Source organism: Rathayibacter sp. AY1F2 (genome assembly GCF_002930885.1).
Lineage (GTDB): Bacteria > Actinomycetota > Actinomycetes > Actinomycetales > Microbacteriaceae > Rathayibacter.
The window spans coordinates 114,182-171,852 of record NZ_PSVG01000001.1; the positions used below are offsets into that span (position 1 = coordinate 114,182).

Here is a 57,671-nt window from a genome sequence, read left to right on the forward strand (position 1 = left end):
CGACCTCGATCTTGACGAGCGACTCCTCCAGCGCCTCGACGGCACCGGACACGTCGCCCTTGATGATGAGGTTGAGCGACTCGACCTTGCCCTCCTCGAGAGCACGGGTGAAGTCCTCGAGCGAGATGCGCTTGCGGGCCTTGGCCAGCAGGGCGTTGCGCTGAGCGGCTTCGCGCTTCTCGGCGATCTGACGGGCCGTGCGGTCCTCCTCGGTGACGAGGAAGGTGTCGCCGGCGCGGGGCACGGACGAGAGTCCCTGCACCTGCACCGGACGCGACGGCACGGCTTCGAGGACGGCGTTGCCGTTCTCGTCCGCCATCGCACGGACGCGGCCGTAGGCCGTTCCGGCGACGATCGCGTCTCCGACGCGCAGCGTTCCCGACTGGATGAGCACGGTCGCGACCGCACCGCGTCCCTTGTCGAGCTTCGCCTCGATCGCGACTCCGCGCGCCTCCTTGTTGGGGTTGGCGCGCAGGTCGAGACCGGCGTCCGCGGTGAGCAGCACGGCGTCCAGGAGGTCCTGGATGCCGGTGCCCGCGCGAGCCGACACGTCGACGAACATGACGTCTCCGCCGTACTCCTCGGCGACGAGCCCGAACTCGGTGAGCTGCTGGCGCACCTTGGCCGGGTTGGCGTCGGGCTTGTCCACCTTGTTCACCGCGACCACGATCGGCACGTTGGCCGCCTGGGCGTGGTTCAGCGCCTCGATGGTCTGCGGCATGATGCCGTCGTCCGCCGCGACCACGAGGATCGCGATGTCCGTGACCTGGGCACCGCGGGCTCGCATGGCGGTGAACGCCTCGTGACCCGGGGTGTCGATGAAGGTGATCGGGCGCTCGATGCCCTCGTGCTCCGCGACGACCTGGTACGCACCGATGTGCTGCGTGATGCCGCCCGCCTCGCCGGCGACGACGTTGGCGTTGCGGATCGCGTCGAGCAGGCGCGTCTTTCCGTGGTCGACGTGACCCATGACGGTGACGACCGGCGGACGGATCTCGAGGTCCTCGTCCGTCTCGTCGTCGAGCTCCTGCTCGAGGTCGAGACCGAAGCCCTCGAGGAGCTCCTTGTCCTCGTCCTCGGGCGAGACGACCTGGATCTTGAAGCCGAGCTCGGAGCCGAGCACCTCGAAGGTGGCCTCGTCGAGCGACTCGGTCGCCGTCGCCATCTCGCCGAGGGCGAAGAGGACGGTGACCAGGTTGCCGGGGGGCACCGGCACGCCGGTCATGGCCTCGATCTTGTCGGCGAAGTCCGAGATCGACGCGCCGCGGCGCAGACGGATGACCGTCCTGCCGTCGCCGCGGGGGACGCTGACGCCGCCGAGCGACGGGGCCTCCCTGAGCTCGAACTCCTGACGCTTCGTGCGCTTGGACTTCCGGGCCTTGCTCTTGCCGCCGCCGCGACCGAAGGCTCCTGCGGTTCCACCGCCGGGGCCGCGACCGCGACCGCCGCCGCCACCGGGACGCGGGGCGAAGCCGCCACCGGCACCGGGAGCGCCGCCGGGGCGCTGGAAGCCGCCGCCGGCCGGACGACCGGCACCGCCGGGACGTCCTGCTCCGCCGCCGGGTCCGCCGGGACGCTGGCCGAAGCCGGCGGGGCGCTGGCCCATGCCGGGTCCGCCGGGTCGGGGCGCGCCGGGGCGCGGAGCAGCCGGGCGGGGGATGTTGCCCGGGGTCGGACGCGATCCCATGCCCTGCGAGCTGGCGAAGGGGTTGTTGCCGGGGCGCGGGGCGGCGGGACGCTGTCCCATGCCCTGGTTGCTGGCGAACGGGTTGTTGCCCGGGCGCGGGGTGCCGCCGGGGCGGTTGGAGCCGCCCGAGGCGCCGCCGGGGCGCGGGGTGTTCGCGGCGGGAGCCGGACGCGGGGTCACGGGCTTGGGTCCGCCGGGGGTCGCGCCGGACGCCGGCTTCTCGGCGGCGGCCGGAGCCGCGGGGGCCTCGGTCGGAGCCGGAGCGGCGGCCTCGGCGGGCGCGTCCTTGGCTGCCTGAGCGCGCTGAGCGGCCGCGGCCTCCTGGGCGGCCTGAGCCTGGGCCTGGCGCTCGGCGACCGACATCGGCGGTGCCGGCGCCGGAGCGGGCGGCTTGGCCGGTCCGGGCGTGGGCGCGGACGGACGCGCGCCGGAGGGGCGCGGGGCCCCGGGACGGGCGCCGGCGGCGGGGGCGGCCGGGGTCGCCGACGCTCCCGCGGAGGAACCGCCCTGGCCCTGGAGGGCCTGGCGGAGCTTGCGCGCCACCGGGGGTTCGATGCTCGAGGACGGGCCCTTGACGAACTCGCCGAGCTCCTTCAACTTCGCAAGTGCGACCTTGCTATCGACACCCAGTTCGGATGCGATCTCGTGTACGCGTGGTTTTGCCACTTCTCTCCTGTCTTGGGCCTGCACCCAAGACGGGGGCAGGCGTCACGAACGGACGGGTCTCATTTCGAGCCGCTCATCAGTCTTCGCTCATGATCAGTTCACGGGCCGTTCTGCCTGTTCTCTATGGTGTGATCGTGCGCTGCTCCGGCCCCTCCGGTCGAGGGGCCGAGCCGGTCGGATCGTGCGATGTACTGCTCCAGCTCGCTCGCGTCCACGCTCTCGCGTGTCCGGAACGCTCTTCCGAACGCGCGGCGCTTGACCGCGAGCTCGTAGCAGTCGGCTGTGTCGTGGAGCCACGCTCCCCGACCAGGACGGACGGCACGCGGGTCTACCGCGAGGACGTTCGAGTGGAGGACCAGCCTCAGAAGAGAGGCCCGGGGGGCGCGCAGACGGCAGCCGACGCACGTTCTGACGGCTTCCACTCTACTCCCTCCCCTCCGGGACCGCTCCCCCGCACGGCCGATGCTCGGGGATCACTCCCCGTCCATCACCGAATCGGGCTGGATGTCGATCTTCGCGCCGGTCAGCTTGGCGGCGAGGCGGGCGTTCTGGCCCTCCTTGCCGATGGCGAGCGAGAGCTGGTAGTCGGGGACGAGCGCGCGGACGGCCTTGAGGCTCTGGTCGATCACGAACGCGCTGGTCACCTTGGCGGGCGAGAGCGCGCTGGCGACGAAGGTCGGCAGGTCGGAGGAGTAGTCGACGATGTCGATCTTCTCGTTGTTGAGCTCGGCGGTCACCGCGCGCACGCGCTGGCCGAGCTCGCCGATGCAGGCGCCCTTGGCGTTCACGCCGGGCTCGGTCGCGCGCACCGCGATCTTGGTGCGGTGGCCGGCCTCGCGGGCGAGGGAGACGATCTCCACCACGCCGGACGCGATCTCGGGGACCTCGAGGGCGAACAGCTTGCGCACCAGCGACGGGTGGGTGCGGGACACCTGGACCGACGGGCCCTTGGGTCCGCGGCCGACGCTCGTGACGTAGACGCGGATGCGGCGTCCGTGGCTGTAGTCCTCGCCGGGCACCTGCTCCTCGGGCGAGAGGATCGCCTCGATGGAGCCGAGGTCGACGTGGATCATCCGCGGGTTGGGGCCCTGCTGGATGACGCCGGCGACGATGTCGCCCTCGCGGCCCTTGAACTCGCCGAGCACGTGCTCGTCGGCGATGTCGCGCAGGCGCTGGTTGATGACCTGCTTCGCGGCGAAGGCGGCGATGCGGCCGAAGTCGCGCGGGGAGTCCTCGGCCTCGCCCACGACGGCGCCCTCCTCGTCGAGCTCGGGCACGAAGACCGAGACGTGACCGGTCTTGCGGTCGAGGTGCACGCGCGCGTCGACGGCGGTGGCCTTGTCGGCGTCGTCGGCCTGGCCGATGTGCTTGAGGTAGGCGGTCAGGATCGCCTGCTCGATGATCTGCACGAGTTCCTCGAAGGGGATCTCGCGCTCGCGCTCCATGAGTCGCAGAACGCTCAGGTCGATGTCCACGGGCGGGCCTTTCTCTCTATTCACTTGGATGCCGCGGTGGTGACCGCGGTCGTTCGCCTGCCGGGCTCTCACCCGGATCAGCCCTCAAGGGTACCCGACGCGGCCCGGGGTTCCACCCGCGGTTCCTGCCGAGGCACGGAGGGCCCCGCCTGCCGCGGGAAGCGGTGGCGGGGCCCTCGGCGTGTCGGGTCTAGGCGCCCAGCCGGGCGAGCGCCTCGGCGACCGGGAGCTGCTCGCGCTCGCCGGACCGGCGGTCCCACAGCTCGACGATCCCGTCTGCCGCTCCTCGCCCCGCGATGACGATCACGGGCACCCCGATCAGCTCGGCGTCGCCGAACTTGACGCCGGGCGAGACCTTCGGGCGGTCGTCGATCAGCACGTCGCGGGCGGCGGCCTCGAGGGAGGCGCCGACCGACTCGGCGAGCTCGAGAGCCGCCGCGTCCTTGCCGGTCGCGATGACGTGCACGTCGAACGGCGCGACGTTCGCGGGCCACAGCAGTCCGCGGTCGTCGTGGGTGGCCTCGGCGATGATGGCGAGGATGCGGGTCACGCCGATGCCGTAGGAGCCCATCGTGACGGTGACGAGCTTTCCGTTCTCGTCGAGCACCTTCAGCCCGAGGACGTCGGCGTACTTGCGGCCGAGCTGGAAGACGTGGCCGATCTCCATGCCGCGGGCGGTCTCGATCGGGCCCGAGCCGTCGGGCGCCTCGTCGCCGGTGCGGACGTCCGCGACCTCGACGGTGGCGTCGCCGTGGAAGTCGCGGCCGGCGACCAGGTCGAGGACGTGCTGCCCGGAGACGTTGGCCCCGGTGATCCAGGCGGTGCCGTCGACCACGCGCGGGTCGAGCAGGTAGCGGACGCCGGTCGCCGACTCCTCGCCCAGGACGGCTCCCTCGGCCGACCAGGGTCCGATGTAGCCCTTGACCAGTCCGGGGTGCTTCGCGAAGTCCTCCGCCGTGGCGGCCTCGACCTCGGCCGGGGTGAACGCCACTTCGGCGCGCTTGAGGTCGACGTCGCGGTCGCCGGGCAGGCCGACGATCACGAGCTCGCGGGTGCCGTCGAGCGCGGTGAGCGCGAGGACGACGTTCTTCAGGGTGTCGGCGGCGGTCCAGGCGCGGCCGTCGGGGCGGGGCTGCGTCGCGTTCGCCAGGTCGACCAGGGTCTGGATGGTCGGGGTGTCGGGCGAGTCGAAGACGCGCGCCTCGGGCAGGCCCTCGACGGGCAGCGCCGCGGGGACGGGCGTGCGGTACGCCTCGACGTTCGCCGCGTACCCTCCCGCCGACCGGACGAAGGTGTCCTCGCCGACGGGGGTGGGGTGCAGGAACTCCTCGCTCCGGGAGCCGCCCATCGCTCCGGCGTCGGCCTGCACGATCACGTACTCCAGGCCCAGACGGGCGAAGATCCGCTCGTAGGCGTCGCGCTGGCGCTGGTAGCTCGCGTCGAGGCCGGCGTCGGTGTAGTCGAAGGAGTACGCGTCCTTCATCGTGAACTCGCGGCCGCGCAGGAGGCCCGCGCGGGGCCGCGCCTCGTCCCGGTACTTGTCCTGGATCTGGTAGATCGACAGGGGCAGGTCCTTGTAGGAGGAGTAGAGGTCCTTCACGAGCAGCGTGAAGAACTCCTCGTGCGTGGGAGCCAGCATGTAGTCGGCGTCCTTGCGGTCCTTCAGGCGGAACACGCCGTCGCCGTACTCGGTCCAGCGGCCCGAGAGCTCGTAGGGCTCGCGGGGCAGGAGCGCGGGGAAGTGCACCTCCTGGGCGCCGGCGGCCTCCATCTCCTCGTGGATGATCCGCTCGATGCGGCGCTTGACGCGCAGTCCCAGCGGCAGCCAGGCGAAGACGCCGGGCGCCTGACGGCGGATGTAGCCCGCGCGGACGAGGAGGCGGTGGCCCGCGACCTCGGCGTCGGCGGGATCCTCCCGGAGCGTGCGGACGAACAGATGCGAGAGACGGGTGACCACGAGGGACGATCCTATCCGCTGCGCTCCCCCGGCTCGCGAGGGCGCCGGGAGCCTCAGTCGGGGATCCGCGAGAAGACGACCGCTCCGCCCGTGCCGTCCAGCAGCACGTCGTCGGGGGTGCCGCCGATCGTCATCGGGCCGGAGAGGAGCGCCCGGAGCCGGATGGCCTCGGGGCTCGGCGTGTCGGAGCAGGTGTCGGAGCCGGTCACCTCGTCGCCGGGGATCAGCACGCCGTCGTCGATCCGGTAGGCGGCGCTGACCACGAGGCAGCCGGTGCCGACGACCAGGGTCGGCGCACCCCCGACGCTCTCGGAGCGGAGGCGGACGCGGGCGTCCTCGACCCAGGCCGTGTACGGGGTCTCCCCTTCGGCCGCGGTCAGCACCCAGCGGTCGCAGCCGAAGGGGTCCTGCGGGCTGCGGCTGTCGATGCACTCGCCGGCCTCGGAGGACGGGCCGCTGCGGAGCGCGGCGACACCGGAGGCGAGGAGCGCGGCGGCGACGACCACGAGCGCGAGGCGCAGTGCGGGGCGGACCACGTCGATCCGCCCCGCGCCGTCAGTTCGCGCCGACGGTGACGACCGGGGCTCCGGTCGAGGTGTCGTCGGCCGGCATCTCGGCGGCCAGGCGGTTGGCCTCCTCGATGAGGGTCTGGACGATCTCGGCCTCGGGGACGGTCTTGATGACCTCGCCCTTGACGAAGATCTGGCCCTTGCCGTTGCCGGAGGCGACGCCCAGGTCGGCCTCGCGGGCCTCGCCGGGTCCGTTGACGACGCAGCCCATGACGGCGACGCGCAGCGGGACGCTCATGCCCTCGAGGCCGGCGGTGACGTCGTTGGCGAGCGTGTAGACGTCGACCTGCGCGCGGCCGCAGCTGGGGCAGGAGACGATCTCGAGCTTGCGCTCGCGGAGGTTCAGCGACTGGAGGATCTGCAGGCCGACCTTGACCTCCTGCGCGGGCGGGGCCGAGAGGGACACGCGGATGGTGTCGCCGATGCCCTCGCCGAGGAGGATGCCGAAGGCGGTGGCGGACTTGATGGTCCCCTGGAACTCGGGGCCGGCCTCGGTGACGCCGAGGTGGAGGGGCCAGTCGCCGCGCTCGGCGAGCTGGCGGTAGGCCTTCACCATGACGACGGGGTCGTTGTGCTTGACCGAGATCTTGAAGTCGTGGAAGTCGTGCTCCTCGAAGAGGCTGGCCTCCCAGACGGCGCTCTCGACGAGGGCCTCGGGGGTGGGCTTGCCGTACTTCTGCAGGATGCTCGGCTCGAGCGAGCCGGCGTTGACGCCGATGCGGATCGAGACGCCGGCGGCCTTCGCGGCGGCGGCGATCTTGCCGACCTGGTCGTCGAACTTGCGGATGTTGCCGGGGTTCACGCGGACCGCGGCGCAGCCGGCGTCGATCGCGGCGTAGACGTAGTTGGGCTGGAAGTGGATGTCGGCGATGACCGGGATCTGGCTCTTCTTGGCGATGATCGGCAGCGCCTCCGCGTCGTCGCGGCTCGGCACCGCGACGCGGACGATGTCGCAGCCGGACGCGGTGAGCTCGGCGATCTGCTGGAGGGTCGCGTTGATGTTCGTCGTCGGTGTGGTGCACATCGACTGGACGCTGACCTGCGCGTCACCGCCCACGAGCACCTTGCCCACCTTGATCTGGCGGGACTTGCGGCGGGGGGCGAGGGTCATGGGGACCTTGGGAAGACCCAGATTCACTGCTGGCACGCGCCCCATCGTACGCGCGCCGCGGTACCCCTCGTCCGCTCGCCGCACCTTCCCAGCCGCCGCCCCTCCTGCGGGCCTCGGAACCCGCCCACCGCACCTGCTCTCAGCCCGAGACCGCACGACGATCCGCGGTCGCCTCGCTCCCGAGCCGAACCGCCGATCCCGTCCGAGCGATTCACCGCAGACGCTGCCAGCCCGCTCCCTTCACAGAGCGGACCGCGCCACGCCGGTCAGCGACCGCCCTGCCACCCCCGAGGCGAACGGGTGAATCGCGTCCCAGCGATTCGCCCCAGCCGTCCGCACCCCGCTCCACCCACGCCCCCACCCCGAGAAACCGACCGCGCCACGCCGGGCGAGGCCCGGCGTGGAATCCAACTCAGAACAGCGTGATCGGCTTGACGATGTCGGCGTAGATGAGGAGGGCGCTCATGCCGCCAAGGACGAGGACGACGACGTAGGTGAGCGGGAGCAGGCGGGCGATGTCGACGGGGCCGGGGTCGCGGCGTCCGAAGAGCTTGGCGATCCGGCGGCGCAGGCCCTCCCAGAGGGCGCCGGCGATGTGGCCGCCGTCCATGGGGAGCAGCGGCACCAGGTTGAAGACGAGGAGGGCGATGTTGAGCGAGGCGAGGACGCCGACCATCGTCTGCACCTTCGACACGACGGGGAGCTGGTCGGAGGCGGCGATCTCGCCCGCGATCCGGCCGACTCCGACGACGCTGATCGGGCCGTTGGCGTCGCGCGCCTCCGAGCCGAACGCCGCCTGGGCGACGTCGATGAGGCGCTGCGGCAGGTTGAGGATCACATGGGCGACGCTGGTGATGTTCGACCAGACCGTCTCGGGCACCGCGGTGACCGGCTGCTGCGCGAGGGCCGACGTGGGCGAGATGCCGATGAAGCCGACCGTCTGCGTCTCGATCGCACCGGAGGCGTCGGTGACGGGGGCGCCGTTCGCGTCGGTCACCGCGACCTCGTTCTCGGCGGGGGTGATCGTGAGGGTCAGCGGGGCGCCGTCGCGCTGGACGGACACGCTGAGCGGGACGCCCGCGGAGCGCTGGATGATCGGGGTCAGGTCGTTCCAGGTGCTCACCGGAGTGCCGTCGATCGCCGTGATCGTGTCGCCCGGCAGCAGGCCCGCCGCGGCTCCGGGTGCCAGCGGGTCGTCGGCGGTGCAGGTCGCGGTCGCGCGCTGCGACTCCGGGACCACGCACTGCGAGACCGCGGCGAGGGTGCTGGTGCTCTGCGGGATCCCGATGCCGCAGAGGAGGACGGTGAAGAGGACCGTGGCGATCACGAGGTTCATGAAGGGGCCGCCGGCCATGACGATCACGCGCTTCCACACGGGGAGCCGGTAGAACGCGCGGTGGTCCTCGCCGTCGCCGATCGTCTCGGCGCTGGCGGCGCGGGCCTCGTCGATCATCGTGGCGTAGGCGCCGCGCCGGGGCTCCTCGAGCTGGGCCTCGGAGGACGCCAGGCCGTTGAAGAAGCCGGTGCTCGACTCCGTGGGCCGGTCCCCCGGGTGCTTCGGCGGGTACATGCCGATCATGGCGATGTAGCCGCCGAGCGGGATCGCCTTGACGCCGTACTCCGTCTCGCCTCGGCGCCGGGAGAAGAGGGTCGGCCCGAACCCGATCATGTACTGCGTGACCTTGACCCCGAACAGCTTGGCGGGGAGCAGGTGCCCGACCTCGTGCAGGGCGATGGAGAGGGCGACGCCGACGGCGATGATGACGACGCCGAGGACGAAGAGCAGCACGGATTCCACCGACACACTGTAGGCCGGGCCCGCCCGTCCACGCTGGGGTGCGCCTGCACGGATCCGATGAACTCCGCGGCCGAGAGGATCAGCGGCGCGACGTCCGCCGACAAGGATCCGCGGAAACGGAGCCCGTCCGGATGACCCCTGGTCAGACTCCGGCGATCCGCTCGTCCGCCGTGCGGCGCGCCCACTCCTCCGCCGCGGCCAGCGACTCGCGGGTCAGCGTGCCGTCGACGCTGTGCGCGTCGACCACCGCCTCCACCGTCTCGAGGATGTCGAGGTAGCCGATCCGCCCCGCGTGGAACGCCTGCACGGCCTGCTCGTTCGCCGCGTTGAACACGGCCGGGTAGGAGGCGCCCGCCTCCCCGACGCGCTTCGCGAGCCGGACCGAGGGGAACGCCTCCTCGTCCAGCGGCTCGAACGTCCAGGAGTGGGAGCGGGTCCAGTCGAGCGGGACGCCGACCCCGGCGACGCGGTGCGGCCAGTCGAGGCCGAGCGAGATCGGGAGCCGCATGTCCGGCGGCGAGGCCTGGGCGATCGTCGAGCCGTCGACGTACTCGACCATCGAGTGGATCACCGACTGCGGGTGCACGGTGACGTCGATCCGGTCGTAGGGGACGTCGAAGAGCAGGTGCGCCTCGATCACCTCGAGCCCCTTGTTGACCAGGGTGGAGGAGTTGGTCGTGACGACCAGGCCCATGTCCCAGGTCGGGTGCGCGAGCGCCTGCGCCGGGGTGACGTCGCGGAGGGAGGCGCGGTCGCGTCCCCGGAACGGCCCGCCGGACGCGGTCAGCACGAGGCGGCGGACCTCGCGGTGCTCGCCCGCGAGGAGGGCCTGGGCGATCGCGGAGTGCTCGGAGTCGACCGGCACGATCTGGCCGGGACCGGCGAGCGAGGTGACGAGCTCGCCGCCGACGATCAGCGACTCCTTGTTGGCGAGGGCGAGCGTCCTGCCCTCCTCGAGCGCCGCGAGCGTCGGGCCGAGCCCCACCGAGCCGGTGATCCCGTTCAGCACGACGTCCGCGTCGACCGAGCGGATCAGCTGCTCGGCCTCCTCCGCGCCGAACGCCGTGTGCTCGACGCCGAACGCGGACGCCTGCTCGGCGACCGCCGCCCGGTTCGAGCCGGCGGCGAGGCCGACGACCTCGAACCGCTCGCGGTTCGCGCCGATGACGTCGAGAGCCTGCGTGCCGATGGACCCGGTCGAGCCGAGGATGATGACCCTGCGCATCCGCCCATCCTGGCACGGAGCGCCCAGCGCCTCCCGGTCAGCTGATGGCGAGGATGTCGACCACGAAGACGAGGGTGTCGGTCCCGCTGATCCCCGCGTTCTGGTTGCCCTGGTCGCCGTAGCCCTTCGACGGCGGGATGGTGACCAGCACCTGCGAGCCGACGGTCTGGCCGACCACGGCCTCCTTGAAGCCCTCGATCACGTCGCCGGTGCCGAAGGCGGCGGGAGCGGGCTTCCCCCAGCTCTGGTCGAACACCTCGCCGGTGCCCCAGACCACGCCCTGGTACTGCACGATCAGCTGGTCGCCGTCGGCCACGGTCGCGCCGCTCCCCTTCTTGAGGACGGCGAGCTGCAGGTCGGCGGGCGGGTCGGTCGAGGGGATGGTGACGGTGGGCGCCCCGTCCTCGGCGAGCGCCACCGTCGGCAGGCCGTCGACCGGGGGCTGCGGCTCGCCGTCGGCGGCGGTCGGCACGATCTGCTCGACGTCGATCACCATGACGATCGAGTCGGTCGCGGCGATGCCGAACTGGCTCTGCCCGGCGTCGCCGAACGCGTCGGCCGGGGGAACGACGGCGACGACGCGCGAGCCGACGGTCGCGCAGTTGACGGCCTTCACGAGACCGGCGAGGTACTGGTCGGTGTCGACCTCGAAGGCCGCGCGGCCACCGGACGCGTAGCTGCTCGCCGAGAACTCGGCACCGCTCGTCCCGTTGTAGAGCGTGTAGTCGACCAGCACGGTGTCACCCTCGGCGACCTCCTCGCCGGTGCCCTCGATCGCGACGGAGCGCTCGGTGGCGTCCACGCTGACCGGGCTGGGGAACACGGTGACCGGCTTGGTGGCGAAGTCGCCGCTGGTCTGCACTGCGGCGGTCGCCTCGCCCTCGGTCGCGCAGCCGAGCGGGGTGGCGGAGGCGGACGGCGCTGCATCCGGCTCCCCGGGGGTGCAGGCCGCCAGGCTCAGGGAGGCGCCGAGGACGGCGAGGATCGCGAGGGTTCTGCGCACAGGGGCACCTTTCGTGACCGGCGGCGGCCGGTGGACGTTCGGGGATCGCCTCCATCCTGCACGGCGCGCCTCGCAACGCGCTGGGTGCGGGTCCTCGAACGGTCCCAGGCCTACCATCGGGGCATGCGTGAATTCTCGGTCCCCCAGTCCCGAGAGCTCGTCACCGAGCTCCCCGGCCCGCGCTCCGTCGCCCTCCAGGAGCGCCGCGTCGCCAGCGTCTCCCGCGGCGCCGGGACGCTCGCGAACATCTACATGGACCACGCGTCGGGCGCGGTCCTGGTCGACGTCGACGGCAACCGCCTGATCGACCTCGGCTGCGGCATCGGAGTGACCACCATCGGCCACGCGCACCCCGCGGTCGCCGCGGCGGCCGCCGCGCAGGCCGAGAAGCTGACGCACACCCTCTTCACCGTCACTCCGTACGAGAACTACGTCCGGGTCGCCGAGAAGCTCGCCGAGATCACCCCCGGGGACTTCGAGAAGCACTCGATCCTGGTCAACTCCGGCGCGGAGGCGGTCGAGAACGCCGTCAAGATCGCGCGGAAGTTCACCGGCCGCCGCGCCATCGCGACGCTCGACCACGCCTTCCACGGCCGCACCAACCTCACGATGGCGATGACCTACCGCCCCTGGCCGGAGCGCGCGGGCATGGGCCCCTTCCCGGGCGAGATCTACAGCCTCCCGATCAGCTACCCGTTCCGCGACCCCGAGGGCATGACGGGCGAGGAGGCGGCCGAGCGCACCATCGACTACATCACCACCCACATCGGCGCGCAGGAGCTGGCCGCGCTCTTCGTCGAGCCGATCCAGGGCGACGGCGGCATCATCATCCCGGCGCCGGGCTACTTCCGCCGCCTGTCCGAGTTCTGCACCGAGAACGGCATCGTCTTCGTCGCGGACGAGATCCAGGCCGGCATCGCCCGCACCGGCACCTGGTACTCCATCGAGCACCACGGCGTGGTCCCGGACCTCATCACGACGGCCAAGGGCATCGCCGGCGGCTTCCCGCTCGCCGCCGTCACCGGCCGCGCCGAGATCATGGACGCCGTGCAGCCCGGCGGCATCGGCGGCACGTTCGGCGGCAACCCCGTCTCCACCGCCGCGGCGCTCGCGACGTTCGAGGCGATCGAGTCCGAGGGCCTGCTGGAGGAGGCGCAGCGGGTCGAGCGCCTGCTGCAGGCGCGGATCGGCGACTGGGCCGAGCGCTTCGCGGTCGTGGGCGAGGTCCGCGGCAAGGGCGCGATGTGGGGCGTCGAGCTCGTCCACCCGGGCACGAAGAAGCAGTACCCGGAGGCGCTCACCGCGATCCTGAAGCATGCCACCACGAACGGCGTGATCGTCCTCGACGCGGGCAGCTGGGACAGCGTGCTGCGGATCATGCCGAGCGTGGTCATCAGCGAGGAGCTCATCGACGACGCCGCGACGGTCATCGAGGAGGCGCTCGCCCAGTTCGGCTGATCCGCCGCATGACCGGAGCGGCATGGACGCCCCGGTAGCTTCGTCGGAATGCGGATCGACGACGACCACGAGAGGCCGACTCCCCCGGGGATCGGCCTCTCCGCGCGTCTGGCGCGCCTGTCCATCGGCGGCGTCGGCCGGCTGGTCTACCGGCCGATCGTGGAGGGGCGCGACAACGTCCCGGCCGAGGGACGCGTGATCCTGGCGGCCAACCACCTCTCGTTCATCGACTCCCCGGTGCTGACGCTGCTCGCCCCGCGGCCGGTGCAGTTCCTGGCCAAGTCGGACTACTTCACGGGGACCGGCGTGCGGGGCGCCCTCTCGCGCGCGTTCTTCACGAGCGTCGGAGCCGTCGCGGTCGAGCGCGGCGCCGGCCAGGCCGCTCAGGAGGCGCTGGACCTCGGCCGGGCGATCCTCGAGCGGGACGAGGCGTTCGCCGTCTACCCCGAGGGCACCCGCTCCCGCGACGGGCGCCTCTACAAGGGCCGCACCGGAGTGGCATGGCTCGCCCTCACCACGGGCGCGCCGGTGGTCCCCGTCGGCATGATCGGCACGCAGGAGCTCCAGCCGGTGGGCACGAGGGTGCCGCGCCTGCACCGGATCACGGTCCGCTTCGGGGCTCCGCTGGACCTCTCGCGGCACGGCTCCGCCGACTCCGGCCGCGCCCGACGCCACGCCACCGACGAGGTGATGGCGGCCGTCCACGCGCTCTCCGGGCAGGAGCTCGCCGGTGCGTACAACGAGTCGCCGCCGACGACCACGGTCGAGCGCATCCGCCGGGCGCTCCCGCACGAGCGCCGCTGAGCCTCAGCGCGCGGACGCCTCCGGCTCGTGGGCGACGGGGAAGTTCACCGAGTTCGCGATGAAGCAGAGCCGGGAGGCCTCGGCGTGCAGCGTCTGGGCGATCGCCACCATCGACTCCTCGGCGACAGTGACGCGGGGCCGGAGGGTCACCGAGGTGAAGCGGCCGCTCTCCCCCTCCTGCAGCATCGAGCCCACCGCGTCGTCCGTGTAGCCGGTGACGACGACTCCGTTCTTGACCGCCACGTGCAGGTAGGAGAGGAGGTGGCACTGCGCGAGCGCCGCGAGGAGCAGCTGCTCCGGGTTCCAGCGGTCGGCGTCGCCCCGGAAGGGCGTGTCGGCCGAGGCGAGGATGGGCGCCGGGCCCTCCGCCGTGACGGTCAGCTGGCGCCCGTACTCGCGGTAGCCGCTCGTGCCGGTGCCCCGGTCGCCCTCCCAGACGACGGACACCGCGTACTCGTGCTCGGACTTCATCGGGCTCCTCCTCGACGGCGGTGGATCAGGCCGGTCGCGCCGGTCTGGACCTCTGGACGCGGAACCCCCGCGGGTAGACTCCGAGGACCATGACAGACACGCTCGCCCCCCAGGTTCCCACGTCCGCAGTCCCCCAGGAGCGGCGCGTCGCGACCGAGATCCCCGGGCCGCGATCCCGGGCCCTGCACGAGCGCCGCCTCGCCGTCGTGCCCACCGGCGTCGGCACCGCGCTCCCCGTCTACATCGACCGCGCGCACGGCGCGATCCTGGTCGACGTCGACGGCAACAGCTTCATCGACCTCGGCGCCGGCATCGGCGTCACGACGATCGGGCACACCGACGACTCCGTCGTCGCGGCCGCCGCGGAGCAGCTCGCGCGCCTCACGCACACCCTCTTCACCGTCACTCCGTACGAGCCCTACATCCGCGTCGCGGAGCTGCTGGCCCAGCACACCCCCGGCGACTTCGCCAAGAAGACCGTCCTGGTCAACTCCGGTGCCGAGGCGGTCGAGAACGCCGTCAAGATCGCGCGCAAGCACACCGGCCGCCCCGGCGTCGCGGTGCTCGACCACGCGTACCACGGACGCACGAACCTCACGATGGCCATGAACTTCAAGGCGCTTCCCTACGGCCTGGGCTTCGGACCCTTCGCCAGCGACGTCCACCGTGCGCCGAGCTCGTACCCGTACCACGACGGCTTGTCGGGAGCCGAGGCCGCCCAGCGCGCGATCTCGTACCTCGAGAAGACCGTCGGCGCGTCCGCCCTGGCCTGCCTCGTCGCCGAGCCCATCCAGGGCGAGGGCGGCTTCATGGTCCCCGCCGACGGCTTCCTCCCGGCACTGCAGGAGTGGTGCACGGCCAACGGCATCGTCTTCGTCGCCGACGAGATCCAGTCGGGCATGGCCCGCACCGGCGCCTGGTTCGCCAGCGAGCACCTCGGCCTCGTCCCCGACCTCGTCCTCTCGGCCAAGGGCATCGCCGGCGGCCTGCCGCTCGCGGGCGTGACTGGCCGCGCCGAGATCATGGACTCGGCGCAGGCCGGCGGACTGGGCGGCACCTTCGGCGGGAACCCCGTCGCCGCCGCCGCCGCCGTCGCGGTCTTCGAGCGCATCGAGCGCGAGGGCCTCCTCGCCGAGGCCGACCGGATCGGCGCACGCCTGGGCGCGGCGCTGCGAGGCCTGCAGGAGCGCTACGACATCATCGGCGACGTCCGCGGCATCGGCGCGATGATGGCGATGGAGCTCGTGCAGCCCGGCACCGCCGGCACCACGAAGGAGCCGAACGCCGTCGCGGTCCAGGCGATCATCGACTACGCCGCCCAGCACGGGGTCCTCGTGCTGAGCGCCGGCACCTACGGCAACGTGGTCCGCTTCCTGCCGAGCCTCGCCCTCACCGACGAGCTGCTCGACGACGCCGTGTCGGTCATCGCCGACGCGTTCGCCACCCTCTAGGCGCGATCCTCCGAAGGCCACCGCGGGCGCCGAGGCGCTCCCCGGTGGCCTTCGGCGTCTCCGGGAGCGCGGGACCGGTCCACGCATCGGGCAGGATGGGGGGATGCCAGCAGGAACCTTCACCGTCGCCGAGTCCGTCGAGCTGGCCGTCGTCGAGCGATCCGGGTTCGTCGAGTCGCGCCACGCCGGCTCCGCCGTCCTCCTCGACTCCGAGGGCCGCGTCGCCCGCAGCCTCGGCACCCCGACGGCTCCCGTCTTCCCCCGCTCCTGCCTCAAGCCGTTCCAGGCCCTCGCGGTGATGACCGCCGGAGTCGAGCTGAACGGCGCGGAGGCGGTCATCGCCACCGCGAGCCACGCCGGCATCCCCCAGCACGTGGCGCTGGTGCAGAACCTGCTCTTCCGCGCCGGCCTGGACCACACCGCCCTGCAGTGCCCGGCCGACTGGCCCGGCGACTCCGGGACCCGCGCTCAGCTGCTGCGGGCGGGCGCGACTCCGGACCCGCTCTACATGAACTGCTCGGGCAAGCACGCGGCGATGCTGCTGGCCTGCGTGCAGAACGGCTGGAGCACCGAGGACTACCTCGAGCGGACGCACCCGCTGCAGCAGCACATCGTCGACACGATCGAGCGCCTCACCGGCGAGCGCGTCGTGGCCTCGGGGATCGACGGCTGCGGAGCTCCCGTGCACGCCCTTCCTCTGACCGCGCTGGCGAAGGGCGTCTCGCGGATCGTGTCCTCCTCCCCCGCCTCACCGTTCGGCCTCTACCGCCAGGCCGGCGTCCTCACGGCCGCGATCCTCGAGAACGCGTGGGCGATCGACGGCCCGGGCCGGGACAACACCGTCGTGATCGAGCGCTTGGGCCTGGTCGCCAAGCTCGGCGCCGAGGGCGTGCTCGTGATGGCCTCGCCCGACGGCACCACCGTCGCCCTGAAGATCCTCGACGGGAGCCTGCGCGCCGCGACAGTGGTCGCGCTGAAGCTCCTGGTCGAGGCGGACGCGGTGGACCGGACTGCGGCGAACGACGTGCTGGTGCGGCTGAACCCGGTCGTGTCGGGCGGCGGGCGCCCGGTCGGCGCGATCCGCGCCTCCTACGTCTGACCGCACGTCCCGGCACGCCCTGAGCTACTGCTCGCGCGCGAGGCGCTTCGCCCGGGCAGCCGCGGAGAACTGCGTGATCACCACCACGAGGATCGCCAGGACGAACACCGCCGATGCGATGACGTTCGCCTCCGCCGGGATGCCGCGCGCCGCCGCGATGTAGATGTACTTCGGGAACGTGGTGACCGATCCGGAGTTGAAGTTCGTGATGATGAAGTCGTCGAAGCTCAGCGCGAACGAGAGCAGCGCCGCGGCGAGGATGCCGGGCAGCAGCAGCGGGAAGGTGATCCGCCAGAAGACCTGGTTCGGCGACGCGTAGAGGTCGCGTCCCGCCTCCTCCAGCTTCGGGTCCAGGCTCGCCACCCGCGCCTTCACGGTGACCACGACGAAGCTGATGCAGAACATCGTGTGCGCCAGCACGATCGTGACCAGCCCCTTCTCGGCGCCCACGCTGAGGAACTGCGCGGCGAGGCCGGCTCCGAGCACCACCTCCGGAGTCGCCATGGGGAGGAACAGCAGCAGGCTGATCGCCGACCGGAACCGGAAGCGGAACCGCACGAGCGCGATGGCGATCATGGTGCCGAGCGCAGTGGCCAGCACGGTGGCGATCACACCGACCAGCAGGCTGTTCCCGAAGGCGGTCATCACCTCTTCACTGGTCCAGGCCGACACCCACTTGTCGAGGGTGAACCCGCGCCAGGCGAGGTTGCTCTTCCCCGAGTCGTTGAAGGAGAAGACGAAGGTGTACCCGATAGGGATGAGCAGGAAGAGCAGCGCCAGCGCCGTGTAGACGCCGAGCCCGAGGCCCCGGAAGCGGCGGCGGCCCCGGATCGGGGCGGGGGGCGGCGCGCCGAGCGCCTCCTGGGCGCTCGCGAGCGGACGGTCGGCCGTCGCGGTCACAGGAGGTCCTCCGTTCCACTGCGCTTCACGTAGAAGCCGACGATGACCAGGATCACGGCCATCAGCACGATCGAGAGCGCGGCGGCCGCCGGGTAGTTCTCGAGCGTGAGGAAGTTCGCCTCGATCGCGTTGCCCACCATCGAGGTCTGCGACGAGCCGAGGAAGTCCCGGCTCGCGTTGATGTAGTCGCCCGCCGCGGGGATGAACGTCAGCAGCGTGCCGGAGACGATGCCCGGCATCGACAGGGGGACGGTCACGCTCCAGAACACGGAGGCGGGGTGCGCGTAGAGATCCGACCCTGCCTCCAGGAAGCGTACGTCGAGGCGCTCGAGCGTCGTGTACAGCGGCAGCGTCATGAACGGGATGAAGTTGTAGGTGATGCCGAAGATCACGGCGATCGGCGTCCCCGTGAGGTGGCCGTCGCTCGGCAGGACCGCCACGGCCTTGAGCGCCTGCACGAGCGGGCTCTCGTCCGCGAGGATCTGCTTCCACGCCAGCGTCCGGAGCAGGAAGCTGATGAAGAAGGGCGCGATCACCAGCGTGAGGAGCAGGTTCTGCAGCAGCGGCCAGGGCCGCGCCTTCACTCCGATGAAGTAGGCCAGCGGGTAGCTGATCACCAGCGCGAGCACCGTCGCGATCAGCGCGTAGCCGAAGGAGCGGAGCACGTGCGGCCAGTAGTCGCCCATCACCACGAGGTAGTTCTGCCAGGCGAACCCGGGGGCGTACTCGCCGATGTCCCCGTCCGGCACCTCGGCCTGGAAGGACGTGAGCACGAGCGAGATCAGCGGCGCCAGGAAGAACAGCAGCATGTAGGCGATGCCCGGCAGCAGCAGGACGAGCGCGACCGTCGACCGCCGGCGGACCGGAGCGTCCTGAGGATCCGCCTGCCCCGTGGCGAAGGCGGCGAAGGCCATGCCTACGCTCCCCCGCTGCGACCGGCCAGGAGCCCCCGGCGCTGCACGGCGATGGCGCTGGTGGAGTCGTCCGCCTCGAAGCGCGGGACCGAGCCCGGTTCGTCCGCGAGTCCGAAGCCGTGCTCGGTGCTGAAGCCGACCCACACCTCCGCTCCCTCGCCGACGACCGGCCCGAAGACCATGTTCTGCGCGAAGACGACCACCGGGCCCAGGCCCGGCATCCGGATCGTGTACTGGGTGCTGACCCCGCTGAAGGAGACGTCGACCACTCGGCCGGGCCCGAGCACGTTCCGGCCGGAGTCCGCCGGCGGCTCCTGCGTCAGCAGCAGGAGCTTCTCGGGGCGGACGCCGACCGTGATCTCCCCGCTCGTGCGGGCGCAGCGGGCGACGGGCACGACGATCCGGTGCCCGCCCGCGTCGACGGTGAGTGCGCGGTCGGTGCTGCCGACCACCTCGCCCGTGAAGAGGTTGGACTGGCCGAGGAAGTTCGCGACGAACGCGGTGCGCGGGAGCTCGTAGAGCTCCTCCGGCGCGCCCATCTGCTCGATCCTGCCCTTGTTCATCACCGCGACGGTGTCGGCCATCGTCATGGCCTCCTCCTGGTCGTGCGTGACGTGGAGGAAGGTGAGGCCCACCTCCTCCTGGATCGACTTGAGCTCCAGCTGCATCTGCCGGCGGAGCTTGAGGTCGAGGGCGCCGAGCGGCTCGTCGAGCAGGAGCAGGGCGGGCCGGTTGACGAGGGCGCGCGCGAGGGCGACCCGCTGCTGCTGACCACCGGAGAGCTGCGCGGGGCGGCGCTGGGCGAGGTGGTCGAGCTCGACCAGGCGGAGCGCCTCGTGCGCCTTGCCGACGGGGTCGGCGATCCTCCGCCGCTTCAGGCCGAAGGCGACGTTCTCGAGGATCGACATGTGCGGGAACAGCGCGTACGACTGGAACACGGTGTTGACGGGCCGCTGGTACGTCTTCGTCTCGGTGACGTCCCGCCCGCCGATGAGGATCCGGCCGGCGGAGGGCTCCTCGAGCCCGGCGACCAGGCGCAGCGTCGTCGTCTTGCCGCAGCCCGAGGGGCCCAGCAGGGCGAAGAAGGAGCCCGCCGGGATGGTGAGGTCCAGGGAGTCGATGGCCGTGAAGCCCGGGTACTGCTTGCTGATCCCGACCAGCTGGAGGTCGGCGCCGCTCTCGGCGAAGGTCCCGATCGCCATCAGATGCCCAGGAGCACCTTCTGGAACTCGGCCTGGTACTCCTTCTCCTCCGCGGCGGTCAGGGTCCGGAACACGTGCGCCTGCGCGAGCGTGTCCTCGTCGGGGAAGATCAGCTGGTTCTCGGCCAGCTCCGGATCGATGCTCTCCATGACGTCCTTCGCTCCATCCACGGGGGTGATGTAGTTGACCCAGGCGGCCACCTCGGCGGCGACCTCGGGCTCGTAGTAGTAGTTCATCAGGGCTTCGGCGTTGGCCTTGCGCTCGGAGCCCATCGGGACCACGAAGGTGTCGTTCCAGAGTGCGCCGCCCGAGTCGGGGAAGGCGAACTCCCACTTGTCGCCGGCCTCGGCGTTGATCAGGGTGATGTCGCCGGACCAGCAGATCGCCGCGAGGGTGTCCTCGTTCTGCAGGTCGTTGAGGTACGCGTTCCCCTTGATGTTGCGGATCTGTCCGGCGTCGACCTGCTCGCGGAAGACGTCGATCGCGTTCATGTACTCGTCGTCGCCCCAGGAGCCGGCGATGTCCGTCCCCTGAGCGAGCATGATGAGCCCGATCGTGTCGCGCATCTCGCTCAGCACGCCGACGCGGCCGCGGAGCGACGGATCCCACAGATCCTCGATGCTCGAGAGGCCCTTCGGCAGCTTCTCCCTGTTCCAGCAGATGCCCGAGAACCCCGCCTGGTACGGGAGGGAGAGCCGGCGGCCCGGATCGAAGTCGGGGTTCGCCAGCGAGGGGGTGAGGTTGGCGATGTTCGGGATGTTCGCGTGGTCGAGCTCCTGCACGTAGCCGCGGCGGACCAGGCGCGAGACCATCCACTCCGTCAGGCAGACCGTGTCGGCGCCGATGTACTGCCCGAGCGCGAGCTGGTCCTTCACCTTGCCGTAGTACGAGTTGTTGTCGTCGACGGCGACGTTGTAGGTCACCGCGATGCCCGTCTGCTCCTCGAAGCCCTGGAGCGTGGGGTGGTTCCCGTCGTCGTCCTCGTCCATGTAGGCGGGCCAGTTGTCCCACACCAGGCGCGGGTCGCCGGCCGATCCGTCGGCGGCGGCGGTCGGAGCGGCACGGGTCTGCGGGGCGCAGGCGGCCAGGGCGAGGGCACCCGCTCCGAGGCCGATCCCGCCGAGGACCGCCCGACGCGAGAGGACCGCCCGGCGCTCGCGCTCGTGCGAGCGTGCCGCGGCGACGGCCCGGCGGAGGACGGGATCCCTCGGGAGGGGACGGGTCATGGCGGGGGCTCCTGACTGCGTCGGGGCTCGTGCCTCGGGGGCCGAACGTGGGGAAATACTGGCACAGCGCTCATCCGCCTGTCACGGCGAACGGAGGAGAACGCTCATCCGGAAACATGATCGTCACGAATTCCGCACCCGGAGTCCGTGTCGACCGCCGATTCGGTCCCCGGAGGCCGTGCCGTCAGCGGGTGAGGGGCGGGCGTCCCGAGCCGCCGGCGGACCCGTCGACGCGCTCGACCGCCATCTCGACGGAGGAGAGCAGGATCCGGCTGCCGAGCTTCGCGCGGTAGCGGCGGCCGGCCTCGAGCGGGAGCGGCGCCTGGGTCGGTGCGACCAGCACGGACCCGTTGGCCGACCAGCGGTCCCTGACCCAGAGCCCGCCCTCGTCGAAGCCGAACTCGAGGTGGGTCTTGGAGAGGGATCGCGACGGATCCGGGATCGCGAGGATGTGCCGGAACGTCTCGTTGGGGTCCGGGAGCGGCTGGCGTCCGATCAGGCCGTTGCCGGTCACGATCGCGTGCTGCCCGGTCGCGAAGCTGAGGCGCACGAGCCCCTGCGAGGGCGGCGCCATCGGTGCGCCGGGGGCGGGACGCCGGTGCCGGCCGGGGGCCAGGCCCGGCAGCCAGGCACGGCGGGACGGGTCGAGGACCGTCGTGTCGCCGGAGGACGAGGGGCGGGACGCACCCGTCGTGGCATGCGCCGCCACCGACGAACCGCACTCGCCGCAGAGGATCGCCCGGGGAGCGAGGTTGGAGCCACACGTGCTGCAGATCACCGAGAACGCCCTTCCGCTCACCATCGTACCCAGCGCCGGCGCGGGGAGCCCCGAGCCGGCCGAACCCGACGCGAACCGGCAGGCGCCGGACCGTCGTACGGCCGTTCGGCGCGTGCGGGCGGTCCGGCGGCACCACGACCGCGGCCGCCCCGTGCCGGGGCGCTGCTCGTCAGACCGGTGCGCCGGCCTCCTCGTCGCCGGTGACCGCGAGGACGTCGACGACGATCACGGTGACGTTGTCGCGCCCGCCGTTGTCCAGCGCGGCGTCGACCAGGGCGTCGGCCGCCTCCTGAGCGGAGCCGGTGCCGCTGAGCAGGTGGCCGACGCCGGCATCGGTCAGCTCCTTCGTGAGTCCGTCCGAGCAGATCAGCAGACGCGATCCGGCGAGGACGGGCACGAGCCGGTAGTCGGGGACGGGCGCCTCGTGGAAGCCGACCGCGCGGGTGATCACGTTGCTGTGCGGATGCACGTCGGCCTCGTCGCGGGAGATCAGGCCCGCGTCGACCAGCTCCTGGACGATGGAGTGGTCCACGGTGAGCTGCACGAGGGTCCCGGCGACGCTCAGGTACACGCGCGAGTCGCCGATGTTGAAGACGGACCAGTAGGGCTCTCCTCCGACCACCGTGAGCGCGATCCCGGTGACCGTGGTCCCGGTGCCGACGTCGGCCGTGTGCGACTGCCGGGCGATGTCCCCGACCGCCTCCCGAAGCGCCCGGTCGATCTCCTCCGCTCCGACGGTCGCGCCGAGCGCCGCGGTGGACAGGCGCGACACGACCGCGTCGCTGGCGACCTCTCCTGCCGCGTGCCCGCCCATCCCGTCGGCGACAGCGAAGAGCGGGCTCTTAGCGAGGTAGCTGTCCTCGTTCGCGCTGCGCACGTGGCCGGTCTCGGTGCGCGCGGCCCAGCCGAGGGTGACTTCGGCCGAGGGTGCGTCGGAGCTCCAGGCGGAGACGGGGACGGTGACGGACGCGCGGCTGCGGCCGATCTGCGTCATCGCTGCTCCTCGCATCCCCGTGGCCCGCAGCCGTCCGGTCCGACGGCCCGTGACCGCCGGCTCCAGGGGTGCCCGGCCGCCTCCCGATGGTAGTCGCTGACGGCCCTCCGCCGAGCCGGCCGCCATCGCTGTCGCCCGATGTCCGTCGCGCAGACGGGACCACGCTCAGACCACCGGATCCGATGCCGGAGCGCGCTCCGACGTGCGGATCCACTTGCCCGGGCACTCGAGGACTGCCAGAATCGCCGCATGGCCCCGTCTCGCCCGCCCTCTCAGCGTCCTGTCCAGCTCGACGAGGTGTCGAAGGCGATCATCGAGCAGCTGCAGGCCGACGGTCGGCGCTCGTACGCCGAGATCGGCAAGGCCGTGGGCCTGAGCGAGGCGGCCGTCCGGCAGCGGGTGCAGAAGCTCACCGAGTCGGGCGTCATGCAGATCGTCGCGGTGACGGATCCGATGCAGCTCGGCTTCTACCGCCAGGCGATGATCGGTGTGCGCGTCACCGGCGACACCCGCGACGTCGCGGACCGGCTCGCCTCCATCCCCGCCGTCGACTACGTCGTGCTGACGGCCGGCTCCTTCGACATCCTCGCCGAGGTCGTGTGCGAGAACGATGACGATCTGATCGCCCTGCTCAACCAGGAGATCCGGTCGCTTCCCGGCGTGCTCTCGACCGAGACCTTCGTCTATCTGAAGCTCCACAAGCAGTTCTACAACTGGGGAACGCGGTAAAAGATGACCACCGAGACAGCCTTCTCGACCTCCGGCCTCGAGTCGGGCGATCCCGTCCGCGGGACCGACGCGCCAGGGGGGATCGACGACGCCTCCCTGCAGAAGAAGGCGAAGGACCACCTCTGGATGCACTTCACCCGTCAGTCGACGATGGACTCGGGCGCGGGCGTGCCGATCATCACGCGCGGCGAGGGACACCACATCTGGGACAGCACCGGGCGCAAGTACTTCGACGGCCTGTCCGGCCTCTTCGTCGTCAATGCGGGACACGGGCGGCGCCGACTGGCGGAGGCCGCGGCGAAGCAGGCGTCCGAGCTCTCCTTCTTCCCGCTCTGGTCCTACGCGACCCCCTCGGCGATCGAGCTGGCCGACCGGCTCGCCGACCACGCGCCGGGCGACCTCAACCGGGTCTTCTTCTCGACCGGCGGCGGCGAGGCTGTGGAGACGGCCTTCAAGCTCGCCAAGCACTACTGGAAGCTGCAGGGCAAGCCGGGCAAGCACAAGGTCGTCTCGCGCTCGGTCGCGTATCACGGCACTCCCCAGGGAGCGCTCGCGATCACGGGCATCCCCGGGATGAAGTCGATGTTCGAGCCGCTGGTGCCGGGCGGCTTCCGCGTCCCCAACACCAACTTCTACCGGGCTCCCGAGCACGGCGACGACCTGGAGGCGTTCGGCCTGTGGGCGGCGAACCGCATCGAGGAGATGATCGAGTTCGAGGGGCCGGACACGGTGGCCGCCGTGTTCCTGGAGCCCGTGCAGAACTCGGGCGGCTGCTTCCCGCCCCCTCCCGGGTACTTCCAGAGGGTCCGCGAGATCTGCGACAAGCACGACGTGCTGCTGGTGTCCGATGAGGTGATCTGCGCGTTCGGCCGCATCGGGCACATGTTCGCCTGCGACGAGTACGGCTACGTGCCGGACATGATCACCTGCGCGAAGGGGATGACCAGCGGCTACTCCCCCATCGGCGCGACGATCGTCAGCGATCGGATCTACGAGCCCTTCCGCCACGGTCAGGTCGTCTTCCCGCACGGCTACACCTTCGGCGGCCACCCCGTCTCGGCCGCGGTCGCGCTCGAGAACCTCGACATCTTCGAGGAGGAGGGCCTGAACGAGCGCGTGCGCGAGAACTCGCCCGTCTTCCGGTCCACGCTCGAGAAGCTGCTCGACCTGCCGATCGTCGGCGACGTCCGGGGCGACGGCTACTTCTTCGGCATCGAGCTGGTGAAGGACAAGGCGACGAAGGAGACGTTCGACGAGGACGAGTCGGAGCGGCTGCTGCGCGGATTCCTCTCGAAGGGGCTCTTCGACGCGGGGCTGTACTGCCGGGCGGACGACCGCGGCGATCCCGTCGTCCAGCTCGCGCCGCCGCTCACCATCGGCCCGCGCGAGTTCGACGAGATCGAGCAGATCCTCCGGAGCGTGCTCACCGAGGCCTGGTCGCGGCTCTAGCGCCCTCACGCGGCGCGCTCCCGACGATCGGCGGCGAGTGCGGCCGCGACTCGGCGCGCACCTGCGTGGTGCGGATCGAGAGCGACGGCCTCGTCGGCGAGCCGTCCGGCCTCGTCGGCACGGCCCTCACCGGCCAGGATCCGGGCGAGGAGGACGAGCACTCCGGCTCGCTCACTCGGGGGTGCGACGACGGCGGCACGGCGGAGCAGCGGGGCGAGCGCTCCCGCCGCGCCGGGGTCACCGCTCCGCGCCGACCGCAACACGCGGTCCGCACCGCGGCTGCGCTGCACGGCCACGACGAGCGCAGCCAGGCCCGCCGGCCGGACCTCGGGATCGGGACCGGCGAGAGCTCGCCGGACGAGGTCGTCGACACCGCGCAACAGCACGTCGGGCAGTTCGGCCCGCGGGTGGCGGTCGAGGAGACGGTCGACCGCGGCGGCCACCGCTCGCGGGTCGTCCCGGTCGCCGGCCTCGAGCCCGTCGTCGCCGCCGGAGGACGGGAGCACGGCGACGCGGAGGGCGAGGCCGGGGAGCCGGCGCGCACGCTCCTCGAGGGCGGCGACGAGTCCCTCGCACGACTCCGGACCCGCCTCGCCGGGATGCACCAGCGCGAGTGCTCGCCGCACCCGCCCGAACCGGCCGAGCGCACCGAGGCAGGCCCGCGCGATCAGGGACGGATCCGCACCCGACAGCTCGAAGCGGAGCGAGCCGCTCGGCGCGCCGGCCCGGAACGGGACGAGCACGAGGCTCGCCTCCGCCGCACCCCGCCGGGATCCGTGAGCGGCATGGAACAGGGCGGCGTCGTCGGGTGAGGCCGGGACACGCGAGGCGGGAGCGGGGTGGAGGAAGATCGCTGAGGAGGTCATGCTGCGATCCTGCCGACCCTCGCACCCGCCGGGAGCGACGGCCCTCGGGATCATCGGAAGGATCTCGAGATCGCCGCCTGTGGAGGGAGAGGTCCCATCGACACCGAATCGCCGGCGCTCGGATGGCGCCCTCCGGCCAGGAATCCCTCCACAGGGACCGATCGGCCGAGTTCTGCACCGGTGTCCGATTCCCGCCGGTCGGTGGGGAGTCCCGCGGATACTCTCGACGCATGAGAACGACTCCCCTTCACGTCCGACGGACGACGAGCCCCCTCGGCCGCATCGAGGTGGGCAGCGACGGCGATGCGATCGTCTCGCTCGCCATCGAGCAGGCCGGTCTGCTCCCGCACGAGCACCTCCCGGAGTCGGACCTCCCGGTGCTCCTGCGGGCCGTCGAGCAGCTGGACGAGTACTTCGACGGGACCCGCCGCTCTTTCGATCTGCCGGTCGCTCTGCGCGGCACGCCCTTCCAGCTCGAGATCTGGCAGCGGCTCCAGGCTCTGGGCTTCGGGGAGATCACCTCCTACGGCGCACTGGGCACGGCCGCCGGTCGCCCCCGGGCGGGCCGGCCGATCGGCGGAGCGGTAGGTGCGAACCCGGTGCCGATCATCGTGGGCTGCCACCGCGTCCTCGCGAGCGACGGACGGATCACCGGCTTCAGCGCGGGCGAGGGCGTCGCCACGAAAGCCTGGCTTCTCGATCACGAGGGGATCCCCCACCGATGAGCACGGCCGACGGACTCGTCGAGGGAGAGGACGGCCTGGTCCGCTGCGCCTGGAGCGGCGCGGATCCGGAGTACCGCCGCTACCACGACGAGGAATGGGGCACCCCGCTGCACGGAGATCGCCTGCTGTTCGAGAAGATCTCCCTCGAGGCGTTCCAGTCCGGCCTCTCCTGGATCACGATCCTCCGCAAGCGGCCGAGGTTCCGCGAGGCCTTCGACGGCTTCGATCCGGCCCGCGTCGCCCGGTACGACGACACCGATGTCGAGCGGCTGATGGAGGACAGCGGCATCATCCGGAACCGCGCGAAGATCATCGCCACCCGGGACAACGCCCGGGCCGTGCTCGCGCTCCTGGAGCAGAGAGGCGAGGGCGCGCTCGACGAGCTCGTGTGGTCCTTCCACGATCCGGACGTCGAGGACCGGGTGGTCCGAGCCGCCGACGTCCCTGCGACGACGCCCGGGTCGACGGCGCTCGCGCGAGCGCTGAAGGCCGCCGGGCTCCGCTTCGTCGGACCGACCACCGCGTACGCGCTGATGCAGTCGGCCGGAGTCGTCGACGACCACCTCACCGGCTGCTGGCGCCGACGCTGACGCCTACGACTCCGGCACGACGAGGTCGAGCTCTCCCGTGTGCCGGTTCTCGGCGAGCAGGAACCCGCGCCCGGCCGCCCACGCCGAGAGCTCGCCGAGCGACTCCGTCGCCACCCGGTCCTCCGCCAGCGCCCTGACGAAGCGTCCCTTGCCCTGCTTGTTGAAGTGGTTCAGCGACCGGAGGACGCCGTCGGCCCCGCGCGAGCGGACGCGGACGAAGAACCGCCCCTCGCCCGCAGGGACCGGTCCGAGCGCCGCGTACGCCTCACTCCGCAGATCGAGGACGAGCCCGTCGAGCGCGCTCAGCACCCGCCCGGCCTCCGCCGCCCACCACCGCTTGAGCGGTCTGCCCGGCACACGGGAGTCGTGGGACAGACGGTATGCAGGGATCAGGTCGAGGGCGCGGATCGGCCCCCAGAGCGCGGACTGCACGATCGCCGTCCGACCGAGCACCTCCCGTGCACCGGAATCGAGGCTGCGCGCGTCGAGCGCATCGAACAGCACCCCGTCGAAGCGGTCGACCGCGGGGAGACCTGCCGCGGTCGCGAGCCCCGCGTTGCGATCGATCTCGCCGAACTGACGCGGACCGAGCTTCAGCGCCCGGGCAGAGAGCTCGGGGTCCCCGGCCAGCGCGATCAGCGCCTCCGCCAGCTCGCGCCGCTTCGCGTGGAGCTCGGGGAAGGCGAGCGACTCGAGCACGAACGGCTCGTCGCCGCCGTCGCGCTTCGTCTCGGACGGTGGCAGCAGGACGTGCACAGGACTCCTTCGGAGAAGAGGGACGGGCGGCACGACGAAGGGGCCGGACGATCGCGATGATCGTCCGGCCCCTCCGAGCCGCGGTGAGCGGCGGTGTACTAGACCAGCGATGCCTGACGGGCGACCACGGTCACCACGTCGTTCTCGACGGACAGGAAGCCGTCGTCGGCCTGCGCGGTGAGACGCGTGCCGTCCAGGGCCGTGACGCGCACCTCGCCGGTGGCGAGGATCGCGAGCATCGGCTCGTGGCCGGCGAGGATGCCGATCTCGCCCTCGACCGTGCGAGCCGTGAGCTGCTTCGCCTCTCCGGACCACACCTCGGCGTTCGCGGACACGACGCTGACCTTCAGGGTCCCGGCCATGATCAGCCGTTCTCCTTCTGGATCTGGGTCCACTTCTCCTCGACGTCCGAGATCGAGCCGACGTTGAAGAACGCCTGCTCGGCCACGTGGTCGAACTCGCCCTTGGTGATCGCGTCGAACGACTCGATCGTGTCCTTCAGCGGGACGGTCGATCCCTCGACACCGGTGAACTTCTTCGCCATGTAGGTGTTCTGCGAGAGGAACTGCTGGATCCGGCGCGCACGCGACACCGTGATCTTGTCCTCCTCCGACAGCTCGTCGACACCGAGGATCGCGATGATCTCCTGCAGCTCCTTGTTCTTCTGCAGGATCTGCTTCACGTTCGTCGCCACGCGGTAGTGGTCGGCGCCCAGGTAGCGGGGGTCGAGGATGCGCGAGGTGGACGTGAGCGGGTCGACGGCCGGGTAGAGGCCCTTCGACGCGATCTCACGGGAGAGCTCGGTGGTCGCGTCGAGGTGGGCGAAGGTGGTCGCCGGCGCCGGGTCCGTGTAGTCGTCGGCGGGGACGTAGATCGCCTGCAGCGAGGTGATCGAGTGTCCGCGCGTCGAGGTGATGCGCTCCTGGAGCACACCCATCTCGTCGGCGAGGTTCGGCTGGTAGCCCACCGCGGAGGGCATGCGGCCCAGGAGGGTCGACACCTCCGAGCCGGCCTGCGTGAAGCGGAAGATGTTGTCGATGAAGAGCAGCACGTCCTGCTTCTGCACATCGCGGAAGTACTCCGCCATGGTCAGTGCCGACAGGGCGACGCGCAGACGCGTTCCCGGCGGCTCGTCCATCTGGCCGAAGACAAGCGCGGTCTTGTCGAAGACGCCCGCCTCCTCCATCTCGGCGATGAGGTCGTTCCCCTCACGGGTGCGCTCGCCGACGCCGGCGAACACGGACACTCCACCGTGGTCCTGCGCGACGCGCTGGATCATCTCCTGGATGAGGACGGTCTTGCCGACGCCCGCGCCGCCGAACAGGCCGATCTTGCCGCCCTGCACGTACGGAGTGAGCAGGTCGATGACCTTGATGCCGGTCTCGAACAGCTCGGTCTTGGACTCGAGCTGATCGAACTGCGGGGGCTTGCGGTGGATGGGCCAGCGCTCGGTGATCTCGAACGACTCGCCGTTGATCTTCCCGTCGGCGTCGGCGTTGAGCACCTCGCCGATCACGTTGAAGACCTTGCCCTTGGTCACGTCGCCGACCGGGACCGAGATCGGCAGGCCGGTGTCGTGGACCTCCTGGCCGCGGACGAGTCCGTCGGTGGGGTTCAGGGAGATGGCCCGGACGAGGTCGTCGCCCAGGTGCTGCGCGACCTCGAAGGTCAGCTTGCTCGAGACGCCCTCGACCTCGACGTGCGTGTAGAGCGCGTTGTAGACCTCGGGGATCGCGTCGTGGGGGAACTCGATGTCAACGACGGGGCCGGTGACGCGGGCGATGCGGCCGATGGCCCCGCCCGACGTCCCGGTCGCCGCCTCAGGTGCGGTCAGTGTCATTGCTACTTCCTTCTGTGGTCTCACCGCTCCCGGAGGGCGGAGTCGAAACTGTGTGGAGCGGAGCCCTCTTACTTGGAGGAGGACAGGGCGTCGGCGCCGCCGACGATCTCGGCGATCTGCTGCGTGATCTCGGTCTGGCGGGCGTTGTTGGCGAGACGCGTGTAGGTCTTGATCAGCGTGTCCGCGTTGTCGCTCGCCGACTTCATGGCCTTCTGGCGTGCCGCGTGCTCCGAGGCCGCCGACTGCAGCATCGCGTTGAAGATGCGGCTCTCGACGTACACGGGCAGGAGGCGGTCGAGGACCGTCTCGGGGTCGGGCTCGAACTCGTAGAGCGGGTACAGCTCGCTGTTCTGCTCCTCGGCGCCCTCGACGACCTCGAGCGGCAGCAGCCGGACGACGGTCGGCTGCTGGGTGACCATGCTGACGAAGCGGTTGTAGACGAGGTGGATCTCGTCCACGCCGCCCTCCTCGTCATCGAGGTTGTACGACTCGACGACCGCGTCCGCGATCTCCTTCGCCGTCTCGAACACGGGCTGGTCGGTGCCGCCCGTCCAGACGCGGACGCTGGCCCGCTTCCGGAACGAGAAGTACGCGTTCGCCTTGCGGCCGACCAGGTAGAAGACGACCTCCTTGCCCTCGCTGCGCAGCAGCGCGGCCAGCTCCTCGGCCTCCTTGAGCACGCTCGAGGAGAACGCGCCGGCGAGGCCGCGGTCGGAGGTGAAGATCACGATCGCGGCCGTGTCCAGCTTCTCGCGCTCGGTAGTGAGCGGGTGCTCCACGTTCGAGTAGGTCGCGACAGCGGACACGGCGCGCGTGATCGCGTTCGAGTACGGCGCCGCGGCAGCGACGCGGTTCTGCGCCTTCTGGATGCGCGAGGCCGAGATCAGCTCCATGGCCCGAGTGATCTTCTTGGTCGTCTGGGCCGAGCGGATCTTCGACCGGTAGACCCGGAGTTGCGCTCCCATGTGTCTCCTGTTGTCCTAAAAGTGGCGAATCGACGGGGTGCCGCTGGTCAGCGACGGCCCTTGACGATCTTCTCCTGGCCGACCTCGTCGGCCGCGATGGCCTGGTGCTCCTCGCGCCCGACCGAGGCGAGCGGCTTGCCCTCACCGGTCTGGAACTCCAGCTTGAAGCCGTCGACGGCACGGTTGAGCTCGGCGACGGTGTCGTCGGAGAGCACGTTGGTGTCGCGGAGGGTGTTCAGCACCTGGGTGTTGCGGCCCAGGTAGTCCAGGAGCTCGCGCTCGAAGCGCAGCACGTCGGGGACCGGGACCTCGTCGAGCTTGCCGTTCGTTCCGGCCCAGATCGAGACGACCTGCTCCTCGACGGGGTACGGCGAGTACTGCGGCTGCTTGAGCAGCTCGGTCAGGCGGGCGCCGCGGGCGAGCTGACGGCGCGAGGCGGCGTCGAGGTCGGAGGCGAACATCGCGAAGGCCTCGAGCGAGCGGTACTGCGCCAGCTCGAGCTTCAGCGTGCCGGAGACCTTCTTGATCGACTTGACCTGCGCGTCGCCGCCGACCCGCGAGACCGAGATGCCCACGTCGACCGCGGGACGCTGGTTGGCGTTGAAGAGGTCGGACTGGAGGAAGATCTGGCCGTCGGTGATCGAGATCACGTTGGTCGGGATGTAGGCCGAGACGTCGTTGGCCTTGGTCTCGATGATCGGGAGACCGGTCATCGAGCCGGCGCCGAGCTCGTCGGACAGCTTCGCGCAGCGCTCCAGCAGACGGGAGTGCAGGTAGAAGACGTCACCCGGGTACGCCTCGCGTCCCGGCGGGCGGCGCAGGAGGAGCGACACGGCGCGGTAGGCCTCGGCCTGCTTCGACAGGTCGTCGAAGATGATCAGGACGTGCTTGCCGCCGTACATCCAGTGCTGGCCGATGGCCGAGCCGGTGTAGGGGGCGAGGTACTTGAAGCCGGCGGGGTCGGAGGCCGGGGACGCGACGATGGTCGTGTACTCCATCGCTCCGGCGTCCTCGAGCGCGCCCTTCACCGAGGCGATGGTCGAGCCCTTCTGGCCGATCGCGACGTAGATGCAGCGGACCTGCTTGTTCGTGTCGCCCGACTCCCAGTTGGCCTTCTGGTTGATGATCGTGTCGATCGCGATGGCCGTCTTGCCGGTCTGGCGGTCCCCGATGATGAGCTGGCGCTGGCCGCGGCCGACCGGGATCATCGCGTCGATGGCCTTGATGCCGGTCTGCAGCGGCTCGTGGACCGACTTGCGCGACATGACGCCGGGAGCCTGGAGCTCGAGGGCGCGGCGGCCCTCGGAGGCGATCTCGCCGAGTCCGTCGATCGGGTTGCCGAGCGGGTCGACGACGCGCCCGAGGTAGCCGTCGCCGACGGGGACCGAGAGGACCTCGCCGGTGCGGGTGACCTCCATGCCCTCCTCGATGCCGGAGAACTCGCCGAGGACGACGACGCCGATCTCGTTCTCGTCGAGGTTCTGGGCCAGGCCCAGGACGCCGTTGGAGAAGCGGATGAGCTCGTTGGCCATGACGCCGGGGAGGCCCTCGACGTGGGCGATGCCGTCGGCGGCGTCGATGACGTAGCCGACCTCGGTGGTGGAGGCCTTGCCCGGCTCGTACGACGAGACGAAGTCCTTCAGCGCGTCGCGGATCTCATCCGGGCTGATGGTGATATCTGCCATGGGAATTCCTATTCGTTGGGTCCGTGCGAGCCGAAGAGGTCGTCGGGGCCTGACCTGGATGGTGCGGGGGTCGAGGGCAGTGCCCTCTGAGGATACGTGCGCCCGTCAGGACGCGAGCTGGAGCTTCAGGTCGGACAGCCGTGCGGAGACGGTTCCGTCGATGACCTCGTCGCCGACGTGCAGGCGCATCCCGCCCAGGAGGGAGGGATCGACCACGACGTTGACGGAGACCGGTCGGCTGTACTGGCGCGTGAGCGCCGAGCGGAGCCGGTCGAGCTGCTCGGGGGCGATCGGTGCGGCGACCGAGACCGTGGCGAGGATGAACCCTCCCTGGTCGGCGACCACGCTTGCTGCGAAGCGGACGAGCTCCGGGATGCGGCGACCGCGCGGGTGCGCGATCAGCTGCCGGAGGATCGCCAGCGTCTCGGCCGCGGCCTTGCCCTCGAGGAGGCGCTGCACGAGCGCGACCTTCGAGTCGGCGGCGGCGAGCTTGCTGCCGAGCGCGAGCTCGAGCTGGGCGTCGGAGGCGACGACCTCGCCGAAGGAGTGGAGCTCCTTCTCGAGGTTGACCCCCTCCGGAGCGGAGGACGCGATCGCGCGGACCCCGACCTCCTCGACCCCGGCGACCATGTCGCTCGGGCTCGACCAGCGGTGGCCGACGATCACGGTGAGCAGGCGCTTGGCCGGCTCGCCGAAGGGACCGAACACGCGGGCGACGAGAGCCTGCTTGCTGCTCGAGTCGGCGCTCGGGTCGGCGAGGGCCGCGCGCAGCTGCGCCTGGCCGTCGATGACCCGTGCGGCCTCGAAGAGCTGCTGGGCCGTGTCGAGGGACGCCTGACCGGCGAGGGCGGAGAGCTCCGCCTTCGCCGATGCGAGTGCCTGCCTGGACGCGCTGCCCATCAGTTGTTCGCCTTCTCCGAGGCCTCGAGGTCGGCGAGGAAGCGGTCCACGATCGCGGACGCCTTCGCGTCGTCGTTGAGGCTCTCGCCGATCACGCCGGAGGCGAGGTCGATGGCGAGGGTTCCGACTTCGGAGCGGAGCGAGACCACGGCGGCCTGACGGTCCGCCTCGATCTGGGCGTGCGCGTTGTGGAGGATGCGCTCGGCCTCGACCTGCGCCTGCTCCTTCTTCGCCGCCACGATCGCGTTGCCGTCGGCGTTCGCCTTCTCACGGATCACTCCGGCCTCGGCGCGGGCCTCGGCCAGCTGGGCGGTGTACTTCTCGAGGGCGGCCTCGGCCTGTCGCTGGGCCTCGTCGGCCTTCGCGATGTTCCCCTCGATCGCGGCGGAGCGCGCGTCGAGCATCTTCTGCAGGCGCGGCAGGACCAGCCTCCAGAAGAAGAACAGCAGGATGAGGAAGATCACCCCCGACCAGAAGAAGTCGTAGAACTCCGGGATCAGAATGACCGCGGGGACGTCACCTTCTTCCGCAGCGATGTTCACAGCGGTGCTGAACACGACTACGCCGCGAAGATGAAGTAGGTGGCGAGGCCGATGAGCGCGAGCACCTCGGTGAACGCGATGCCGAGGAACATCGTGGTCTGGAGGCGGCCGGCCATCTCGGGCTGGCGCGCCATGGCCTCGACGGTCTTGCCCGCGACGATGCCGACACCGATGCCGGGGCCGATCGCTGCGAGGCCGTAACCGACCGTCGCGATGTTGCCGGTGAGTTCGGCGAGAACGGTGACTGAGTCCACGAGTGGGTCCTTTCAGTGGGGTGATCGTGAGAACGGGCGGGAGCCCGTGAGTAGTGGGGTCAGTGCTCCTCGGCGACGGCCAACTGGATGTAGACCGCAGCGAGGAGGGTGAAGATGTAGGCCTGCAGCACGGCGACGAGGAGCTCGAAGAGCGTGAACGCACCGCCGAAGGCGAAGGTCACGACGCCGAAGAGCTTGAAGCCCGGGTCGATCTGGGAGCTGAAGAGGAAGAACTGCGTGGCCGAGAAGCACAGCACCAGCAGGAGGTGGCCGACGATCATGTTCATCACGAGCCGCAGTGCGAGCGAGAGCGGACGGATGATGAACGTCTGCAGCAGCTCGATCGGCGTGAGGATGAAGTAGATCAGGAACGGCGCTCCGGGCGGGAACAGGGCGTTCTTGAAGAAGCCCATCCCCCGGTCCTTGATGCCCGCGTAGATGAACGTCACGTAGGCGACCAGGCCGAGGAAGAGCGGCATGCCCACCACGGAGGTCCCCGCGATGTTCAGGAACGGGACGATGCCGGTCAGGTTCATCGAGATGATCGCGAAGAAGATCGTCACGAGGATCGGGAGGAACCGGCGCGCGTCCTTCTCGCCGAGGATGTCCTTGGCGATGGTGACGCGGACGAAGTCGAACGCGAGCTCGACGACGTTCTGGAAGCGGCCGGGGACGAGGCGCAGCTTGCGCGTCCCGAGCCAGAAGAACAGCATCAGTGCGATGACCGCGATGAAGCGGACCAGCATGACGCGGTTGATCTCGAAAGGGGTTCCCTCGAAGAGGAAACCGGGCGGGAAGAACTCGGAGATCGACGGGGTGTGGAAGTCACTCTCACCGGTCGAGGACGAGACCAACAGGGTCACAGCGTTAGCAAACAGCGCTAGCTCCTGGAATTCGGGGCGTGGCACGTTGCAGCCGACCGAATCGAATCATTCGGACGCAACGCTCTCGCGACGACGAAAGGTGGGGTTTTCCGCTCGGACGGCGATCGTGCTCGACGACCGCCATCAACGATGAGACGATCTGAGGACACGTTCGCCTGCGGGATTCGTCCCTACTGTAGCAACAGAACGGCCTGAGAGCCGAATCGTGGTCCTCTCAGGAACCGTTCGGCTCGTCCTCATCGGGCGATGTCGCTGACGTTCGGCATGCGCGAGCGCGAGACGACCAGGACGTCGATCACCAGGGACCCCAGGACGGCGACGATGATCGTGACGAACATCGCGGTGCTGTTCAGCCACGGCTGATCGCGCAGGACCAGGGCGGCGATCACGAACAGCACGAACTTGGCGAGCCACGTGCCGAGGACGACGGCGAAGAACCCGCCGATGTCGAGGCGGTTGGCGACGAGGATGCTCGCGGCGGTGAGGAGCACCATCACGCCGCCGACGATCGCGCCGAGGAGGGCTCCGATCGCGCCCTCTCCCCCGGCGGCGATCCCGCCGACGACGGTGCCGAGAACGGCCAGGGCGAGCACGAAGAGGCCGCCCACGACCAGCGCGCGGCGCAGGACGGGGACGGACGCGGGCTGCGGACGGGGGGTGGCCGGGGAGGCTCCGGTCATGATGCTTCCTTCCGCGCCGTGGTCGGCGCTGTCGTGTCCCGGTCGATCGGGAGTCCGGCCGGCGGACGGAGCAGCTCCGTCGAGGACGCGCGGTCGAGGGGGTCGAGGACGGGTGAGGCCTCCGCGGACTGCGCCGCCGCCTCGAGCCGCTTGCGGCGGCTGAGCGGGGCGAGCGTGACGACGGTGCAGACCAGCAGACCGACTCCGAGGAAGACGAGCGGGACCCACAGCACGTCGACCACGAACATCAGCAGGCAGCTGACGGCGACGACGGCGGTCCACGCGTAGAAGATCAGCACGGCGTGCAGGTGGGAGTGCCCCATGTCGAGCAGGCGGTGGTGCAGGTGCTTCCGGTCGGCGCTGAACGGCGACTTTCCCGCGCGCAGGCGCCTGATCACAGCGAGGCCGAAGTCCATCAGCGGCACCACGAGTATCGCGAACGGCAGGATGATCGGGATGAACGCGGGCAGGAGCTCCTTCGCCGCGAGCTGGGCCGGGTCGATCTGGCCGGTGACCGCGATCGCGGAGGTGGCCATCAGCATCCCGATCAGCAGTGCGCCGCTGTCGCCCATGAACATCCGCGCCGGACGCCAGTTGATGGGGAGGAATCCGGCGCAGGCGCCGACGAGCAGGACCGCGATGAGCGAGGCCAGGTTGAAGTAGTCGGTGGGCGAGGTCTGCTGCACCAGCAGGTAGCTGTAGAGGAAGAAGACCCCGTTGGCGATCAGGGCGACGCCCGCCACGAGGCCGTCGAGGCCGTCGATGAAGTTGAGAGCGTTGGTGACCAGGACGATCGCGAGCACGGTGATGATCAGCGACATCCACGGCGAGCCGACGGTCAGGCCGCCGATCGGCAGGGAGACGATCTGCACGCCCTTCCAGGCGATCAGGCCGGCGGCGATCAGCTGACCGGCCAGCTTCGTGGTCCAGTCCAGGTCCCAGATGTCGTCGGCGACGCCGATGAGGACGATGAGCAGGCTCGCGCCGAGGATCGCGAGGATCGGCTCGGGATTGGCGAACACCAGCCGGAAGTAGGGCAGCTGGGAGGCGATGCCGAAGCCGACGAGGATCCCGAGGAACATCGCGATGCCGCCCAGGCGGGGGGTCGGCCGCGTGTGCATGTCCCTGACGCGGATCTTCGGGTAGAGCCGGTACTTCAGGCTCAGCTTCCAGATGACCCACGACAGCGCTCCGGTCACGAGCGCGACCGCGAGCGAGACGAGGGCGAAGGTGATCACCGGTTACTCACCCGGAGCGGAGTCGGTGCGGGCGGCGCCGGTGCCGGTGTTGGGCGTCGGCGCGTTCGTGCTCGACGAGCCCGTGTCCGGCGCATCGGCGGAATCGACGGGCGCGGAGTCGCCGGGCGCGGAGTCGTCCTGCAGGCGGGCGCCGGAGGCCCAGTCGGGGCGCGCGGTCGGGGTCCGCTCGAAGGCGTACGGGTCGCTGCCGGTCGCGGTCTCGGCGGGCTCCTGCTGGTACCCGGCCTGCGCCGCGCCGGCCGTGGAGGCGTCGGGCTCCGACGTCTCGGCACGAGGCGCGTCCGGATCCGGCAGCAGGTCTCCGACGACCTCGCGGATCCGCTCGGCCGACACGACGCCCTGGCGCAGGATGCGCAGGGTGCCGCCCTCGAAGCTCAGCGCTGTCGCGTCGACGATCGTCGAGGACTCGCTGGCGCCCGCGGGGCGGTCGCTGTAGCGCGATCCGGCGGCGCCGGCGTCGAGATAGACGTCGACGGAGTCGCCGAGCTGGTCGAACGCCTCCTGTGCGGTCGTGGCCGAGGGCTGCCCCGTGCGATTGGCGGAGGAGACCGCCAGCGGGCCGGTCTCGGCGAGGAGCTCGATCGTCACCGGGTTGTCCGGCATGCGCAGCGCCACGGTCCCGCGCGTCTCGCCCAGGTCCCAGACCAGTGAAGGCTGGGCGTGCAGGACGATGGTGAGCCCGCCGGGCCAGAACTCGCGCGCGAGGTCGCGCACCGCCTCCGGCACGTTCTCGGCGAGGGCGTCGAGGGCGGCCACGTCCCCGATCAGGACGGGCGGCGGCGACTGCCTCGTCCGTCCCTTCGCGTCGAGCAGGCGCTGGACCGCGGCGGCGTCGAACGCGTTGGCCGCGACGCCGTAGACGGTGTCGGTGGGGATCACCACGAGCTCGCCGCGGCCGATGGCCGTCCGCGCGAGACGGGTGCCGGTCAGGAGGTCCGTGTCGACGGAGCAGTCGTAGATGCGTGCCATAACGGGTCGATGATACCGGCGCGGTCCGTGTCCGGACCGGCTGCGGCGCGGCGGTCGCGTCAGCGCCGCCCGAGGCCGGGGCTCGGCGGCCGTCGCAGCGGCGCCCGACCCGCGCCGGCCGAGGCCGCCGGAGCGCTTCCATGAGGCACTCGGCCCGGCGTGGCGGGCGCCTCCGCCGACAGGACGCCCACGAGCGCCACGGAGACGGCGAGCGTCGCGAGCGAGTGCTGATCGCCGAACCAGGTGGTGTTGTCGGCCATCCCGTGCAGGAACGTCCAGAGGACGGCGACGGCGAGCGCCCCGACGGCGACGGCCTCGTTCCGGGCGACCCGGAGGAGCAGGCGCACGACGGCGATGGTGGCGAGGAGGAGGAACGCGATGACGGGGAGCGCGATCAGGAGCCCGCCGTTGGTCCACGCGGTGACGAGGAGGTTGTGAGGCGGGCGCGGCTCGCTGTGCTGGGTGAACTGCGACCCGCGCGCCAGCCACAGCTCCTGCCATCCGCCGTACCCCAGCCCCAGCAGCCAGTTGTCGGGGAACGCGCTCGCAGCCAGGCGCAGGAAGTCGCCGCGGGCCCCGAGCGTGAGCACGCCCGCCTCCGCCAGCTGCGGGAAGGACACGGCGACGGCGTACACGGCCGTGATCCCGGAGGGGATGGTGATCATCCAGGCGACCGGACCGAGGCTGCGTCCCTTGAGTCCGCGGATCGCGGCGACCAGCAGGGGCAGGACGATCGCGAGGACGATCGCGGTCTTGGACAGCGTGAAGAGGGCGCCGACCAGCCCGGCGACGGCGACGAGCAGGAGGAGACTCCCCCGCTGCCGTCTCCAGACGGCGAAGGCCAGCGCGCCGGTCGTGGCCATGTACATCGAGGCGATGTTGCCGTTGAGGAAGAACCCTCCCGACTTCTCCTGCAGGACGTTGTTGAAGGACGTCGTGAAGATGTCCCGCACGTAGATGTCGGAGAACAGCACCGCTTCCGGCCACCGGAGGTAGGCGGTCTCCTGCACGGGATCGAGCTGGAAGAGGATCGTGAGCGTCACCTGGAGGAGGAACACGGGCGCCGCCCAGTTGAGGGCGCGGCCGACGACACGCCAGGCGCCGTCGCCGAGCCCGCGGACGGCCAGGTACGGAGTGAGGAAGGAGACGACGGAGACCACGTCGCGCAGCGCGGCCGCGCGTGCTCCGGAGTAGGTGAGCGCGAAGAGGGTGCCGGCGATCACGAGGAGGACCACGACCACGAACCGGTCGATCCGCCCGCCGCGCAGCCGCGCCACGGAGTACGGGAGGAAGAGCAGGCTCCAGGCGACCGGAGCGGTGACGGGGCCCAGGGTGTAGAGCTGCACGACGCTCAGCGCCAGGAGCACCGCGAGGAAGACGAGGACGATCCGCTCGTGCCGCCGCTGAGCGGGATCCGCCGGCGCGCGCGACGGCCGCCCGCGGGTCTCCGGAGCGTCGGTGACGCGGGTCGCGGCGATGACGGAGGGACGAGAGGCGGTCGGGCGGCGGAGGAGGGCGTCGTCGGCGTGGCGGCCCATGTCAGAGCCGTTCCGCGGAGGTGCTGGTGGCGGCCTCCGTCTGGCGGAGCGGAGGAGCGGCGCGCCGATTCCGGGACGACGGGCCGACCTCTCGCGGCGGGAGGGTCGTCCGCGGGCGCCGGTCCGGGGCGGGAGGCGGATCGAGCAGCACGGGAGAGGCGGTGGCGTCGGCGGACGCGGGCGGGAGAGGGGATGCAGGTGGCATGTCGCGCCGACACTAATCGCGCGGCACGAGCCTCGACGGGCTTGGCGCGGAACGTCGATCCGCGTGCGCGCGGCGGCCCCGCGCCTCAGCCACGGGGGTCTGCCAGCAGCTCGTCCGCGCGGCGGGCGATGCCCGGCCAGCCGAAGTCCGCCGCTCGGCGCCGCGACGCCGCAGCCACCTCCGCGCGTCGCCGGGGATCGCGCAGCGAGGCGATGAGGGCGGGGAGCTCCGCGAGGACGGCGTCCGCGACCTCCTCCTCCGTGCCCGGCGGGACGAGGACGGATCCGTCGACCACTCCGTCGGAGGTGCGCAGGATCTCGGGGAGGCCTCCGCGCTCGACCGTCACGACGGGGATCCCCCGCGAGAGCGCCTCCACCACCACCATCCCGAACGGCTCGTCCCAGCGGCAGGGGTAGAGCAGGAGCGCCGAGGAGCCGAACAGCTCCAGCAGGTCCTCGTGCCGGAGGAACGGGAGCCGGCGCACGACGCCGGGCAGGGCGGCGACAGCCTCGTCGAGCGCTCGGACGTACGGGGTGGGCGTCGCGTCGTCCCCGAGGCCCGATGCGCCGGCGATGACCAGCCGCAGATCGGCGCCGTGCTCGGTCCGCATCCGCCTCACGATCTCGACGGCCTCGCGGGCTCCCTTCTCGGCCACCAGCCTCCCGGCGAAGACCGCCTCCGCAGTACCGCCGAGCGGCGCCGGCGGGACCTCGGGCGGAGGGACGACCCCGTTGTACAGGACGGCTGTGGCGATCAGGCCGTACCGGTCGACCGCCCGGGCGCGCAGGAACTCGCTGCAGAAGATCCACTCGTCGACCGCGTCGAGGTAGCGCCGGGCGGCGGCGGGATCGGGTGGCAGGTGATCGAGCAGGTCGTTGTGCAGGTGTGCGACGATCCGCCCCCGGTAGCCCAGGCGGCGCAGGCGCACGGCGTAGCGGGGGCGGTTGTGGATCCAGACCGTCGGGACACGGCGCAGCGACGGAGCGAGCACCAGCAGCCAGAAGCGCCCGCCGAAGGACAGCCGGCGCAGCTCGGCGCCCGGGTCGCTGTCGCGCCGATGCGCCAGGAGGAGTGCCGCGCGCCGCTGAACCGCGTAGATCCGCCGGTACAGACGATGGGGCCTGACGTCCACGCCCGGTGACGCCGACGACCACGGCGCGTGCACGGCGATCCGGAGCGAGGACCGGGACACCGTCTCGCGGACCCAGGTCGCCACGGCTCCCCCGCTGCCGTCGAAGCGCTCCTCGGCGGCGAGCACCACGGCGACCTCGACCGGGGCGGCGGAGCCGAGCCGGAGCCGGGCGGGCAGTCGCGACAGGACGAGCGATCGCGCCTCGGCGATGTCGCGCCCCGGCGCCAGGAGGGCGGTCGCTCCCAGCACGAGGCCCGCGAGCGCCAGCTCCACCGGGAGCAGCCGCAGGGGCGCGCCCTCGGGGAGCAGGCGGAGCAGGAGCAGCACGATCGCCATCGGTGCGGCGAGCAGCGGCCCCGCGGCGCACGCGCGCAGGAACGCGCCGAGGCGCACTCCGAGCACCACCCGCAGCACGGCGCAGGTGACGGCGAAGCCGAGAGCGCTCGAGAGCAGCAGCCCGCCGATCAAGCCGTCGAGTCCGAACAGCATTCCCCCGCCGACGATCATCGGGACCGTGATCGCGGTCTTCACGATGTTCACGACCAGCCCGAACCGCACCCGGTCCATCGCCATCAGGATGAAGCCGACCGGATTGCCGATCGCCCGCACCGCGCCCACCACCGTCAGCGCGCTCGTCATGCCCGCGATCCAGCCCCAGCCGGGTCCGTAGAACAGTCGCACGATCTCCTCGGAGCGCAGCGCCACCAGCATCAGCGGCGGGATGCTCGCCATGCTGAGCACCGCGGTGACGCGGAGGTGGTTCCGCGCGACGCGCTCACGGTCGTGCTGGATCGAGGAGAACACCGGGAACATCACCCGCGTCACGATCGGGTTGACCCTCGCGGGGAGGTTCACGGCGAGGTTGTATCCCAGGGTGTACCCGCCCAGCTGGGCCGGTCCGAGCAGGCGGCCGATCGCGAGCGAGCCGGCGTTCGAGCCCAGGTAGTTGACGATGCCGTCGAGGGTCTGGAAGACGCCGAAGGAGAGGAAGCGGGCGGTCTCGCGGATCCGGAACCGGAATCGCAGTCGGAACCAGCGCCGAGCCTGCACGAGGGCGAGCACGGAGCGCAGAGCCGCGGTCGCGACGAGCCCCCACGCGTAGGAGAGCGCCCCTGCTCCAGAGACCGCGAGGCAGACCGTCACGGCGAAGCCGCCGACGAGAGCGATCGTCTCGGACACGGCGACCGCTCGGAACCGGATCCCCTTCTCGAGCACCGCTCTCGGCACCTGCCCGGCTGCGCTGCCCACGAACACGAGCGAGGCGACGGTGAGGACCGGCGCCGCGGCGGCGGACCCGAGCAGGGAGGCGATCGGTGCGGCGCCCAGGAGGACGGCGACGGTGACCAGGAGCCCGACGGAGAGGTTGAGCCAGAAGACCGACGAGAGCTCGAAGCTGGTCGCCCGCCGGCGCTGGATGATCGCCTGGGCGACCCCCATTCCGAGGAAGATGTCGACGAACGCGTTGAGCAGGGCGACGATCGCGATGATCCCCATCTCGGAGGGGTCCAGCAGTCTCGCCAGGAGCGCGAACTGCCCGAGCTGCACGACGAGCGCGACGGCGAACGAGACCGCCGTCCAGGCGGTCGCGTCGACGGTGCTCCGGCGCAGGCTCACCTCTCCCGCCCGGCGGAGGCCGGACGGAGGTCCGGTCGCGGATCGTCGGCGCGGTGCTCGGCGCGGCTCATCCGCGATCTCCGTCCGTCGTCGTCGGCATCGATCGGCCGGCCGCCCGGTCGTAGAGGTCCTCGAGGTCGCGGATCCGCTCGGCGAGGTCGAACGAGGCGAGCACGCGCTCCCGCCCCTCCGCGCCCATCCGCTCCGCGCGGTCCGGGTCCCGGAGCAGGGCGGCGAGCGCCCCGGTCAGGCCGGGCACGTCCCCCTCCGGGACGAGCAGCCCGGTGACGCCGTCCTGGACCGCCTCCGGGACGCCGCCGTGGCGGTACGAGACGACAGGGACGCCTGCGAGCGCGGCCTCGAGGAAGACCATGCCGAAGCCCTCGGAGTCGCCTGTCGCCGCGGTCCGCGACGGTGCGCAGAAGACCGCGGCGCCGGCGAGGATGCGGGCGACCTCGGCGGGGGGCAGGGAGCCGGTGAAGGTCACCTGCAGGCCCAGCCGCGCCGCCTGCTCGACGAGCGCCTCCCGCAGGTGGCCGTCGCCGACGACGGTCAGGGGGACGTCGCGGATCGGTCCGGGGAGGGCGGCGACCGCCTCGAGCAGATCCGGAACGCCCTTCTTGTCGGTGAGGCGTCCGACGAAGACGATTCCCGCGCGCTCCGCAGCCGGTGCGGCCTCGGGGCGGGAGGTCGGGACGCCGATGTAGCCCACTCCGGTGCGCCGCGGGTCCGCCCCCAGGCGCAGGAGCCCGTCGGTGATGAAGCGGGAGACCCCGATCACCGCGAGCGCGGTGCGGAAGACGGCGCGGGCCTCGAGGGCGCGGTGAGCTCGGGCGAGGGGGCGGAGCAGGCGCGGAGCTCCGGTCGCGAGCGGCCAGCTGGTCACGTCGTAGCCGTGCCCCGTCACGACGAGCGGGAGGCGCCTCCTCCGTGCGTACCGCGCGATGAAGACGGCGTCGATGAGGAAGTGCGCGTGGATGAGGGCGGGCCGGTGCTCATCGACGATCGCGTCGAGCCGTCGTGACACTCCGAACCACCGCAGGAGGAGGGACCGCCGCCCGCGAGGGGTGATCGGATCGTGCAGGACGATGTCCGTGCGGTCGTGGAGGACGCCCGAGCCGGTGCGCTCGAGGCCCACTCCGAGGGCGCGCCAGCGCTCGAGTCCGTGCATCTGATTGCGGACGAACGTCTCGGAGTCCTGCAGCCACGCGCGCTTCCAGACCAGGACCAGCGGCCTCTCGGCGGCGGCGGCGACTCCCGCGTGCTCAGCGGACGGCACGGCGCACCCGGTAGCGGAGGGCCGCGACCACGCTCGGCAGCACCCGCACGGCGTCGCCCAGATAGCGCCGCCAGAGCCTGCCGGGCTCCCGGCTGAGCCGGTGCGCCCACTCGAGGCCGAGGCGCTGCACCACGAGCGGCGCCCGCGGGATCTCGCCGGCGAGGAAGTCCACGGCGGCGCCGACGCCGAGGCACACCGCTCCCGTGCCGCCGACGGCGAGCAGGCGCTCGCGGACCTCCTCCTGCTTCGGGGAGCCGAGGCAGAGCGCGACGATGCGGACGTCGGCCGCGCGCAGGGTCGAGGAGAGGCGGGCGAGGTAGGCGTCGTCCGCGAGCTCGGCCGGCTCCGGCGAGACGACGACCGGCACCTGCAGCCCGGCGAAGCGCTGCTGCAGCTCGGCGGCTGCGCGATCGCCGACTCCGGGGCGTCCGCCGATGAGAGCGATCGGCGCGCCCTCGAGCGCCGCGCGACGGCAGACCTCGGTGAAGAGGTCGATGCCTGTCACGCGGCTCGCCGTGCGGTGACCGTACGAGCGGGCCAGCCAGACCAGAGGCGCCCCGTCGAGCACCACGAGGGACGCCCGGCCGTAGTACCGCCGGAACTCGCCGGAGTGCTTCCAGCGCACGAAGTGGTCGGTGTTCGGCGTGACGACCAGCTCGTCGCGGCCGCTCCGGGACAGCTCGAGCACGGCCTCCGCCGCCTCGTCGAGCGTGGTGATGCTGGCCGGCATCCGCTCGATGCGGCCGGTGATGTAGGAGGTCATGCCGGTGCTCCTCGGGGGTCGGTGCGGGAGGGAGGGAACGGAGCTGGTGTGCGGAAGGGGCCGGTCGCGGCCGCCTGCACGGGGACCGTCACGTCGTCCACCGGGTGCTCCTCCGATCGGAGAGCCGGCGGCGGGTGTCGTGCACGGCGTAGAGGATCCGGCTGAGCGCCGTGAAGGCGGCGGGGACGTGCTTGAGCACCAGCCCCAGGACGAGCAGCCGCGGCGACCGCGCGGAGCGGAGCACGCGGACGTCGCGCAGCGCCTCGGACCCGAGCCGGACGCCGGTCTCGACGAGCGCCGCGTCGGAGTTCTGGCGGATCGGGGTGAGCGCGACGGGGACGGCGTAGAACCAGGTCGTGAACCAGTCCGACAGCGGGCGCGGCACCTCCTCGAACGTACGGGCGAGCGCCGCGCGCATCTCCTCGGCGCAGACCAGGAGGTTCCGGAGGTCCGGGTCGCGCCGACGGGTGATCGAGGACGCCGTGTGGACGTAGGAGTAGAGGACCTCCGGCACGAAGAGCACCCGTTCCGACGCCTGGACCGCCCGCAGCACGCCGACGAAGTCCGACTGGGAGCTCAAGCGCGGGAAGAGCTCCTCCTGCAGGACGGCGCGGCGGAAGAGCTTGTTCCAGAGGAAGCCGTGCAGGCGTCCGGACGCCATCCGCTCGAGAGCGAGTTCGGACGAGACCAGTTCGCGCCGGTCGAGGCCGTCGATCACACGTCCGGAGGTCGACTGCCGGGTGCGGTAGAGCGCCCGGCAGACGACGACGTCGGCCGCCGTCCGCTCGGCCTCGGCGGTGAGGGTCCGGAGGATCTCCGTGTCCCACTCGTCGTCGACGTCCACGAACCAGACGAACTCGGAGTCGATGCCGTCGAGGGCGCGGTTCCGGGCGGCAGCGACGCCGCCGTTCTGCTCGAGGAGCAGGACCCGGGCGTCCTCGCGTCCCTCGGCCCACTTCTCGAGCACCTCCGCCGAGCCGTCCGAGGACGCGTCGTCGACGAGGACGACCCGCGTCCCCGGTCCGAGAGTGAGTGCGAGCCGCGCGAGGAAGCCGTCGAGCCGGGCGATCGCGTTGTAGCAGGGAGCCACGACGGTCACCGAGTGCACGCCCCCGCTCACCGTCGGCCCCCGAGCTCGCGGTAGGCGGCGACGACGGGTCCGAAGACGGCGTCGGGCGAGGCGGCCTCGTCCACCCACGCCTTCGCGCGGTCGGCACGCATCAGGAGCCCCTCGGGTCGCTCCAGAGCGGCGGCGAGGAGCTCGGCGATCCGCTCCCCGTCGGCGTCGGCGGGGAGCAGGAGGCCCCGACCGTCGGCGAGCAGCTCACCCACACCGCCGACGTCGGTCGCCACGACCGGGCGACGGCGGGCCATCGCCTCCAGCATCACGAGCGGAGTCCCCTCCCACCGCGAGGTCGACAGGAGGAGATGCGCCGCGTCCAGCGCTCCGGTCACGTCCGCCGACGGACCGGCGAAGTCGACCACTCCGGCTCCCCGGGCGCGCTCGCGCAGCACCGGCAGCATCGGACCGTCGCCGAGCCAGGTGCCGGTGACGGGCCGGACCCGGGCGAGGGCCTCGACGGCCGCGAGGAAGCGGATCGGGTCCTTCTGCTCCGCGAGCCGCCCGATGCCGAGGACGCGGACGACCGGCTCGGCGAGTTCCGGCGCGCTCGCGGGCTCCGCGGTGACGTTCGCCGGGGCGTTGCCGGTGACCACGACGCGATCCTGCGGGCGGCCGTAGCCCTCGACGACCATCCGCCCCACGGAGGCGGAGACGGCGAACACCCGCCGGGAGCGGAAGGAGAGCGCTCGCCTGTCGATCCCGGGCAGCTCGGTGTGCGCGTGCTCGACCACGGGGACACCGAGCGCGGCGCCGATGAGGAGGGCCAGCAGAGCCTCGCGGCGCTGGTGGGCGTGCAGGATGTGCGGGCGGAACCGGCGGACGGCGAGAGCGAGGCCGCGGAGATCGGCCGCGAAGCCCTGTCTCGGTCTCGGCACCACGAAGACGGGCGACTCCTGCGCGGCGCGGTCGCTGAGCGGCCCGGGACGCCCCCAGTAGGCGGTCTCGCAGCCGCGCTCGCGGCTCCACGCGCCCAGGGAGAGGGCCACACGCTGCGCTCCGCCGTCCTCGAAGGAGTCGAGGACGTGCAGGATCCGCAGGGATCGGGAACGGGCGGCCCTCATGAGAGCGCCCCGTCGGGAACCGCGCCCGGGAAGCGGACGTCGAGTTCGGCCAGGACGGCGTCGACGTCGCGGCCCATCGTCCCGCGGTCGACATCGTAGTGATCGGCGAGGAGGTCGACGACCTCGTCCCGGGGTCGGCGCTGCCGGATCACGGCCTCGAAGACCGAGGCGGCGCTCAGCGAGAGCACGATCGGGGGCACCGACGGGCGGGACAGGTCGAGCACGTAGACCTGACGGTCCGTGCGCTCGACGGCGAAGCGCTGGGCCGGCGGCGCGCTGCCACCCTGCGCCTCGGCGGAGGCCTCCACCGGATGCACGGCGCTCGCCGCGGGATCGGACGAGGCCGGGAGGTCGCTCACCGGCGCCGTGGTCGCCGCGATCGCATCGAACGAGGACGCCGGGCCCTGCTCCTCGCTGCGGCCGCTCAGCGCCACCCTGGCGAAACCGGTGAGGGCGGAGGGGAGGCCTCGGAGCGCCCGCAGGGTCCGCTCCCCCCGGAGCCGGAGCCGACGTCGGATCGTCGTCGCCTCGGGATGGCTCGCCTCGAGATCCGCGCGGGTGGGGAAGGCGGCTCTCAGCAGCAGGCCTCCCTTCAGGCGCCAGGGAGCGGACGCCACGGCGTGCAGCCAGTTGAAGGTGTGCCGGTCGGAGCTGCGGCGCACGTCCCAGAGAGTCTGGGCGTGCCGGTAGCGCTCCTCAGGCGCGGCGGGGACTCCCCAGGAGGTGAGGAGCTCCGTCATCGGCGTCTGCGCGCCGAGCTCGACGGCCGCGTCGCGGATCGCCTCGCGCTCCTCGCTCGGAAGGCCGGCGCCGTGCGCCTTCAGAACCGCCAGCGCCGTGGTCGCCGAGGCGGAGCGCGCGCTGCGCAGCTGGTGCAGGGCGTGCAGCACGAGGTGGTGCGCGCGCCCGGGGATCCGCAGGGTCTCGTCGCTCAGCGGCAGATCCTCGGCGGCCGCCCAGAGGCGGTCGAAGACGATCCGCTCCTCCTCGAAGGCACCCGGGAAGGAGCGGTGGACGTCGACGTCGCACGGCCACGAGGGGTGGACGAGCGTGATCGAGTGGTCGACGAAGAGGGTCCAGCTGAGAGCCTCGGCGCGGCGGCGCCAGCCCATCGAGGCGAGCAGCGCGAGAGCCTCGTCGAAGCGCTCGGGGTCGACCCAGATGTCGACGTCGGCCGACGTCATCGGGGCGCGGATCCCCTGGCGGTGCAGACCCTCGCCCTTCACCACGAGGCTGCGGACGCCGTGCGTCCGCAGGGTGTACTGCACCAGCACGGCGGCCAGGCGCAGGGCGACGGCGTTCGGCAGCATCGCGTCGGCGGAGGCGCCGACAGCCGGGACCGGTTCAAGGGACACGGACGCGTCCCTCCGCGAGGGCGAGGATCTCCTCGGCCGCGACGGACCACGGGCGCTCCCGCGCGAGCTCGGCGGCCCCCCGGGAGAGAGCCGTCCACTCGCGTCGGAGCCGGTGGAGGGCGTCCTCGTACTCCTCGCGCGTCGTGTCGTCTGAGAGGACCACGCCCGCCCCCGCCGCGCAGAGATCGGCCAGGACGCTCGACTCGATCGCGAGGACCGGCAGCCCGCTCGCCAGCGCGTCGAGTCCGGCGGCCGCGCCGGTCGTCGACGGCGTCAGGTGGGCGTACACGTGGGAGTGGCGGAGCACCTCGACGACGCCGTCGCGGTCCTGCTCGCCGACGGAGCGCAGCCCCGACGCGAGGTCGTCGGCGATGCCGCCGTCGTCGATCACGGTGACGTACTCGGTGCCGTCCAGGCGGGCGAGGAGATCGAGCCGCTCGGCGCCCCGGTCGAGACAGGAGGCTCCCACGGCGGCGAAGCGGAGGGGCCCGTCGGGGGCGGACGGCGTCGGGAACGACGCGTCCGGCAGGCCCAGGGGCACGACCGTTCCCGCGAGGGCTGACGCGAGCCGCTCCGTCGGGGTGACGACGACAGCACCGCGGCGCTCCTCTTCGAACCGGAGGCGCGGGAGTGCCGGGAGGTCGTCGGCCAGGAGGACGGTCATCGGAGCGAGCCCGGCGAGCTCCACGGCCGTCCCCGGGAGAGCCACCACGAGGTCGGGCCGCTCCGGAGCGAGCAGTCGGCGGGCCCGGCGCGTGACGACGGCGAGCCCGACGGACCCGGCGCCCCTCCGGCGGGCGGGCTCGAGGAAGCGGGCGAGCACGCTGGGGCGGAGCTCCGCCCCACTGAACCCCTCCGGGTCACCGGTCACCACGACCACGCGGTGCCCCTGGCGGCGCCAGGCGCGCTCGAGCGGAGCCGCGTGCCAGGCGTCGAGGGCGACGATCCCGATGGTCAGCACGGGCGGACTCCCCCCGTCAGGGGGGATCGGCGGCAGGGACCGGGAGACGGGAGGAGCGCGGAATCCCGCTGGTCGATGACCTCGTGCACAGGGCGGTACCTCTCTCCGTCGCGGCAGGCGGAGCCGCGGACGTCGGAGAAGTTATCCCCGTGCCCGGCGGCCTCCGAGTGGGAGGCGCGATACGGAGGCGGGGGCGGCGTGCGCGCCGCTCACGGAGTCGGATCGCGTCGGTAGCGGTCGCTCGACCGTCAGTCCCCGCCACGGGTTCCGCGCCCGCCGCACCGGCATGCGGAGGCACCGCGGCGCCGCCGATAGAGTCGGCTCCGTGACCCTCTCCCCGCAGATCTTCACGCTCCCCTCGGCGGTGCAGCGGACCCCCGCCGCAGCTCCTCACCCGGGGCTGCTCCGATGAGGGGCATCGTCCTCGCGGGTGGTTCGGGGTCGCGGTTGTGGCCGATCACCAAGGGCATCTCGAAGCAGCTGATGCCGATCTACGACAAGCCGATGATCTACTACCCGCTGTCGACGCTGATGATGGCCGGGATCGACGAGGTCCTCGTGATCACGACCCCCGAGTACAACGACCAGTTCCGCGCCCTGCTGGGCGACGGGTCGAGCCTGGGCATGCGGATCGAGTACGCCGTGCAGCCCTCCCCCGACGGGCTCGCGCAGGCGTTCCTGATCGGCGAGGAGTTCATCGGCGACGAGTCGGTCGCCCTGGTCCTGGGCGACAACATCTTCCACGGCACCGCCCTGGGCACCGCCCTCGCGGCGAACACCACGATCGAGGGCGCCGTCATCTTCGCCTACCAGGTCGCCGACCCGCGCGCCTACGGGGTCGTCGAGTTCGACGAGCACTTCCGAGCCGTCTCCATCGAGGAGAAGCCCGAGCAGCCGCGCAGCAACTACGCCGTGCCCGGCCTCTACTTCTACGACAACGACGTCGTGGCGATCGCGAAGACGATCACGCCCTCGGCCCGCGGCGAGCTCGAGATCTCGACGATCAACGAGCGCTACCTCGAGGCGGGGCGGCTGAACGTCCAGGTGCTCGACCGGGGAACGGCCTGGCTCGACACCGGGACCTTCGATTCCATGATCGAGGCGACCGAGTTCGTGCGCGTGATCGAGCAGAGGCAGGGGTTCAAGATCGGCTGCATCGAGGAGATCGCCTGGCGCAACTCCTGGATCGACGACACCCGCCTCGCCGAGCTCGCCGCACCGCTGGTCAAGAGCGGCTACGGCGCCTACCTCCACCGCCTGCTCAGCCTCGAAGGCGTGAACGCGGGCCGCTGAGCCCGGCCTCCCCCGACCTTCCCGACCTCCAGGAGAACCCGTGCGGATCCTCGTCACCGGCGGTGCCGGCTTCATCGGCAGCAACTTCGTCCACCTGACCCTGCGCGAGCGTCCCGACGCGCGGATCACCGTGCTCGACAAGCTCACCTATGCGGGCAGCCGCGACTCCCTCGCCCCCGTCGCCGACCGCGTGCGGCTGGTCGAGGGCGACGTCGCCGACGCCGAGCTGGTGGACCGGCTGGTCGCCGATGCGGATCTGGTGGTCCACTTCGCCGCGGAGTCGCACAACGACAACTCGCTGCACGACCCGACGCCCTTCCTCGCGACGAACGTCATCGGCACCTTCGCGCTCCTGCAGGCGGTGCGCGCGCACGACGTGCGGTACCACCACATCTCGACGGACGAGGTGTACGGCGACCTCGAGCTCGAGGACCCCGCGCGCTTCACCGAGCACACCCCCTACAACCCCTCCAGCCCCTACTCCTCGACCAAGGCAGCCAGCGACCTCCTCGTGCGCGCCTGGGTGCGCTCCTTCGGCGTGCGCGCCACGATCTCCAACTGCTCCAACAACTACGGCCCCTACCAGCACGTCGAGAAGTTCATCCCCCGCCAGATCACCAACGCCATCGACGGCATCCGCCCCAAGCTCTACGGCACCGGCGCCAACGTCCGCGACTGGATCCACGTCGACGACCACAACACCGGCGTCTGGGCCATCATCGACCGCGGCGAGATCGGCGAGACCTACCTCATCGGCGCCGACGGCGAGAAGAGCAACCTCGACGTCGTCACCCGCATCCTCACCGCCTTCGGACAACCCGAGGACGCCTTCGACCACGTCACCGACCGCGCCGGACACGACCTCCGCTACGCCATCGACTCCACCCGCCTGCGCACCGAACTCGACTGGCGCCCCCGCTACACCGACTTCGACGCCGGACTCGCCGCCACCATCGACTGGTACCGCGCCAACGAGGACTGGTGGCGCCCCGCGAAGGCCGCCACCGAGGAGAAGTACTCCGCTCAGGCCTGAGGCGGCCCGCCGGCGGGGATCAGTGCGGACCGACTCCGGTCGACACCCGGCCGGAGGGCCGCGGAGAGTCGCACGGGCCGGGCGTCCGCTTCGCGCGGGACCGACCGGACAGGACGATGCGGAGCAGCTGCAGTGGCTCGAGGAGGTAGCGGGCCGCGAGCCGGCGCGGGTCGCGCGCCAGGCGGAACAGCCACTCCACGCCCAGGGCGCCCATCCACCGCGGGGCGAGCGCCTGCGTGCCGGCGATGTAGTCGAGGCAGCCCCCCCACGTTCGCGAACGCCGCCCGCGGGGCGAGGTCCCGGTTCTCCAGGATCCAGCGCTCCTGGCGGGGCATGCCCATCCCGACCAGGACGAGATCGGCACGGGCGAGCGACTCGGCGAGCGGCCGCTCCTCGCCGATGCCGTGCCACTGCTGGTCGAATCCGTCGTACGCGAGCCAGGTCATCCGGGACGTGCGGGCGGCGACCGCCTCCGCCGCTTTGGCCGAGGACTCCGGCGTGCCGCCCACGGCGACCACCACCAGAGGCTCGTCGTTCTCGATCAGCGGGAACAGCCAGTCGGTGCTGTGTAGAAGGCTTCGCCGACGTCCGTCCAGGAGCCCGCGCCGCCCGCGGTGAGAGAGAGGCTCTGATCGCTGGGCCAGCCGACCTCCCCGACCGAGCAGTGCACCCCGTACCGCCGGCACCACTGCCCGAAGGTCGTCACCGCCGCCACGAAGACATGCTCGTCGGTGCCGCCCTGCTTGTCCGAGCGCAGGGTCGTGCCCGTGCCGCCGGGGTAGAAGTGCTGCGAGTACACGGTCCGGTCCAGCGGGTCCTGGATCCACGGCCCGTCGGGTGCGATCGCGGCGACCGTGCCCGTCGTCGCCTCCCGCATCCCCTCGACCCAGATCGTGTGCCGATCGCCGGTTCCCCGGACGGCCGACACCACGGCCTGCGTGTAGGCCTTGTAGGGCTCGACGGGGACCAGCGACCGCTTCACCTCGTTGAAGAGGTCGTAGGCGGCGATGCGTCCGTCGTTCTGGAACTCCGCCGCGAGCAGGGTCCAGACCCTCTGCGCCTGGGATACCGAGAGCCCGGATCCGAACCAGACGGTCCCCTCGGGCAGATCGCCCTGGCTCGCCGGATAAGTGCCGTTGTTGTGCAGGTCGAGCACGACCCGCATGCCGGCGGCGCCGATGGCGGCGATCTCGGTCCGGAGCAGCGCGACCGCCGCCGGATCGAGCCCCTTCGCCAGAGCGTCGTCGGTGCTCTCCCCGTCGGCCTGCGGCTGCAGGAGCGACCAGGGCACCGCGAGCCGGACCAGGGTGAGCCCGCGGTCCGCCAGGAACTCGTAGCTCTCGGCCGGATTCCCGGCGGTGCAGTCGACTCCGACGTCGACGCGCGACTGCAGATCGAACACGTTGACGCCGCGGAGGTAGGACCGGCCGCCCAGGTAGTCGTCGACCGAGCCGATGGCAGGCGCGGGCGACGCGGAAACGGACGACGGCGCGCAGGCCACGGGAGCAGTTCCGTCGCTCCGCTCGAGGAGCCGCACGGCGACTACGACGAGGGCCGCGACCACCACGACGGCCAGGACGATCAGCAGCGGGCGGCGGAGCCGACGGCGCGGCCGATCGCGTGCAGCGGCGATGCGAGCCTCCCGAGCCTGCCTGCCCGGTGCGGCCACCGGATCGCCGCTGAGGCTAGCAGAGCTCCGCGACGCCTCAGCGCACCGCCACCGTCGCGCGGTCGCGGCCGGTGAGGTCGCGCTGCGTGGTCGCTCCGCGCCAGCCGTCGGCAGTGAGCAGGGCGCGGATATCGGCGCCCTGCAGCTCGCCGTGCTCCATCACCAGCACTCCCCCGGAGCGGAGCAGGCGGAGGGCGGTCGCCGAGAGCGAGCGGACGACGTCCAGGCCGTCCTCGCCGCCGTAGAGCGCCGAGGGCGGGTCGAACAGGCGCACCTCCGGGTCGCGCGGGACGGCGGCGGCCGGGATGTAGGGCGGGTTGGAGACGACGACGGAGACGGTGCCGTCCAGCTCGGGAAGTGCCCGGGCGAGGTCGTCGAAGACGATGCGGGCGTTCTCGAGCCCGAGCCGCTCGCGGTTGCCGCGGGCCCAGATGAACGCCTCGGGAGCGTTCTCCACGCCGATCACGCGCGCGTGCGGCACCTCGTGCGCGAGCGCGAGCGCCAGGGCTCCGCTGCCCGTGCCGAGGTCGACGGCGATCGGCTCCGGATCGACGACCGCTCGGAGCGCGTCGATCGCGATCTGCGCGACGCCCTCGGTCTCGGGTCGCGGGACGAACACGCCGGGTCCGACCGCGAGCTCGAGCGAGCGGAACGGCGCGATCCCGGTGATGTGCTGCAGGGGCTCGCGAGCCGACCGGCGCTCGATAGCGCTCGCGAACGCCGCGGCGTGCTCCTCGTCGACGCTCAACCCCGTGATGAGGCGCGCCTGCAGCCGGCCGCGGCCGAGCCCGAGCAGGTGCCCGAGAAGCAGCTCCGCATCGACGTCCGGCGTGGGGACGCGGGCGGCGGCGAGGCGGGCGACCGCATCCGCGAGGAGGGTGCGCGCGTCGACGCCGGTGGTCACGAGGGTCACGCCTCCTCGGAGCCGATGTCGGCCAGGCGGGCCTCCTCGTCGGCCTGGATGGCGCTCTCCACCACCGGGTCGAGCGCGCCGTTCATCACGCCGTCGAGGTTGTACGCCTTGTAGCCGGTGCGGTGGTCGGCGATGCGGTTCTCGGGGAAGTTGTAGGTCCGGATGCGCTCGGAGCGGTCCATCGTGCGGATCTGCGTCTTGCGCGCGTCCGAGGCCGCCGCGGCGATCTCCTCCTGCTGGCGGGCCAGGATGCGAGCGCGGAGCACGCGCATGCCCGCCTCGCGGTTCTGCAGCTGGCTCTTCTCGTTCTGCATCGACACGACGATGCCGGTCGGGAGGTGGGTGATCCGCACGGCGGAGTCGGTCGTGTTGACGGACTGCCCGCCGGGACCGGAGGAGCGGTAGACGTCGATCTTCAGGTCGTTCTGATTGATCGCGACCTCCTCGGGCGCGTCCACCTCGGGGAACACGAGCACGCCCGTGGTCGAGGTGTGGATCCGCCCCTGCGACTCGGTCACGGGGACGCGCTGCACCCGGTGCACGCCGCCCTCGTACTTGAGGTGCGCCCACACGCCCTGCGAGGGATCGGTGGCGTTGCTCTTGATCGCGACCTGCACGTTCTTGTAGCCGCCGAGGTCGGACTCGTCGCGGTCGAGGATCTCCGTCTTCCAGCCCTTCGCCTCGGCGTAGTGGAGGTACATCCGGAGGAGGTCGGCCGCGAACAGCGCGCTCTCGGCTCCGCCCTCGCCGCCCTTGATCTCCATGATGACGTCGCGGCCGTCGTCGGGGTCGCGCGGGATGAGCAGGCGCCGCAGCTTCTCCTGCGCCACCCGCAGCGACTCCTCCAGCTCGGGGACCTCCTCCGCGAAGGCCTCGTCCTCGCGGGCGAGCTCGCGCGCGGCCTCGAGGTCCTCGCCGGCCTGGATCCAGGCGGAGTGGGCCGCCTTGATCTGGCTCAGCTCCGCGTAGCGCCGGTTGACCTTCTTGGCGCGGGCGGCATCGGCGTGGAGTGCCGGGTCGGAGAGCTGCGTCTGCAGGTCCTCGTGCTCGGCGAGGAGGACGCTGACGGATTCGAACATGGGGTCCTGGCTTCCGGAGGTGGTCGGGGTCGGGCTCATCGCCCGGGGACGCGAAAACGTCCGCGGCCGCCCCCGGTGACAGGGGCGACCGCGGACGTCGGGGCGCTAGTGGTGGCCGTTGCCGTGGCCGGCGGTGGCCGGGCCGACGGCCGACTTCGAGACCTGCATGAGGAACTCGACGTTGGACGAGGTCTCCTTCAGGCGCGACAGGATGATCTCGAGCGCCTGCTGCTGGTCGAGCCCGGCGAGGGCGCGGCGCAGCTTCCAGGTGATCTTGACCTCGTCGGCGCTGAGCAGCATCTCCTCGCGGCGCGTGCCGGAGGCGTTCACGTCGACGGCGGGGAAGATCCGCTTGTCGGCGAGGTGACGGGAGAGGCGGAGCTCCATGTTGCCGGTGCCCTTGAACTCCTCGAAGATCACCTCGTCCATCTTCGAGCCGGTCTCGATGAGCGCCGTCGCGAGGATGGTGAGCGAGCCGCCGTTCTCGATGTTGCGCGCCGCTCCGAAGAACTTCTTCGGCGGGTACAGCGCCGAGGCGTCCACGCCGCCCGAGAGCACGCGGCCCGAGGGAGGAGCGGTCACGTTGTAGGCGCGGCCGAGACGGGTGATGGAGTCGAGCAGCACGACCACGTCGTGGCCCAGCTCGACCAGGCGCTTCGCGCGCTCGATCGCGAGCTCGGCGACGGTCGTGTGGTCCTCGGCCGGGCGGTCGAAGGTGGAGGCGACGACCTCGCCGCGCACGGTGCGCTGCATGTCGGTGACCTCCTCCGGACGCTCGTCGACCAGGACGACCATCAGGTGGACCTCGGGGTTGTTCTGCACGATCGCGTTGGCGATCTGCTGCAGGACGATGGTCTTGCCGGCCTTGGGCGGCGCGACGATCAGGCCGCGCTGTCCCTTGCCGATCGGGGCGACCAGGTCGATGATCCGCTGGGTCAGCTTGCCGGGCTCCGTCTCGAGGCGCAGGCGCTCGGTCGGGTAGAGCGGCGTGAGCTTCTGGAACTCGACGCGCGCAGCGGCCTCCTCGACGGTCTGGCCGTTGATCGAGTCGACGCGGACGATCGCGTTGTACTTCTGGCGGCCGCCGCCCTCGCCCTCGCGGGGCTGGCGGATGGCGCCGACGACCGCGTCGCCCTTGCGCAGGTTGTACTTCTTGACCTGGCCGAGGGAGACGTAGACGTCGCTGACGCCGGGCAGGTACCCGGTGGTGCGCACGAAGGCGTAGTTGTCGAGGACGTCGAGGATGCCGGCGACCGGGATGAGGACGTCGTCCTCGCCGATCTCGGGCTCGAAGTCGTCGCCGATCGCTCCGCCGCGGCGCTTGCGGTCGCGGTAGCGGCTGCGGCGGCCGTCCTCGCCCTCGGCCTGCTGGCCGTTCTGGGGCTGTCCGGAGCCGTTCTGCTGAGGAGCCTGCTGGCCCTCGGACTGCGCGGCGCGCGCGCCCTGACCGTTCTGCGGCTGGGACTGCGAGGCGGGGCTCTGCTGAGCGTCGTTCTGGCGGTCGTCCCCGCGGTTGCGGTTCCGGTTGCGGCGGTTGCGACCGCGGCCGGTGCCCTGCTGGTCGCCGTTCTGCTGCTGGTCGCCGCCCTGCTGCTCCTGCTGGTCGCCGGAGTCGGAGGAGTCGGCGTCGTTCTCGGCGGGCGCCTGCTCGGCCTGCTCGCTCTGCTCGGAGGCGCCCCCGCGGCTGCGGCGGCGTCCGCGGCGCTCGCGCTGGCCGCCCTCGCGGGAGGAGTCGTCCGACTCCGGCCCGTTGGGCAGCTCGATGTCGATGACGGGCTTCGCAGCCTGGTCGGCGTCGCGGTCCTGCTCGATGACGGGGAGGTCGGGGATCAGCGACTCGACGCCGGTCCCGCCGGGGATGTTGAGGTGCTCGCCGGCGGCGACGGTGCCGCTGGAGGCGCGGCGCGAGCTGCGTCGGCGGGGCGCGCGCTCGGCGGGCTCGGCGACCGGCTCGGCCGCCGCGGGGAGCTCGAGCTCGACGGGGGCCGACTCGGCGGCCGTCGCGGAGGGCTCGTCGACGGTGGGCGCGGCCTGCTCGAGGACGTCGGCCGTGTCGGCCTCGGTGCTCTCGACGGGCGTCGGCAGCTCCGCCGGCGCCTCGGGCTGCGGAGCGGACTGCTCGGCCACATCGGCCGGCTCGGCCTCGACGCCGGTTGCGTCGACGTCCGGGGCGACCGCTGCGTCGTCCGGACCGACCGCGTCGGCGATCGCGGCGGGCGCGTCCTCGGCGGAGGCGGCGCGCAGGTCCGAGATGGCCTGGACCAGCTCGCCCTTGCGGAGCTTGGAGGCGCCGCCGAGGCCGAGCCGCGTCGCGAGAGCCTGGAGCTCGGCGACGCGCAGACCGGAGAGGTCGGCGGTGAGGTCCACGGTCGAGCCGTGGGTGTTGACGTCTGTCACTGGAGAGGGTTCCTTCCCCCCGGGAACGAGTGCTCACCGGGAGAGCTCATCGACCGTGCGGTGCCATCGCGTGTTCTGATCCACGCGATGCTCTCGGCCGCCGGGACCGACTGCCGCAGAGAGCGAGGAGAGGGCCCGGAGACCAGGCGCCGGTCTGCAAGAGGAGCAGGGGCGCCCTTCACACGATGTGATGGCCGTGGTTGTCGGGACGATCCGTCGGACAGATTCCGCTCGTTACGCGGTTCCTCGGGATGCGGTCCCCACTGTAGCACCCTTGAAGTCGACGGCCAGCATGTGCGCGCGCCACGGCGTGGGGGCCTCCCGCTCCACCAGATCCGCGGCGGCGAGGCGCTGTGCGGGGTCGCTGCAGAGCAC

Annotated in this window: 53 protein-coding genes and 1 pseudogene (2 of these 54 running past the window's edge); 10 read left to right on the plus strand and 44 right to left on the minus strand. The window is 71.7% G+C overall.

Annotated elements, in window-relative coordinates:
* The 9 genes from infB to C5C54_RS00550 all read right to left on the minus strand — a co-directional run.
* A protein-coding gene (infB, locus tag C5C54_RS00510) for a translation initiation factor IF-2 (protein ID WP_104246572.1) crosses the window boundary here: on the minus strand, nt 1-2,353 show its 5' portion. 533 nt of this gene lie to the left of the window's left edge; 2,353 of the gene's 2,886 nt are visible here — the first part of the coding sequence; the start codon lies at nt 2,351-2,353; its stop codon lies beyond the left edge, outside the window.
* A 98-nt stretch (nt 2,354-2,451) separates the two neighbouring features.
* Nucleotides 2,452-2,775: a YlxR family protein gene (locus C5C54_RS00515; protein WP_104225593.1), complete on the minus strand. Its 324-nt coding sequence runs from the start codon at nt 2,773-2,775 to the stop codon at nt 2,452-2,454.
* 51 nt (nt 2,776-2,826) lie between these two features.
* The gene (gene nusA, locus C5C54_RS00520; RefSeq protein WP_104225180.1) at nt 2,827-3,828 is read right to left on the minus strand and encodes a transcription termination factor NusA; all 1,002 of its coding nucleotides are present in this window, start codon (nt 3,826-3,828) and stop codon (nt 2,827-2,829) included.
* Nucleotides 3,829-4,018: 190 nt separating this feature from the next.
* Nucleotides 4,019-5,785 (minus strand): proline--tRNA ligase, encoded by a 1,767-nt coding sequence (locus tag C5C54_RS00525; protein WP_104287585.1) that lies wholly within the window; start codon nt 5,783-5,785, stop codon nt 4,019-4,021.
* A gap of 53 nt (nt 5,786-5,838) precedes the next feature.
* A complete protein-coding gene (locus tag C5C54_RS00530; RefSeq protein ID WP_104225178.1) occupies nt 5,839-6,321 on the minus strand; it encodes a hypothetical protein in 483 nt (160 codons plus the stop codon).
* A 19-nt stretch (nt 6,322-6,340) separates the two neighbouring features.
* Entirely contained in the window at nt 6,341-7,501 is a 1,161-nt protein-coding gene (ispG, locus tag C5C54_RS00535) for a flavodoxin-dependent (E)-4-hydroxy-3-methylbut-2-enyl-diphosphate synthase (RefSeq protein WP_173244694.1), read from the minus strand.
* Between the two features lie 376 nt (nt 7,502-7,877).
* Nucleotides 7,878-9,263, minus strand: a complete 1,386-nt coding sequence (locus tag C5C54_RS00540) for an RIP metalloprotease (protein WP_258063155.1) — start codon at nt 9,261-9,263, stop codon at nt 7,878-7,880.
* Nucleotides 9,264-9,405: 142 nt separating this feature from the next.
* Nucleotides 9,406-10,488 (minus strand): 1-deoxy-D-xylulose-5-phosphate reductoisomerase, encoded by a 1,083-nt coding sequence (gene dxr / locus C5C54_RS00545; protein WP_104223045.1) that lies wholly within the window; start codon nt 10,486-10,488, stop codon nt 9,406-9,408.
* A gap of 37 nt (nt 10,489-10,525) precedes the next feature.
* Nucleotides 10,526-11,491, minus strand: a complete 966-nt coding sequence (locus C5C54_RS00550) for an FKBP-type peptidyl-prolyl cis-trans isomerase (protein WP_159939270.1) — start codon at nt 11,489-11,491, stop codon at nt 10,526-10,528.
* A gap of 123 nt (nt 11,492-11,614) precedes the next feature.
* On the opposite strand from C5C54_RS00550, the gene C5C54_RS00555 reads away from it, so the two are divergent.
* Nucleotides 11,615-12,949, plus strand: coding sequence for an aminotransferase class III-fold pyridoxal phosphate-dependent enzyme (locus C5C54_RS00555; protein ID WP_104223043.1), 1,335 nt, complete (start codon nt 11,615-11,617; stop codon nt 12,947-12,949).
* 48 nt (nt 12,950-12,997) lie between these two features.
* A complete protein-coding gene (locus C5C54_RS00560; RefSeq protein WP_104223042.1) occupies nt 12,998-13,753 on the plus strand; it encodes a 1-acyl-sn-glycerol-3-phosphate acyltransferase in 756 nt (251 codons plus the stop codon).
* Between the two features lie 3 nt (nt 13,754-13,756).
* Here the strand turns inward: C5C54_RS00560 and C5C54_RS00565 are convergent, their stop codons facing one another.
* A complete protein-coding gene (locus C5C54_RS00565) occupies nt 13,757-14,224 on the minus strand; it encodes an OsmC family protein (protein WP_104223041.1) in 468 nt (155 codons plus the stop codon).
* 89 nt (nt 14,225-14,313) lie between these two features.
* Between C5C54_RS00565 and gabT the strand changes: the two genes are divergently transcribed.
* Together gabT and C5C54_RS00575 are read left to right on the plus strand one after the other, a co-directional pair.
* Entirely contained in the window at nt 14,314-15,675 is a 1,362-nt protein-coding gene (gene gabT / locus C5C54_RS00570) for a 4-aminobutyrate--2-oxoglutarate transaminase (RefSeq protein ID WP_104223040.1), read from the plus strand.
* A gap of 103 nt (nt 15,676-15,778) precedes the next feature.
* Nucleotides 15,779-16,774 (plus strand): asparaginase, encoded by a 996-nt coding sequence (locus C5C54_RS00575; protein WP_104223039.1) that lies wholly within the window; start codon nt 15,779-15,781, stop codon nt 16,772-16,774.
* 24 nt (nt 16,775-16,798) lie between these two features.
* On the opposite strand, the gene C5C54_RS00580 is transcribed toward C5C54_RS00575, so the two are convergent.
* From C5C54_RS00580 to C5C54_RS00605, 6 genes are all read right to left on the minus strand, one after another.
* Nucleotides 16,799-17,605, minus strand: a complete 807-nt coding sequence (locus C5C54_RS00580) for an ABC transporter permease (RefSeq protein ID WP_181127831.1) — start codon at nt 17,603-17,605, stop codon at nt 16,799-16,801.
* Between the two features lie 65 nt (nt 17,606-17,670).
* The gene (locus C5C54_RS00585) at nt 17,671-18,588 is read right to left on the minus strand and encodes an ABC transporter permease (RefSeq protein ID WP_104260097.1); all 918 of its coding nucleotides are present in this window, start codon (nt 18,586-18,588) and stop codon (nt 17,671-17,673) included.
* Between the two features lie 2 nt (nt 18,589-18,590).
* Complete coding sequence (locus C5C54_RS00590) at nt 18,591-19,790, minus strand: ABC transporter ATP-binding protein (protein WP_104223036.1); 1,200 nt, start codon at nt 19,788-19,790, stop codon at nt 18,591-18,593.
* Nucleotides 19,790-21,016: a PotD/PotF family extracellular solute-binding protein gene (locus C5C54_RS00595; RefSeq protein ID WP_104223035.1), complete on the minus strand. Its 1,227-nt coding sequence runs from the start codon at nt 21,014-21,016 to the stop codon at nt 19,790-19,792. Before C5C54_RS00595 ends, C5C54_RS00590 begins: the two co-directional genes overlap by 1 nt.
* Before the next feature lie 184 nt (nt 21,017-21,200).
* On the minus strand, nt 21,201-21,725 hold the full coding sequence (locus tag C5C54_RS00600) for a hypothetical protein (RefSeq protein ID WP_104223034.1): 525 nt from the start codon (nt 21,723-21,725) through the stop codon (nt 21,201-21,203).
* A gap of 238 nt (nt 21,726-21,963) precedes the next feature.
* Nucleotides 21,964-22,788, minus strand: coding sequence for a PP2C family serine/threonine-protein phosphatase (locus tag C5C54_RS00605; RefSeq protein ID WP_104225583.1), 825 nt, complete (start codon nt 22,786-22,788; stop codon nt 21,964-21,966).
* A gap of 249 nt (nt 22,789-23,037) precedes the next feature.
* Between C5C54_RS00605 and C5C54_RS00610 the strand changes: the two genes are divergently transcribed.
* Nucleotides 23,038-23,517, plus strand: coding sequence for an Lrp/AsnC family transcriptional regulator (locus C5C54_RS00610; protein WP_104223032.1), 480 nt, complete (start codon nt 23,038-23,040; stop codon nt 23,515-23,517).
* A gap of 3 nt (nt 23,518-23,520) precedes the next feature.
* Nucleotides 23,521-24,966, plus strand: a complete 1,446-nt coding sequence (locus tag C5C54_RS00615) for an aspartate aminotransferase family protein (protein ID WP_104223031.1) — start codon at nt 23,521-23,523, stop codon at nt 24,964-24,966.
* Nucleotides 24,967-24,971: 5 nt separating this feature from the next.
* Here C5C54_RS00615 and C5C54_RS00620 read toward each other — a convergent pair whose 3' ends face one another.
* The gene (locus tag C5C54_RS00620) at nt 24,972-25,832 is read right to left on the minus strand and encodes a hypothetical protein (protein WP_104246582.1); all 861 of its coding nucleotides are present in this window, start codon (nt 25,830-25,832) and stop codon (nt 24,972-24,974) included.
* Between the two features lie 230 nt (nt 25,833-26,062).
* Between C5C54_RS00620 and C5C54_RS00625 the strand changes: the two genes are divergently transcribed.
* On the plus strand, nt 26,063-26,557 hold the full coding sequence (locus tag C5C54_RS00625) for a methylated-DNA--[protein]-cysteine S-methyltransferase (RefSeq protein ID WP_104223029.1): 495 nt from the start codon (nt 26,063-26,065) through the stop codon (nt 26,555-26,557).
* Nucleotides 26,554-27,147 (plus strand): DNA-3-methyladenine glycosylase I, encoded by a 594-nt coding sequence (locus C5C54_RS00630; RefSeq protein WP_104232699.1) that lies wholly within the window; start codon nt 26,554-26,556, stop codon nt 27,145-27,147. Before C5C54_RS00625 ends, C5C54_RS00630 begins: the two co-directional genes overlap by 4 nt.
* A gap of 3 nt (nt 27,148-27,150) precedes the next feature.
* On the opposite strand, the gene C5C54_RS00635 is transcribed toward C5C54_RS00630, so the two are convergent.
* The 20 genes from C5C54_RS00635 to C5C54_RS00730 form a co-directional block, all read right to left on the minus strand.
* The gene (locus C5C54_RS00635; protein WP_104223027.1) at nt 27,151-27,903 is read right to left on the minus strand and encodes a YaaA family protein; all 753 of its coding nucleotides are present in this window, start codon (nt 27,901-27,903) and stop codon (nt 27,151-27,153) included.
* A 98-nt stretch (nt 27,904-28,001) separates the two neighbouring features.
* The gene (locus C5C54_RS00640) at nt 28,002-28,265 is read right to left on the minus strand and encodes a F0F1 ATP synthase subunit epsilon (RefSeq protein ID WP_104223026.1); all 264 of its coding nucleotides are present in this window, start codon (nt 28,263-28,265) and stop codon (nt 28,002-28,004) included.
* A 2-nt stretch (nt 28,266-28,267) separates the two neighbouring features.
* Nucleotides 28,268-29,743: a F0F1 ATP synthase subunit beta gene (gene atpD / locus C5C54_RS00645; RefSeq protein WP_104223025.1), complete on the minus strand. Its 1,476-nt coding sequence runs from the start codon at nt 29,741-29,743 to the stop codon at nt 28,268-28,270.
* Between the two features lie 68 nt (nt 29,744-29,811).
* Nucleotides 29,812-30,708 carry a F0F1 ATP synthase subunit gamma gene (locus tag C5C54_RS00650; protein WP_104223024.1) on the minus strand — a complete coding sequence of 299 codons (897 nt, stop codon included), beginning with the start codon at nt 30,706-30,708 and terminating at the stop codon, nt 29,812-29,814.
* A gap of 47 nt (nt 30,709-30,755) precedes the next feature.
* Entirely contained in the window at nt 30,756-32,393 is a 1,638-nt protein-coding gene (atpA, locus tag C5C54_RS00655; protein WP_104223023.1) for a F0F1 ATP synthase subunit alpha, read from the minus strand.
* 105 nt (nt 32,394-32,498) lie between these two features.
* Nucleotides 32,499-33,293, minus strand: a complete 795-nt coding sequence (locus tag C5C54_RS00660; protein WP_104225578.1) for a F0F1 ATP synthase subunit delta — start codon at nt 33,291-33,293, stop codon at nt 32,499-32,501.
* The gene (locus C5C54_RS00665) at nt 33,293-33,850 is read right to left on the minus strand and encodes a F0F1 ATP synthase subunit B (protein WP_244229449.1); all 558 of its coding nucleotides are present in this window, start codon (nt 33,848-33,850) and stop codon (nt 33,293-33,295) included. Before C5C54_RS00665 ends, C5C54_RS00660 begins: the two co-directional genes overlap by 1 nt.
* 2 nt (nt 33,851-33,852) lie before the next feature.
* Nucleotides 33,853-34,089: an ATP synthase F0 subunit C gene (locus C5C54_RS00670; protein ID WP_055794702.1), complete on the minus strand. Its 237-nt coding sequence runs from the start codon at nt 34,087-34,089 to the stop codon at nt 33,853-33,855.
* Nucleotides 34,090-34,148: 59 nt separating this feature from the next.
* On the minus strand, nt 34,149-34,952 hold the full coding sequence (atpB, locus tag C5C54_RS00675) for a F0F1 ATP synthase subunit A (protein WP_068254016.1): 804 nt from the start codon (nt 34,950-34,952) through the stop codon (nt 34,149-34,151).
* 257 nt (nt 34,953-35,209) lie between these two features.
* Nucleotides 35,210-35,653, minus strand: coding sequence for a hypothetical protein (locus C5C54_RS00680; RefSeq protein ID WP_104223021.1), 444 nt, complete (start codon nt 35,651-35,653; stop codon nt 35,210-35,212).
* Nucleotides 35,650-36,891 carry an MraY family glycosyltransferase gene (locus C5C54_RS00685; protein ID WP_181065442.1) on the minus strand — a complete coding sequence of 414 codons (1,242 nt, stop codon included), beginning with the start codon at nt 36,889-36,891 and terminating at the stop codon, nt 35,650-35,652. The genes C5C54_RS00680 and C5C54_RS00685 overlap by 4 nt, the downstream gene beginning before the upstream one ends.
* A 3-nt stretch (nt 36,892-36,894) precedes the next feature.
* Nucleotides 36,895-37,881, minus strand: a complete 987-nt coding sequence (locus tag C5C54_RS00690; protein ID WP_104260103.1) for an L-threonylcarbamoyladenylate synthase — start codon at nt 37,879-37,881, stop codon at nt 36,895-36,897.
* Between the two features lie 59 nt (nt 37,882-37,940).
* Nucleotides 37,941-39,419 carry an O-antigen ligase gene (locus C5C54_RS00695; protein WP_104246586.1) on the minus strand — a complete coding sequence of 493 codons (1,479 nt, stop codon included), beginning with the start codon at nt 39,417-39,419 and terminating at the stop codon, nt 37,941-37,943.
* Nucleotides 39,420-39,709: 290 nt separating this feature from the next.
* Nucleotides 39,710-42,370 (minus strand): MOP flippase family protein, encoded by a 2,661-nt coding sequence (locus C5C54_RS00700; protein WP_104287589.1) that lies wholly within the window; start codon nt 42,368-42,370, stop codon nt 39,710-39,712.
* Between the two features lie 67 nt (nt 42,371-42,437).
* Nucleotides 42,438-43,649, minus strand: coding sequence for a glycosyltransferase (locus C5C54_RS00705; RefSeq protein ID WP_104287590.1), 1,212 nt, complete (start codon nt 43,647-43,649; stop codon nt 42,438-42,440).
* On the minus strand, nt 43,636-44,412 hold the full coding sequence (locus tag C5C54_RS00710; protein WP_104272658.1) for a WecB/TagA/CpsF family glycosyltransferase: 777 nt from the start codon (nt 44,410-44,412) through the stop codon (nt 43,636-43,638). The genes C5C54_RS00705 and C5C54_RS00710 overlap by 14 nt, the downstream gene beginning before the upstream one ends.
* 88 nt (nt 44,413-44,500) lie before the next feature.
* Nucleotides 44,501-45,520 carry a glycosyltransferase family 2 protein gene (locus C5C54_RS00715; protein WP_181127828.1) on the minus strand — a complete coding sequence of 340 codons (1,020 nt, stop codon included), beginning with the start codon at nt 45,518-45,520 and terminating at the stop codon, nt 44,501-44,503.
* Nucleotides 45,521-45,528: 8 nt separating this feature from the next.
* Nucleotides 45,529-46,596: a glycosyltransferase family 4 protein gene (locus C5C54_RS00720; protein ID WP_104287591.1), complete on the minus strand. Its 1,068-nt coding sequence runs from the start codon at nt 46,594-46,596 to the stop codon at nt 45,529-45,531.
* Complete coding sequence (locus C5C54_RS00725; protein ID WP_104287592.1) at nt 46,593-47,951, minus strand: PqqD family peptide modification chaperone; 1,359 nt, start codon at nt 47,949-47,951, stop codon at nt 46,593-46,595. The genes C5C54_RS00720 and C5C54_RS00725 overlap by 4 nt, the downstream gene beginning before the upstream one ends.
* Nucleotides 47,941-48,912 (minus strand): glycosyltransferase family 4 protein, encoded by a 972-nt coding sequence (locus tag C5C54_RS00730; protein WP_146078761.1) that lies wholly within the window; start codon nt 48,910-48,912, stop codon nt 47,941-47,943. The genes C5C54_RS00725 and C5C54_RS00730 overlap by 11 nt, the downstream gene beginning before the upstream one ends.
* Nucleotides 48,913-49,320: 408 nt before the next feature.
* Between C5C54_RS00730 and rfbA the strand changes: the two genes are divergently transcribed.
* Entirely contained in the window at nt 49,321-50,205 is an 885-nt protein-coding gene (gene rfbA / locus C5C54_RS00735; RefSeq protein ID WP_104232713.1) for a glucose-1-phosphate thymidylyltransferase RfbA, read from the plus strand.
* A 40-nt stretch (nt 50,206-50,245) separates the two neighbouring features.
* Nucleotides 50,246-51,238 (plus strand): dTDP-glucose 4,6-dehydratase, encoded by a 993-nt coding sequence (rfbB, locus tag C5C54_RS00740; RefSeq protein WP_104223009.1) that lies wholly within the window; start codon nt 50,246-50,248, stop codon nt 51,236-51,238.
* Between the two features lie 19 nt (nt 51,239-51,257).
* Here the strand turns inward: rfbB and C5C54_RS18490 are convergent, their stop codons facing one another.
* The 7 genes and pseudogenes from C5C54_RS18490 to thrB all read right to left on the minus strand — a co-directional run.
* On the minus strand, nt 51,258-51,602 hold the full coding sequence (locus C5C54_RS18490) for a WecB/TagA/CpsF family glycosyltransferase (RefSeq protein WP_219813756.1): 345 nt from the start codon (nt 51,600-51,602) through the stop codon (nt 51,258-51,260).
* A pseudogene (locus tag C5C54_RS18495) lies at nt 51,556-51,759 on the minus strand (WecB/TagA/CpsF family glycosyltransferase); the annotation flags it as partial. The gene C5C54_RS18490 and the pseudogene C5C54_RS18495, both read right to left, overlap by 47 nt.
* A gap of 20 nt (nt 51,760-51,779) precedes the next feature.
* Nucleotides 51,780-52,907 carry a glycoside hydrolase family 5 protein gene (locus C5C54_RS00750; RefSeq protein WP_181127829.1) on the minus strand — a complete coding sequence of 376 codons (1,128 nt, stop codon included), beginning with the start codon at nt 52,905-52,907 and terminating at the stop codon, nt 51,780-51,782.
* A gap of 37 nt (nt 52,908-52,944) precedes the next feature.
* Nucleotides 52,945-53,820 (minus strand): peptide chain release factor N(5)-glutamine methyltransferase, encoded by an 876-nt coding sequence (gene prmC / locus C5C54_RS00755; protein WP_104260199.1) that lies wholly within the window; start codon nt 53,818-53,820, stop codon nt 52,945-52,947.
* The gene (gene prfA, locus C5C54_RS00760) at nt 53,817-54,899 is read right to left on the minus strand and encodes a peptide chain release factor 1 (protein ID WP_104232724.1); all 1,083 of its coding nucleotides are present in this window, start codon (nt 54,897-54,899) and stop codon (nt 53,817-53,819) included. Before prfA ends, prmC begins: the two co-directional genes overlap by 4 nt.
* A 105-nt stretch (nt 54,900-55,004) precedes the next feature.
* Nucleotides 55,005-57,296 carry a transcription termination factor Rho gene (rho, locus tag C5C54_RS00765; protein ID WP_104246597.1) on the minus strand — a complete coding sequence of 764 codons (2,292 nt, stop codon included), beginning with the start codon at nt 57,294-57,296 and terminating at the stop codon, nt 55,005-55,007.
* A 234-nt stretch (nt 57,297-57,530) separates the two neighbouring features.
* On the minus strand, nt 57,531-57,671 hold the final stretch of the coding sequence (gene thrB / locus C5C54_RS00770; RefSeq protein WP_104223004.1) for a homoserine kinase. 828 nt of this gene lie beyond the right edge of the window; the window shows 141 of its 969 coding nt (coding positions 829-969); the start codon falls outside the window, past its right edge; its stop codon occupies nt 57,531-57,533.

Bases quoted from the DNA above. Each gene is read 5' to 3' on its own strand.
- dxr (WP_104223045.1), bottom strand. From the start codon at position 10,488: ATGCGCAGGGTCATCATCCTCGGCTCGACCGGGTCCATCGGCACGCAG.
- C5C54_RS00555 (WP_104223043.1), top strand. From the start codon at position 11,615: ATGCGTGAATTCTCGGTCCCCCAGTCCCGAGAGCTCGTCACCGAGCTC.
- C5C54_RS00560 (WP_104223042.1), top strand. From the start codon at position 12,998: ATGCGGATCGACGACGACCACGAGAGGCCGACTCCCCCGGGGATCGGC.
- C5C54_RS00565 (WP_104223041.1), bottom strand. From the start codon at position 14,224: ATGAAGTCCGAGCACGAGTACGCGGTGTCCGTCGTCTGGGAGGGCGAC.
- gabT (WP_104223040.1), top strand. From the start codon at position 14,314: ATGACAGACACGCTCGCCCCCCAGGTTCCCACGTCCGCAGTCCCCCAG.
- C5C54_RS00575 (WP_104223039.1), top strand. From the start codon at position 15,779: ATGCCAGCAGGAACCTTCACCGTCGCCGAGTCCGTCGAGCTGGCCGTC.
- C5C54_RS00585 (WP_104260097.1), bottom strand. From the start codon at position 18,588: ATGGCCTTCGCCGCCTTCGCCACGGGGCAGGCGGATCCTCAGGACGCT.
- C5C54_RS00590 (WP_104223036.1), bottom strand. From the start codon at position 19,790: ATGGCGATCGGGACCTTCGCCGAGAGCGGCGCCGACCTCCAGCTGGTC.
- C5C54_RS00595 (WP_104223035.1), bottom strand. From the start codon at position 21,016: ATGACCCGTCCCCTCCCGAGGGATCCCGTCCTCCGCCGGGCCGTCGCC.
- C5C54_RS00605 (WP_104225583.1), bottom strand. From the start codon at position 22,788: ATGACGCAGATCGGCCGCAGCCGCGCGTCCGTCACCGTCCCCGTCTCC.
- C5C54_RS00610 (WP_104223032.1), top strand. From the start codon at position 23,038: ATGGCCCCGTCTCGCCCGCCCTCTCAGCGTCCTGTCCAGCTCGACGAG.
- C5C54_RS00615 (WP_104223031.1), top strand. From the start codon at position 23,521: ATGACCACCGAGACAGCCTTCTCGACCTCCGGCCTCGAGTCGGGCGAT.
- C5C54_RS00620 (WP_104246582.1), bottom strand. From the start codon at position 25,832: ATGACCTCCTCAGCGATCTTCCTCCACCCCGCTCCCGCCTCGCGTGTC.
- C5C54_RS00625 (WP_104223029.1), top strand. From the start codon at position 26,063: ATGAGAACGACTCCCCTTCACGTCCGACGGACGACGAGCCCCCTCGGC.
- C5C54_RS00630 (WP_104232699.1), top strand. From the start codon at position 26,554: ATGAGCACGGCCGACGGACTCGTCGAGGGAGAGGACGGCCTGGTCCGC.
- C5C54_RS00640 (WP_104223026.1), bottom strand. From the start codon at position 28,265: ATGGCCGGGACCCTGAAGGTCAGCGTCGTGTCCGCGAACGCCGAGGTG.
- atpD (WP_104223025.1), bottom strand. From the start codon at position 29,743: ATGACACTGACCGCACCTGAGGCGGCGACCGGGACGTCGGGCGGGGCC.
- C5C54_RS00650 (WP_104223024.1), bottom strand. From the start codon at position 30,708: ATGGGAGCGCAACTCCGGGTCTACCGGTCGAAGATCCGCTCGGCCCAG.
- atpA (WP_104223023.1), bottom strand. From the start codon at position 32,393: ATGGCAGATATCACCATCAGCCCGGATGAGATCCGCGACGCGCTGAAG.
- C5C54_RS00660 (WP_104225578.1), bottom strand. From the start codon at position 33,293: ATGGGCAGCGCGTCCAGGCAGGCACTCGCATCGGCGAAGGCGGAGCTC.
- C5C54_RS00680 (WP_104223021.1), bottom strand. From the start codon at position 35,653: ATGACCGGAGCCTCCCCGGCCACCCCCCGTCCGCAGCCCGCGTCCGTC.
- C5C54_RS00690 (WP_104260103.1), bottom strand. From the start codon at position 37,881: ATGGCACGCATCTACGACTGCTCCGTCGACACGGACCTCCTGACCGGC.
- C5C54_RS00695 (WP_104246586.1), bottom strand. From the start codon at position 39,419: ATGGGCCGCCACGCCGACGACGCCCTCCTCCGCCGCCCGACCGCCTCT.
- C5C54_RS00710 (WP_104272658.1), bottom strand. From the start codon at position 44,412: ATGACCTCCTACATCACCGGCCGCATCGAGCGGATGCCGGCCAGCATC.
- C5C54_RS00720 (WP_104287591.1), bottom strand. From the start codon at position 46,596: ATGAGGGCCGCCCGTTCCCGATCCCTGCGGATCCTGCACGTCCTCGAC.
- rfbA (WP_104232713.1), top strand. From the start codon at position 49,321: ATGAGGGGCATCGTCCTCGCGGGTGGTTCGGGGTCGCGGTTGTGGCCG.
- prfA (WP_104232724.1), bottom strand. From the start codon at position 54,899: ATGTTCGAATCCGTCAGCGTCCTCCTCGCCGAGCACGAGGACCTGCAG.